General features: G+C 37.2%; 60 protein-coding genes, 1 rRNA gene and 1 pseudogene (1 of these 62 only partly in view). 19 read left to right on the forward strand and 43 right to left on the reverse strand.

Annotation, left to right across the window (positions count from 1 at the left end; all coding sequences use genetic code 11):
* Positions 1–1594, forward strand: the 3' portion of a protein-coding gene (locus ACIQX2_RS15980; protein WP_402852574.1) for a methyl-accepting chemotaxis protein. Its footprint begins 143 nt before the window's first position; the window shows 1594 of its 1737 coding nt (coding positions 144–1737); its start codon lies beyond the left edge, outside the window; it ends in the stop codon at positions 1592–1594.
* A 104-nt stretch (positions 1595–1698) separates the two neighbouring features.
* On the opposite strand, the gene ACIQX2_RS15985 is transcribed toward ACIQX2_RS15980, so the two are convergent.
* The 5 genes from ACIQX2_RS15985 to ACIQX2_RS16005 form a co-directional block, all read right to left on the reverse strand.
* Complete coding sequence (locus ACIQX2_RS15985) at positions 1699–2733, reverse strand: Gfo/Idh/MocA family protein (RefSeq protein ID WP_402852577.1); 1035 nt, start codon at positions 2731–2733, stop codon at positions 1699–1701.
* A gap of 10 nt (positions 2734–2743) precedes the next feature.
* Positions 2744–3718, reverse strand: a complete 975-nt coding sequence (locus ACIQX2_RS15990) for an ABC transporter permease (protein WP_402852580.1) — start codon at positions 3716–3718, stop codon at positions 2744–2746.
* Positions 3711–5225, reverse strand: coding sequence for a sugar ABC transporter ATP-binding protein (locus ACIQX2_RS15995; protein ID WP_402852583.1), 1515 nt, complete (start codon positions 5223–5225; stop codon positions 3711–3713). The genes ACIQX2_RS15990 and ACIQX2_RS15995 overlap by 8 nt, the downstream gene beginning before the upstream one ends.
* A gap of 78 nt (positions 5226–5303) precedes the next feature.
* Positions 5304–6269 (reverse strand): substrate-binding domain-containing protein, encoded by a 966-nt coding sequence (locus ACIQX2_RS16000; RefSeq protein WP_402852586.1) that lies wholly within the window; start codon positions 6267–6269, stop codon positions 5304–5306.
* Positions 6270–6390: 121 nt separating this feature from the next.
* Entirely contained in the window at positions 6391–7374 is a 984-nt protein-coding gene (locus ACIQX2_RS16005; protein WP_402852589.1) for a LacI family DNA-binding transcriptional regulator, read from the reverse strand.
* A gap of 200 nt (positions 7375–7574) precedes the next feature.
* On the opposite strand from ACIQX2_RS16005, the gene ACIQX2_RS16010 reads away from it, so the two are divergent.
* Entirely contained in the window at positions 7575–8543 is a 969-nt protein-coding gene (locus ACIQX2_RS16010) for a sugar phosphate isomerase/epimerase family protein (RefSeq protein WP_402852592.1), read from the forward strand.
* A 198-nt stretch (positions 8544–8741) separates the two neighbouring features.
* Complete coding sequence (locus ACIQX2_RS16015) at positions 8742–9356, forward strand: hypothetical protein (RefSeq protein ID WP_402852595.1); 615 nt, start codon at positions 8742–8744, stop codon at positions 9354–9356.
* Positions 9357–9875: 519 nt separating this feature from the next.
* On the opposite strand, the gene ACIQX2_RS16020 is transcribed toward ACIQX2_RS16015, so the two are convergent.
* From ACIQX2_RS16020 to ACIQX2_RS16075, 12 genes are all read right to left on the reverse strand, one after another.
* Positions 9876–10082: a hypothetical protein gene (locus ACIQX2_RS16020; protein WP_402852598.1), complete on the reverse strand. Its 207-nt coding sequence runs from the start codon at positions 10080–10082 to the stop codon at positions 9876–9878.
* 182 nt (positions 10083–10264) lie between these two features.
* Positions 10265–10771 (reverse strand): flavin reductase family protein, encoded by a 507-nt coding sequence (locus tag ACIQX2_RS16025; protein WP_402852601.1) that lies wholly within the window; start codon positions 10769–10771, stop codon positions 10265–10267.
* Positions 10772–10803: 32 nt separating this feature from the next.
* Positions 10804–11313 (reverse strand): GNAT family N-acetyltransferase, encoded by a 510-nt coding sequence (locus tag ACIQX2_RS16030; RefSeq protein ID WP_402852603.1) that lies wholly within the window; start codon positions 11311–11313, stop codon positions 10804–10806.
* 22 nt (positions 11314–11335) lie between these two features.
* A complete protein-coding gene (locus ACIQX2_RS16035) occupies positions 11336–12046 on the reverse strand; it encodes an amino acid ABC transporter permease (protein ID WP_402852606.1) in 711 nt (236 codons plus the stop codon).
* 20 nt (positions 12047–12066) lie between these two features.
* Positions 12067–12771 carry an amino acid ABC transporter permease gene (locus ACIQX2_RS16040; protein WP_402852609.1) on the reverse strand — a complete coding sequence of 235 codons (705 nt, stop codon included), beginning with the start codon at positions 12769–12771 and terminating at the stop codon, positions 12067–12069.
* A 19-nt stretch (positions 12772–12790) separates the two neighbouring features.
* Positions 12791–13588, reverse strand: a complete 798-nt coding sequence (locus tag ACIQX2_RS16045; RefSeq protein ID WP_402852612.1) for a transporter substrate-binding domain-containing protein — start codon at positions 13586–13588, stop codon at positions 12791–12793.
* Positions 13589–13717: 129 nt separating this feature from the next.
* Entirely contained in the window at positions 13718–14503 is a 786-nt protein-coding gene (locus ACIQX2_RS16050) for a transporter substrate-binding domain-containing protein (RefSeq protein WP_402852615.1), read from the reverse strand.
* A gap of 59 nt (positions 14504–14562) precedes the next feature.
* Positions 14563–14826, reverse strand: coding sequence for a glutaredoxin family protein (locus ACIQX2_RS16055; RefSeq protein ID WP_402852618.1), 264 nt, complete (start codon positions 14824–14826; stop codon positions 14563–14565).
* A 16-nt stretch (positions 14827–14842) separates the two neighbouring features.
* Entirely contained in the window at positions 14843–15850 is a 1008-nt protein-coding gene (locus ACIQX2_RS16060; RefSeq protein ID WP_402852620.1) for an LLM class flavin-dependent oxidoreductase, read from the reverse strand.
* Positions 15851–15875: 25 nt separating this feature from the next.
* Positions 15876–16628: an amino acid ABC transporter ATP-binding protein gene (locus ACIQX2_RS16065; protein WP_402852623.1), complete on the reverse strand. Its 753-nt coding sequence runs from the start codon at positions 16626–16628 to the stop codon at positions 15876–15878.
* Positions 16629–16659: 31 nt separating this feature from the next.
* Positions 16660–17955: an LLM class flavin-dependent oxidoreductase gene (locus ACIQX2_RS16070; protein WP_402852770.1), complete on the reverse strand. Its 1296-nt coding sequence runs from the start codon at positions 17953–17955 to the stop codon at positions 16660–16662.
* 161 nt (positions 17956–18116) lie between these two features.
* Positions 18117–19025, reverse strand: coding sequence for a LysR family transcriptional regulator (locus ACIQX2_RS16075; RefSeq protein ID WP_402852626.1), 909 nt, complete (start codon positions 19023–19025; stop codon positions 18117–18119).
* Positions 19026–19563: 538 nt separating this feature from the next.
* On the opposite strand from ACIQX2_RS16075, the gene ACIQX2_RS16080 reads away from it, so the two are divergent.
* Genes ACIQX2_RS16080 through ACIQX2_RS16090 form a run of 3 tightly spaced genes read left to right on the forward strand, consistent with a single transcriptional unit; the run spans position 19564 to position 22251 of the window.
* Positions 19564–20700 carry a betaine/proline/choline family ABC transporter ATP-binding protein gene (locus ACIQX2_RS16080; RefSeq protein ID WP_402852629.1) on the forward strand — a complete coding sequence of 379 codons (1137 nt, stop codon included), beginning with the start codon at positions 19564–19566 and terminating at the stop codon, positions 20698–20700.
* Positions 20693–21346: an ABC transporter permease gene (locus ACIQX2_RS16085; RefSeq protein ID WP_402852632.1), complete on the forward strand. Its 654-nt coding sequence runs from the start codon at positions 20693–20695 to the stop codon at positions 21344–21346. The genes ACIQX2_RS16080 and ACIQX2_RS16085 overlap by 8 nt, the downstream gene beginning before the upstream one ends.
* Before the next feature lie 11 nt (positions 21347–21357).
* Complete coding sequence (locus tag ACIQX2_RS16090) at positions 21358–22251, forward strand: glycine betaine ABC transporter substrate-binding protein (protein WP_402852635.1); 894 nt, start codon at positions 21358–21360, stop codon at positions 22249–22251.
* Between the two features lie 38 nt (positions 22252–22289).
* Here the strand turns inward: ACIQX2_RS16090 and ACIQX2_RS16095 are convergent, their stop codons facing one another.
* From ACIQX2_RS16095 to ACIQX2_RS16135, 9 genes and pseudogenes are all read right to left on the reverse strand, one after another.
* Complete coding sequence (locus ACIQX2_RS16095; RefSeq protein ID WP_402852638.1) at positions 22290–22904, reverse strand: NUDIX hydrolase; 615 nt, start codon at positions 22902–22904, stop codon at positions 22290–22292.
* A gap of 211 nt (positions 22905–23115) precedes the next feature.
* Positions 23116–24183 (reverse strand): dual-specificity RNA methyltransferase RlmN, encoded by a 1068-nt coding sequence (gene rlmN / locus ACIQX2_RS16100; RefSeq protein ID WP_402852641.1) that lies wholly within the window; start codon positions 24181–24183, stop codon positions 23116–23118.
* Between the two features lie 125 nt (positions 24184–24308).
* A complete protein-coding gene (gene trhA / locus ACIQX2_RS16105) occupies positions 24309–24947 on the reverse strand; it encodes a PAQR family membrane homeostasis protein TrhA (RefSeq protein ID WP_402852644.1) in 639 nt (212 codons plus the stop codon).
* Between the two features lie 340 nt (positions 24948–25287).
* Positions 25288–25488 carry a cold-shock protein gene (locus ACIQX2_RS16110; protein WP_090568691.1) on the reverse strand — a complete coding sequence of 67 codons (201 nt, stop codon included), beginning with the start codon at positions 25486–25488 and terminating at the stop codon, positions 25288–25290.
* 167 nt (positions 25489–25655) lie between these two features.
* Positions 25656–26171 carry a hypothetical protein gene (locus ACIQX2_RS16115; protein WP_402852649.1) on the reverse strand — a complete coding sequence of 172 codons (516 nt, stop codon included), beginning with the start codon at positions 26169–26171 and terminating at the stop codon, positions 25656–25658.
* A gap of 279 nt (positions 26172–26450) precedes the next feature.
* Positions 26451–27401 carry a hypothetical protein gene (locus ACIQX2_RS16120; protein ID WP_402852652.1) on the reverse strand — a complete coding sequence of 317 codons (951 nt, stop codon included), beginning with the start codon at positions 27399–27401 and terminating at the stop codon, positions 26451–26453.
* A 235-nt stretch (positions 27402–27636) separates the two neighbouring features.
* Positions 27637–28245, reverse strand: a complete 609-nt coding sequence (locus tag ACIQX2_RS16125) for a pyroglutamyl-peptidase I (protein ID WP_402852655.1) — start codon at positions 28243–28245, stop codon at positions 27637–27639.
* A 30-nt stretch (positions 28246–28275) separates the two neighbouring features.
* Positions 28276–28487, reverse strand: a pseudogene (locus ACIQX2_RS16130) (pentapeptide repeat-containing protein); the annotation flags it as partial.
* A gap of 250 nt (positions 28488–28737) precedes the next feature.
* Complete coding sequence (locus tag ACIQX2_RS16135; RefSeq protein WP_090568674.1) at positions 28738–28938, reverse strand: cold-shock protein; 201 nt, start codon at positions 28936–28938, stop codon at positions 28738–28740.
* 331 nt (positions 28939–29269) lie between these two features.
* Between ACIQX2_RS16135 and ACIQX2_RS16140 the strand changes: the two genes are divergently transcribed.
* The gene (locus ACIQX2_RS16140) at positions 29270–30052 is read left to right on the forward strand and encodes a PAS domain S-box protein (RefSeq protein WP_402852659.1); all 783 of its coding nucleotides are present in this window, start codon (positions 29270–29272) and stop codon (positions 30050–30052) included.
* 48 nt (positions 30053–30100) lie between these two features.
* Here ACIQX2_RS16140 and ACIQX2_RS16145 read toward each other — a convergent pair whose 3' ends face one another.
* From ACIQX2_RS16145 to ACIQX2_RS16170, 6 genes are all read right to left on the reverse strand, one after another.
* Positions 30101–31627 carry a tripartite tricarboxylate transporter permease gene (locus ACIQX2_RS16145; RefSeq protein ID WP_402852662.1) on the reverse strand — a complete coding sequence of 509 codons (1527 nt, stop codon included), beginning with the start codon at positions 31625–31627 and terminating at the stop codon, positions 30101–30103.
* Positions 31628–31642: 15 nt separating this feature from the next.
* Positions 31643–32092 (reverse strand): tripartite tricarboxylate transporter TctB family protein, encoded by a 450-nt coding sequence (locus tag ACIQX2_RS16150; protein WP_402852665.1) that lies wholly within the window; start codon positions 32090–32092, stop codon positions 31643–31645.
* A 50-nt stretch (positions 32093–32142) separates the two neighbouring features.
* Entirely contained in the window at positions 32143–33177 is a 1035-nt protein-coding gene (locus ACIQX2_RS16155; RefSeq protein ID WP_402852668.1) for a Bug family tripartite tricarboxylate transporter substrate binding protein, read from the reverse strand.
* Between the two features lie 134 nt (positions 33178–33311).
* Positions 33312–34004: a response regulator gene (locus tag ACIQX2_RS16160; RefSeq protein ID WP_402852671.1), complete on the reverse strand. Its 693-nt coding sequence runs from the start codon at positions 34002–34004 to the stop codon at positions 33312–33314.
* Positions 33988–35598: an ATP-binding protein gene (locus tag ACIQX2_RS16165; RefSeq protein ID WP_402852674.1), complete on the reverse strand. Its 1611-nt coding sequence runs from the start codon at positions 35596–35598 to the stop codon at positions 33988–33990. The genes ACIQX2_RS16160 and ACIQX2_RS16165 overlap by 17 nt, the downstream gene beginning before the upstream one ends.
* A gap of 17 nt (positions 35599–35615) precedes the next feature.
* Complete coding sequence (locus tag ACIQX2_RS16170; protein ID WP_402852677.1) at positions 35616–36545, reverse strand: AEC family transporter; 930 nt, start codon at positions 36543–36545, stop codon at positions 35616–35618.
* Between the two features lie 205 nt (positions 36546–36750).
* Here ACIQX2_RS16170 and ACIQX2_RS16175 point away from each other — a divergent pair, with 205 nt between their 5' ends.
* Genes ACIQX2_RS16175 through ACIQX2_RS16195 form a run of 5 tightly spaced genes read left to right on the forward strand, consistent with a single transcriptional unit; the run spans position 36751 to position 39635 of the window.
* Entirely contained in the window at positions 36751–37461 is a 711-nt protein-coding gene (locus ACIQX2_RS16175) for an ABC transporter ATP-binding protein (protein ID WP_402852679.1), read from the forward strand.
* 11 nt (positions 37462–37472) lie between these two features.
* Positions 37473–38219: an ABC transporter permease gene (locus tag ACIQX2_RS16180; protein ID WP_402852681.1), complete on the forward strand. Its 747-nt coding sequence runs from the start codon at positions 37473–37475 to the stop codon at positions 38217–38219.
* Between the two features lie 50 nt (positions 38220–38269).
* On the forward strand, positions 38270–38728 hold the full coding sequence (locus ACIQX2_RS16185; protein WP_402852683.1) for a LytTR family DNA-binding domain-containing protein: 459 nt from the start codon (positions 38270–38272) through the stop codon (positions 38726–38728).
* Positions 38725–39135: a DUF3021 domain-containing protein gene (locus ACIQX2_RS16190; RefSeq protein WP_402852685.1), complete on the forward strand. Its 411-nt coding sequence runs from the start codon at positions 38725–38727 to the stop codon at positions 39133–39135. Before ACIQX2_RS16185 ends, ACIQX2_RS16190 begins: the two co-directional genes overlap by 4 nt.
* Before the next feature lie 59 nt (positions 39136–39194).
* Complete coding sequence (locus ACIQX2_RS16195) at positions 39195–39635, forward strand: small multi-drug export protein (protein WP_402852688.1); 441 nt, start codon at positions 39195–39197, stop codon at positions 39633–39635.
* Between the two features lie 49 nt (positions 39636–39684).
* Here ACIQX2_RS16195 and ACIQX2_RS16200 read toward each other — a convergent pair whose 3' ends face one another.
* The 3 genes from ACIQX2_RS16200 to ACIQX2_RS16210 all read right to left on the reverse strand — a co-directional run bounded on the left by ACIQX2_RS16200 (position 39685) and on the right by ACIQX2_RS16210 (position 43037).
* On the reverse strand, positions 39685–41205 hold the full coding sequence (locus tag ACIQX2_RS16200; protein ID WP_402852691.1) for a sensor domain-containing diguanylate cyclase: 1521 nt from the start codon (positions 41203–41205) through the stop codon (positions 39685–39687).
* A 195-nt stretch (positions 41206–41400) separates the two neighbouring features.
* On the reverse strand, positions 41401–42564 hold the full coding sequence (locus ACIQX2_RS16205; RefSeq protein ID WP_402852694.1) for a PstS family phosphate ABC transporter substrate-binding protein: 1164 nt from the start codon (positions 42562–42564) through the stop codon (positions 41401–41403).
* Between the two features lie 17 nt (positions 42565–42581).
* Complete coding sequence (locus ACIQX2_RS16210) at positions 42582–43037, reverse strand: helix-turn-helix transcriptional regulator (protein WP_402852697.1); 456 nt, start codon at positions 43035–43037, stop codon at positions 42582–42584.
* A 200-nt stretch (positions 43038–43237) separates the two neighbouring features.
* On the opposite strand from ACIQX2_RS16210, the gene ACIQX2_RS16215 reads away from it, so the two are divergent.
* Positions 43238–45370 (forward strand): M28 family peptidase, encoded by a 2133-nt coding sequence (locus ACIQX2_RS16215; RefSeq protein WP_402852700.1) that lies wholly within the window; start codon positions 43238–43240, stop codon positions 45368–45370.
* A gap of 57 nt (positions 45371–45427) precedes the next feature.
* Here the strand turns inward: ACIQX2_RS16215 and ACIQX2_RS16220 are convergent, their stop codons facing one another.
* Together ACIQX2_RS16220 and ACIQX2_RS16225 are read right to left on the reverse strand one after the other, a co-directional pair.
* Complete coding sequence (locus ACIQX2_RS16220; protein WP_402852703.1) at positions 45428–46387, reverse strand: D-2-hydroxyacid dehydrogenase family protein; 960 nt, start codon at positions 46385–46387, stop codon at positions 45428–45430.
* 14 nt (positions 46388–46401) lie between these two features.
* Positions 46402–47136 (reverse strand): sulfite exporter TauE/SafE family protein, encoded by a 735-nt coding sequence (locus ACIQX2_RS16225; protein ID WP_402852706.1) that lies wholly within the window; start codon positions 47134–47136, stop codon positions 46402–46404.
* A 164-nt stretch (positions 47137–47300) separates the two neighbouring features.
* Between ACIQX2_RS16225 and ACIQX2_RS16230 the strand changes: the two genes are divergently transcribed.
* Complete coding sequence (locus ACIQX2_RS16230; RefSeq protein WP_402852709.1) at positions 47301–48302, forward strand: PQQ-dependent sugar dehydrogenase; 1002 nt, start codon at positions 47301–47303, stop codon at positions 48300–48302.
* 5 nt (positions 48303–48307) lie between these two features.
* Entirely contained in the window at positions 48308–48466 is a 159-nt protein-coding gene (locus ACIQX2_RS16235; RefSeq protein ID WP_402852712.1) for a hypothetical protein, read from the forward strand.
* On the opposite strand, the gene ACIQX2_RS16240 is transcribed toward ACIQX2_RS16235, so the two are convergent.
* Positions 48449–48922 carry a GNAT family N-acetyltransferase gene (locus ACIQX2_RS16240; RefSeq protein ID WP_402852715.1) on the reverse strand — a complete coding sequence of 158 codons (474 nt, stop codon included), beginning with the start codon at positions 48920–48922 and terminating at the stop codon, positions 48449–48451. The genes ACIQX2_RS16235 and ACIQX2_RS16240 overlap by 18 nt on opposite strands.
* Before the next feature lie 51 nt (positions 48923–48973).
* Here ACIQX2_RS16240 and ACIQX2_RS16245 point away from each other — a divergent pair, with 51 nt between their 5' ends.
* A complete protein-coding gene (locus ACIQX2_RS16245; RefSeq protein ID WP_402852718.1) occupies positions 48974–50116 on the forward strand; it encodes an FAD-dependent monooxygenase in 1143 nt (380 codons plus the stop codon).
* Positions 50117–50149: 33 nt separating this feature from the next.
* Here ACIQX2_RS16245 and ACIQX2_RS16250 read toward each other — a convergent pair whose 3' ends face one another.
* Genes ACIQX2_RS16250 through ACIQX2_RS16265 form a run of 4 tightly spaced genes read right to left on the reverse strand, consistent with a single transcriptional unit; the run spans position 50150 to position 52815 of the window.
* Positions 50150–50845, reverse strand: coding sequence for a hypothetical protein (locus ACIQX2_RS16250; RefSeq protein WP_402852721.1), 696 nt, complete (start codon positions 50843–50845; stop codon positions 50150–50152).
* Positions 50842–51570 carry a hypothetical protein gene (locus tag ACIQX2_RS16255; protein WP_402852724.1) on the reverse strand — a complete coding sequence of 243 codons (729 nt, stop codon included), beginning with the start codon at positions 51568–51570 and terminating at the stop codon, positions 50842–50844. The genes ACIQX2_RS16250 and ACIQX2_RS16255 overlap by 4 nt, the downstream gene beginning before the upstream one ends.
* On the reverse strand, positions 51557–52444 hold the full coding sequence (locus ACIQX2_RS16260; RefSeq protein WP_402852727.1) for an ATP-binding cassette domain-containing protein: 888 nt from the start codon (positions 52442–52444) through the stop codon (positions 51557–51559). The genes ACIQX2_RS16255 and ACIQX2_RS16260 overlap by 14 nt, the downstream gene beginning before the upstream one ends.
* Entirely contained in the window at positions 52444–52815 is a 372-nt protein-coding gene (locus ACIQX2_RS16265; RefSeq protein ID WP_402852730.1) for a GntR family transcriptional regulator, read from the reverse strand. Before ACIQX2_RS16265 ends, ACIQX2_RS16260 begins: the two co-directional genes overlap by 1 nt.
* Positions 52816–52971: 156 nt before the next feature.
* On the opposite strand from ACIQX2_RS16265, the gene ACIQX2_RS16270 reads away from it, so the two are divergent.
* Genes ACIQX2_RS16270 through ACIQX2_RS16280 form a run of 3 tightly spaced genes read left to right on the forward strand, consistent with a single transcriptional unit; the run spans position 52972 to position 54356 of the window.
* A complete protein-coding gene (locus ACIQX2_RS16270; RefSeq protein ID WP_402852733.1) occupies positions 52972–53325 on the forward strand; it encodes a VOC family protein in 354 nt (117 codons plus the stop codon).
* Between the two features lie 54 nt (positions 53326–53379).
* Positions 53380–53892, forward strand: a complete 513-nt coding sequence (locus tag ACIQX2_RS16275) for a DinB family protein (RefSeq protein ID WP_402852735.1) — start codon at positions 53380–53382, stop codon at positions 53890–53892.
* A 56-nt stretch (positions 53893–53948) separates the two neighbouring features.
* Positions 53949–54356: a hypothetical protein gene (locus tag ACIQX2_RS16280; protein ID WP_402852737.1), complete on the forward strand. Its 408-nt coding sequence runs from the start codon at positions 53949–53951 to the stop codon at positions 54354–54356.
* A gap of 141 nt (positions 54357–54497) precedes the next feature.
* Here the strand turns inward: ACIQX2_RS16280 and rrf are convergent.
* Positions 54498–54582: ribosomal RNA gene (rrf, locus tag ACIQX2_RS16285) — 5S ribosomal RNA — on the reverse strand; the annotation flags it as partial.

A 54582-nucleotide genomic window follows, 5' to 3' on the forward strand; every position in this document is an offset into this window, starting at 1 on the left:
TGCACAACTTATTGCAGAAGATATCGACAAGGACATGTACAAAGAATTTGTTACGAATAAAAACGAATCGCCTGACTATTGGGCAATCAGAAATAATTTAAACGATTATCGTGATAAAACCGGGGCTATGTATGTTTATACGCTTGAAGCGTCTGATTCAAAATTAGAAATTTTAATTGATGGAATGCCCGAGAGCGATGAAATGGCGGTACCAATTGGAACAGAAACTACTGGTACAACTTTTGCAGATATCGAAAACGTATTAGAAGGAAATACAGATAGTACTTCTTTTATTGATGATCCTGATTATGGTCAATATTTATCTGCATTTGCGCCGATTACAAATGAAGATGGTGAATTTTTAGGTATCCTAGGCGTTGATATTGCTGCTACTAATGTAGGAGCAATTCAAAACGGAGTAATTAAATCCATTTTACCTGTTATATTTGCTATTCTTTTAGTAATAATGACTGGAATACTAGTTGTTGTTTATATTTATATTAAAAAAAGATTAGCTCCTATTTCTACTTTAACCAATTCAGTGCAATTACTCGCTGACGGGAAAATTAATGCTGCGGCAGACGAAGTTCGCCAGATTCGATCGTCTGGTAATGATGAAATTCACTTACTGACACATCACTATTTATTGGCTATGGACCAATTGGATGGTATTTTAAAACAAACAAAAGAGTCTACTCTTTCCGTGTTATCTGAAGCAAAAAAGCTAGATGAAATTATCGAGACTGTTAAATCGGCAAACAACGAAATTACAACGAATATTTACTCCATTGCTAAAGGTAGCGAGCATCAAAAGCATTCAAATGACGAAGCTGTTCAAGCAATGGAAGAAATGACAATCGGTATTCAACGTATCGCGGACTCGTCCACAACGGTTGCTGAATCTTCTAACGAAATGATGGATTTAGTTCAACAGAGCAATGACCAGTCTAAATCAGTCATTACTCAAATTGAAGAAGTAGAGAGTTCCGTTATTTCTACCGAAAAATTAATCAACAAATTGGCTAGTGGGTACTCCGCAATTGAAGAAACGATCCGTATGATTTCAGACATCACCGATCAAACGAATTTGTTAGCATTAAATGCATCCATTGAAGCAGCTAGAGCTGGGGAGTTCGGAAAAGGTTTCGCAGTTGTAGCGAATGAAGTGAAAAAATTGGCTGAACAATCACGAGCTTCAGCAGAAACAGTCTCCGCTCATATTTTAAGTTTTAAAAATGTAACTGTTGAAGCTTTATCAGAGATGGAAAAATCCGTAACTTTGGTAAAAGCGGGCACCGAGTCTGTTGAGGGAATCGGTTACTCCTTATCTAAAGTTTTAACATCTGTAAACCATGTAAATAATGAAATTCAAGATGTCTCAGCAGTTACAGAAGAGCTTTCTGCCAGTTCAGAAGAGTTATTAGCTTCAACTGAAGTCATTAAATCTTTAGTAGATCAAGCAGTAATTTCCACGAAGGAAGTTGCAGTTTCTACTGACCAACAAGTTGAATCCGTTCAAACACTTGAGCAAACGATGGAAAATTTACGTAATACATCATTAGAACTTGAAAAATCCATTCAACAATTCAGCTAATAGGACTAATAAAATAAAGAAGGAGAGGACAGTGAAATTTTTTCACTTATCTTCTCCTTTTTTTGTTATACCGTATGCCAGAAACAAACTAGAACAGAAAGGCTTTATATCGCAATAACCCTATTCGTTTCTGCTGCTTCTATAATACCCAAAATAACTTTTAGCGAAGAGAGTGCATCTTCCCCTGTAACAAGTGGTTGTTGATCCAGTCGGATGCTTTCGATAAAGGCATCGATTACACCACTACTTGTTTGGTTGTTATTTGTTTGGATATTCTCAAGCTTGTATTGTACCTTCTCGCCATCTTTTGTAATCACTTCTAATTGATGTTGGTCACTATGGTAGATCTTCAAAATACCTTTTTCGCAATAGATAATGGTGCTATTATCTTCTTCTCCATAATAAGTCCAAGAGAATGCCGCAGTGCCAATTCGCCCTTTTTTCGTTTTTAAACTACATACGATGTTATCGCACACTTCTATCGGTTCGTTGTTTTCATTGACTTTGTCTAATGCCCCTTGGAAGGCACTTACCTGTTCCATTTCATCATCTAATAAGTAATGCAACAAGTCGACTTTGTGGATTCCTAAATCTCCAGCTACGCCAAGGCCAGAACGTTCCTTTTGAAAGAACCATGTGGAGTTTGATTTGTTTATTCCCCATTGCTCTGGTCCCGAGTGTCCAAATGTCGTTTGAAAAGTCAGCACTTTACCAAGTTCTTCGCTTCTAATAATTTCTTTTGCCTTTTGATGTGCACGAGTGAACCGCTGATTATGGTCGACCATAAGCTTTTTACCAGATTGCCTTTGAGCATCGAGTATTTCTTTTGCATGTTCAATGGTAAGCGATATAGGCTTCTCACACAGAACATGCTTCCCATGTAATAACGCTTTTGTAGTAAATATATGATGAGATTCATTCGACGAACAATCACTTATCGCTTGGATTGTAGGATCTGTAAATAAGTTATCCACATCTTTCACTACTGTCCCGCCAAACAGTACTGCCAATGTCTCTGCTCGTTCAGGATTTCGATCATAAAATACGATTTCGTCTACGAACGGATTTGCTTTGTATTCTGGTGCATGGCGAAGCTTAGTAATTGATCCACATCCAATAATCCCTACTTTTATCCCCATATGATCCCTCCTACTCTCTTTTTTGGAATACTACTGCGATAATAATGATTAATCCCTTTACAAAGCCTTGTAGGTAGGGGGATACATTCATTAAATTCATCATGTTATTCAGAATACCTAAAATGAGCACTCCGAAAAGTGTACCAATAATCTTACCACGACCACCTGTCATTCTCGTACCACCAATAATAACTGCAGCAATCGCATCTAATTCGTATTGAACACCTGAGCTGGAGGATGAAATAGAATTTAATCGGGATGTTTCAATAATAGCCGCCACACTTACCAATAAACCAGCCAAGCTATAGACAGCAATTTTAATACGGTCCACTCGAATTGCGGAAAGCATGGCCGCTTTTTCATTACTGCCGAGTGCATACACATATCTTCCAAATCGTGTCTTATGCATTAAAATATAAACCAATGCCGTCATTGCAAAGAAAATAATGACAGGAAAATCAAATATCCATAAATCATTATTTGCAATAGCTGTAAACCCCTGTACTTTTCCTGAGACGCTTCCACCTTCTGCAATATATAATGCTATGGAGCGCGCTGCTGCCATCATTCCTAATGTCGCGATAAAGGAGGCAATCCTTCCTTTTGCAACCATCAATCCGTTTAAAAACCCTGCAAAGGAACCAACTACTAATGCAGTGAAAATCCCAACTAGTATACTACCGGACGCATTTAATGCTAAAACTGTCATGACACCGACTAGCGCAAGCACTGACCCGACCGACAAGTCGATGCCTCCAGATAGCATAACTACGGTCATTCCTAATGCAACTATCCCGATAATCGAAACTTGCATGAGTATATTGAGCTGGTTATTCATATCTAAAAATCTTGGATTCATAATCGACGATGCGATAAAAATAATAATGAAAGCTATAATGACGCTATACTCTGACCATAGCCATGTTAGGCGACTTCTTGCATTGGAAACTCTCGGACTATATTCTTTTGCATTTATATTAGCCAATTGCTGCGACCTCCCTTTTCGAGCCAGTTGCATATTGCATAATTTCTTCTTCTGTCGCTTCTTCTCCGTTAAAACGTGCTGTTATTTCCCCTTGGTACATCACATTGATTGTATGACAAATTCTCATTACCTCCGGAGCCTCGGAGGACAATATGATTACTGCTTTTCCTTGTTCCGCTAATGCCACAATTTGTTGGTATATCTCTTGCTTCGCTCCAACATCAATACCCTGTGTCGGGTTATCAAATATTAGTATATCTGCCCCTACTTCAAGCCATTTAGCGATAATTACTTTTTGCTGATTACCACCACTTAGCTTATCGATTGTAATACGAGGGTTGTGTACTTTGATGTTTAGGAGCTCCTTATAATATTGAAATTTTTCTCGCTCAGCACTATCTTGAATAAATCCAGATTTCTCAAAGTTACCTATGGAAGATAAACTCATGTTATGAATCACACTTAAATCTTTTATGATGGCATTCTCTTTTCGATCCTTTGGAACGAGACCCATTCCTGCTTCTACCGCTTTTCGTGGATGGTCTATTTTTACCGACTGATTATTGATCTTTATCTCACCATTGTATTTTTTTCGATATCCAAATAAGCTTTCAAAAAGCTCGGTTCTCCCGTCACCTGCTAGACCCGTAAAGCCTACTATTTCCCCTTTATTCACCTTAAAGTGAATGTCTTTAAACAATCCCGGGCTACTTAAATTATTCACTTCTAGCAATACTGGTCCAAAAGCATGTTCATGTACAAAACGGTTTTGGGAGATTGATTTGCCAACCATTAGCTTTGTGATTGTTTCAATGTCTTCTAGTTCCATATCTCCAGTCTTAATCATTTCTCCGTCACGTAATACGGTATACCTATCACATACTTCCTTAATTTCCTTTAGCTTATGGGATATATAAATGATGGAAATGCCTGATTTCTTTAGGTTCTTCATTAACTCAAATAATCGATTGACTTCATGTTCTGCTAAGGAGGTTGTAGGTTCATCCATAATTATCAAGGTAGACTTATGAAGTAATGCTTTGGATATCTCTATTAGTTGCTTATAAGAGGTTGCTAAATTTCTTACGTATTCCTTCGGATCGATATCGACCCCAAGTCTCGCTAAAATTTCCTTTGTTTGCTGACACATCTCTTCCACTTTTAAAAATCCGACTTTGTTTCGAAGCTCTGAACCCAAAAACATATTTTCATAGACCTTAAGATCATTTACCATGTTTAGTTCTTGATGGATAAAGCTAATCCCTTGCTCCTGTGATATTCTTGGGTTGGTCATCTTGAACTCTTGACCGTTTATGTAAATAGAGCCATTATCAGGCTGATGAACTCCGCCTAAAATATTCATCAACGTGGATTTTCCGGCACCATTTTCACCTAACAATGCATGAATTTCCCCTTTTTCAATTTTAAGGGACACTTGCTTTAAGACAGGTACACCATTAAATGACTTATTCATATTCTCCATTTTTATAAAAGGATTTTTAGTCATAGTATTTATCCCTCCTTATATAGGAAAAGAGGAAATACAATAACTGTTTTCACAACCATTGTATTTCCTAACATTCATCTAGAATTTAGATTCCGAATCGTAGAACTCATCCACGTTTTCTTTTGTTACTTGGGTAGCTTCTTTTACAACCATCGATTCTTCTGGGTCATTGCCTTTTGCAATATCTGCTGCAATTTTCACAGCATCCTCCACCATCGTTGGTGAGTAAAGGAATGTAGCTGTTATAATACCGTCTGCTTTGATATCTTCAAATACTGCTTTACCGCCACCAGCTCCTGTTACAAATTGGATGTCTGTACGGTTAGCTTCTTTTATAGCTTGTAAGACACCAAGTGCCATTCCATCATCCTGTGTAAATACTGCATCTATGTGTGGATGTGCTTGTAAAATGTTTTCCATTACTTCTAGCGATTTCTCAGTAGAAAAGTCACCACTCTGTGAAGCAATTATCTCCATTCCTTGTGCACTTTCCATCGCTTCTTTAAATCCTGATCCGCGTTGCTCTGTAACTGAACTTGGTGGTCCCGAAATTTCCACGACTTTTCCTTTTCCATTTAACTTTTCTACAAAATACTTACCAGCGTTTACCCCGATACCTTCATTGTCACCTTTTACAACAACTGTAGCTGCATCATTTTCAAGCTCCCGGTCAACAATTACTAAAGGAATTCCTGCATCTTTCACCTTTTGTCCGACAGGTGAAAGTGCTGCAGACTCAATTGGAAGCATGACGATAACATCCACGCCCTGAGCGATTAAATCATCCACATCGTTTGCTTGTTTATTTGGATCAGCAGCATTAGTCAGTACGTATTCAATGCCGTCACTTTCTTTAAGCGCTTTTGCTTGCTTTTCCGCACTATCAATCAGTGCTCCCATCCACCCATGTGTTGCAGAAGGTAATGAAATACCGATTTTTAACGTATCCTCTTCTTTTCCGTCTGCAGTATTTGTATCACTACAAGCTGCCATAATAAAGACTGTGACTAGAGATAAACATAAGATTAGAAATTTCTTCAACACTATTCCCCCTTGAATTTTAGTGAACTGCTCCCCTTTTGTAATCGATTACATTTGTAGCTAAAGGCAGCGCTCTATTATTAATCTTGTTTAATACCAGAGCGCTGCCCTCAGTTGTTCATCGTCATGTAGACTCCCTAATGACTAGTTCATGGTTTAAAATGACATTATCCACGTCCTCTCCTCTAATTTTATCGATTAACATTTCCGCCGCCACCGTACCCATTTTATACATAGGCTGAGCAATCGTTGTGAGCGTTGGATTTGTCATATTAGAAAAATCGATTTTATCAAACCCTATTACTGCTATATCATTCGGAACATGTAGCCCAGACGCATTTATTTCTTTCAGTGCTCCGATTGCCAAAAGGTCTGATACCGCAAATATTGCTGTTGGTCGATCCTGTATTGCTAATATCTTTTTCATAGCCTGTTGTCCATGTTCAAATCCTAGATGCTTCGTGTAAATAATATAGTCATCGTCAAAAGATATACCATGTTCTTCTAATGCACGTCGGTAACCCATTTCCCTTTGTCTTGCATATAAAAATTGCTCATCTGAGTTCATTAGACCAATTTTTTTATGACCAATTTGAATCAAATGCTTGACCGCTCGATAAGATGCTTCCTCATTGTCTATCGATACATATGGGATTCCACTATCCACGTTATATTCACTGCATTGAATGATGGAATACTTTTCCGCTAGCTCTTTTAATGTTTCAATGTTAACTGCTGGATCCATGGAAATAATTCCATCCGCCATCTTTTTCCTTACAAGATCAAAGTAAATATTCTCTTTTTCTGGATTGGAATCTGTTTCACATAACAGAATATTGTAATTCTGACTTAGAGCAACATGTTCAATGCCCTTAATAATTTCTAAATAAAAAGGATTTGAAATGCTCGGAATTAATATTAAAAATATTCTACTCTCTGAATTTCTTAAATTCCTTCCCAACATACTAGGCTCATAATTTAAATTTTTTATCGTCTCTTCTACTTTGATACGAGTTTTTGATGATACTGTATTTTGTCCGTTAAGTACTCTGGATACTGTTGCTACAGATACCCCAGCTTCTTTAGCCACCTGTTGGATGTTTGTCATCTTCGAAGTCTCACTTTCTATGATTCCATTATTTTATTAATGAAATCGTTTACATTTACATAGTATTATATTCAGAATTATGAGTCAATATTTATTTTTTTATATAAAAAAACTATTGATTTACTTGAATTATTTATATATGGTAATTATGTAACGGTTTACATTTCAGTATATTCTGATAAGTATAGGAGGTAGTTTTATTGAAATTAGGTGTTTTTACGGTACTCTTCTCCGATAAAGGTTTTGAAGATATGTTAAGCTATGTTTCCTCTAAAGGTATAGAAGCAATTGAATTAGGTACTGGTGGATATCCAGGCGATGCTCACTGTAAAGTGGATGAATTGTTAAATGATGACACGAAATTGGAAAGTTTTAAGCAAAAGATCAGTGATTATGGATTAACCATCAGCGCTCTAAGTTGTCATGCAAATCCGCTCCATCCACAGAAGAAAATTGCTGAGCCTGCCGATGAATTATTTATTAAAACGATGCATCTTGCATCGAAACTAGGTGTGACCGTAGTAAATACATTTTCGGGTTGCCCCGGAGATCATGAAAATGCCCTTTATCCTAACTGGCCAGTAGCCCCTTGGCCACATGATTTCCAAGAAATCTTAAAATGGCAGTGGGAAGAAAAACTGATACCATACTGGAAAGAAAAAAATGATTTAGCACAATCACTTAACGTTAAGATCGGATTAGAACTACATGGAGGATTCTCTGTACATACTCCCGCTACCCTATTGCGACTAAGAGAAGCCTGCGGACCAATGATTGGCGCTAACCTTGACCCTAGCCATATGTGGTGGCAAGGTATTGACCCAATTGAAGCCATTAAAATACTTGGACGAGAGAATGCGATCCATCATTTCCATGCAAAAGATACAATTATCGATCAGCAAAATATGAATCGAAACGGACTTACAGATATGACCGACTACGCCAATATGCGTGATCGCGCATGGTATTTTAGATCTGTTGGTTTTGGACACGATCAAAAAACATGGGCAGACATCATTAGTACTTTACGATTATATGGGTATGATTATGTAGTAAGTATCGAGCACGAGGATGGATTAATGTCAATCGAAGAGGGATTCACGAAAGCCGTTGAAAACTTAAAATCCGTTATTGTGAAAGATAGTATTGGTCAGATGTGGTGGACGTAATCTATAAAAAAGTAAAGTTACCCCCATGACCAGTCAAAGCCGTTCTCCTGTTTGATCAGAGAACGGCTTTTAGTCGTTTAAAGAGATTTATTCAGAACCTACCTCCCTCACCAAAGAGTTTAAATTTCTTACTACATTTTAGTGTTGAAATGCCGATAACCATAGTAAGAATACTCAAAATGTTAGGAGAGGTTCCAGATGGAAGTCAATAGAAGTACTCACGTTAATAATCGAGACCTATATTCTAATCAATCAACTAGAGTAACTAAAAAACAAGATACGATCGATACACGTGCTTTACCAAGTAAGGATAAGGTGGAAATATCTAGCGAAGCTTTAGCCGTTGCTTCGAATACAAAATCTCCTTTAAAAATGTCTGAAGCAGAACGTAGCACATTAATTGAACAATTAAAAACAGAGCAAGAACAAAATAAACAAAAGCTAATTGATTTCGTACGGGAATCATTTGCTTCTCAGGGAAATAGTTTATCCAGCATTAATGATGTATGGAAGTTCATTGCAAGCGGAGAGTATACTGTAGATGCGGAAACAAAAGCTGCAGCAACAGAAGCCATATCAGAAGATGGCGAGTTTGGAGTGAAAAAAACCTCTGAACGGATCTTCGATTTCGCATTAGCATTAACTGGTGGAGATGAGAAGCTGATGAAGAAAATGCAAGAAGCGGTTACAGAAGGATTCAGTCAAGCAACAGCTGCATGGGGCAAGGAATTACCAAGCATCACAGAAGATACATTTGATGCAATCACCAAAAAATTCGATGATTATTATAATAGCTTACAAGCTGATGTGTGAAGATTTGCCAGAGCGAAAATGAACCTCCAAGAGGCTAGGACGGAAGTGGTCTCCATAAATGCAAGAACTGGCTTCACGTCTATCTTACGTTTACGGTAAGTGCGTGATTGCAAATCGCAAATCGAGATATGTAAATCGCAAGGTCGACTTTGAAAATCGCAAGATTATTCCAGGAAATCGCAAGTGCAGTATCCCAAATCGCAAGTCGAATCGTGGTTTAGTACGAATCGCAAATGGAGATCTCTATATCGCAATGGTGACTTTGAAAAACGCAAGATACTTCCGGGGAATCGCAAGTACAGTATCGCAAGTCAAATCGTGTTTTAGTATGAATCGCAAGATAGACTTTGAAATATTTGTTGTCGGGAGTGAAGGCGGCTACGAAGTAGACATAAAATAAGCAGTTCCAATTTTACTCATCGTAGAATTGGAACTGCTTTTCATTTTGAGGTGGTATTGTATACGAATGACTGCTATACAACAAAAATATTTCTTACACAAAGACAAAAAAACAATTTCTTATTTGAAATCGTTTTTCGAAGCTTTATCTGCTTTAATGCCTTTTGCCAAATAAATTATTAACGTCACTGTTCCTGAAACGGCAACGAGCATGCTGATCAAGAAGCCTGTAATCCATAGACCAAAGTCCATTGTTAAGTCTGCAAACATAAAAATAGCGAGCATCACCGCACCTATAAACATTAGCACTGCACCAGTTATTTTCAATGGTGAACCTCCTCTTGCTGCAACACGAAGAATTTACCCTTCTTCTCATCTTACCGAACTTACGCTAAGACTCGCAAGTAATTAACAACTAGTTGACAACTGCAACTTCACAAAAAAAAGTAAAGGAGAGTGATTCGGTCACTTTCCTCCACTTTTATATCAAATCTACAATAGGGTAAACCTTATACCTTTACTATTTTTTTATAAAACTCCTCTGGAATCGCTCCAAAATTTCGTTTGTGATAAAGTAATGGATTTTTATCTTCATTGGTGATGTGAATAACTTTTCCGATGAAAATAATATGATCGCCTGCATCAATTTTGTTATATACCTCACACTCAAGCTGTGAAAGCGCACCTGGGAAAACTGGTAGCTGATGTGCGGATTCCTCCCATTCACATTGACCGAATCGATCCGCTACTTTCGAGGCAAAAAGACTGCATAAGTTTTCTTGATCATCCGCTAAAATATTTATAGCAAATTTGCTAGTTTGTATAAACGGGTCGTATAAGCTTGATTTTTTATCGAGGGACCATAAAATGAGCAAAGGATCAATCGAAACAGATGCAAATGAATTTGCCGTTAACCCTACTGGCTTATTGTTTCCATCCAAAGTCGTAATAACTGTTACACCTGTTGGATAATTTCCTAATGCTTTTTTAAATTCTACCTGTGAAATAGTCTCCACTTCCCATTCCTTTAGATTTTACTACTCGAATGTTACATATCATATCTAAAACACTTTACAACAAAGTTTAGTTTGTTAAAATCCTTGGATGTGTCCCGCTTGAATCCTAGCCATTCATATAAACGAATCGCATCTGCCATTAGGTCTGTCGAATGTAAGTAAATATGGTCTGCTCCTTTTTCACGAGCATAGCTAATACTTTCTTTTAACAATGCTTGGGCAACGCCTTTTCCTCTCGCAGAAGGGCTTACACCAAGCATCCGAATAATCGGAGAAAAAATGGCTAAATCGGGTATATGATATGCAGCTTCGGAGTTCGTAAACAGCTGTAAGCTCCCTAATATTTCTGCTCCATCTCTAGCTACTAAAATCCGATCTACGAATGGATTATGCACGGAATCCCTCAGGCTTTCTGCATAATCTAGCCAGCCTTCCTTACTTTCATATGACTCCTGATACTGTGAGTAGCTTTCTACAAGCAACTCACTAACCTGCTCAAATTCTTCTACTCGTATGTCATCGATTGTAATTACACTTCCCATAGATCCTAACCTCCTTTTTGCTTTAAGCAACTCCGCCCTTACTATATTCCCTCACTCTTTTTTCGATAAGATGAGAAGTTCCTTCAATAATGATTGAAAGACCCCAATAGATGATTCCAGCCGCTATAAAGGCTTCTAAAAACTTCAAGTTTGAGGATGCCACGATATTAGCTGTTCCAGTTAGTTCTTTTTGTGAAACAAGAAAAGCAATAGACGTTAAGTGTAAAAACCCAACCGAAATATTCGTTAAATTCGGGATCGATGCAGCTAAAGCCTGTGGTAAAAGTATCCTTGTCATCGCTTGGTACGTGCTCATCCCGATCGAGTGAGCAGCTTCCATTTGCCCTTTTGCCACACTCGATATACCGGAGCGAATTATTTCCGCTAAATACGCTCCCGCTGTCAGGGATAAGGCAAACAGCACAAAAACGATAATAGGGATCGAACTCGTTTGAAACGATATATTTAGCGAAGCAAAAATTCTATCTAGTAGCAATGGAATACCAAAGTAAATGAGCATTATATGCATAATAGCTGGTGTTCCTCTAAAAAAGGAGACATAGCCGTTTGCAATGGAATATAACCCTTTCACTCTATACTCTCTTATTAACGTAACTGCTAATCCGATAAAGAAACCAAAAATGATGGGAACTATGGCTAACATCAATGTTAATGGGATTGCTTTTGCTATCTCTTTAAAAGCCACCCATATAAATGCAATATCAATTCCCATAGCTGTTAACTCCTTTTCGATCAAGCAACTGTTGTTTCAGTTCCTTGATAACGATTAGTATATTTCTCAAAAAGTCTAAAACCTTTTTCTAGGATGAGGACTACAACGTAATAGATTACCGACAAAGCAATATATACTTCTAAAGCATGAGCAGTGGATGCAATTAACGTCTCTCCTCTGCCCATCATGTCCATAATTCCAATCGTAAAAGCTAACGAAGTATCCTTTAATGACCCTATAACTGTGTTTGCGATATTTGGGAATGCCACTCGAATAGCCTGTGGGAATACAATTCGCGTGAAGTTATGAAACGGAGTCATCCCAATCGAATAAGCTGCCTCTGTTTGACCAAATTCCACTGCGTTAATAGCTCCCCGGAATATTTCTGCGAATATCGCTCCATTACTGATTGAATACGTAATAATAACAAAGAAAAATGCATCCATTCTTGTAATATCGATATGGATTAATGCTAGTAAAGCAGGTAGTCCGTAGTACACAAGGAACAGTTGAATAATAATCGGTGTGCCTCTTATAAAGGAAATATATACGGTAACTATTTGCTTTAAAATTGGAATATTAAACAGCTTCGGTATAGCTGCTCCTATACCGATTAGGACGCCTAACAGAATAGATACAGCTAAAATCTCTAGCGTCACACCAAGATATTTTAATAAGGTCGGGATAAATTCAAAAATTAATGAAGGGTCAAATACTTTTCCCATAGCTTATACCCCTCCTTCTTTAAAATTCTACTGAGTAGTCAGCTCCAAGCCATTCTTCACTCAATGCACTCACTACACCTTCTTCTTTCAGTTCGATCAATGCTTCATCGATACGGTCAGAAAGAGTTGCATTGTCCTTTTGAAGCAAGAAAAATACTTCTGAATTTAAAAGCGATTCACCAACAATTTTTTGCTGTGCATCTGCATATTTATTGTTGAAATCTACCGCAAAGGGAGTGGAAATGGTTGCATCTGCTCGGCCAGTACGAAGCAGATTATTAATATCTGTTGTACTATAAAGAATTTCTGCACCTAATTTATGCTCTTTGTTATAGGTTTCCATAAATAGCGCAGGGTTACTAGTTGCCGATACTGCCACCTTTTTACTAGCCAAATCATCAATTGATTTAATATTATTGTTATTTTCATTCACTACAATGTGTAATGGGAAAATATTATAGGGTTCTTCGTTAAACAAGAACTTCTCTTTGCGTTCTTCATTTACTGCCATTTGATGTGCAATAAAATCGATTTTATTTGTCTCTAAACTTAGTAAAAGGTTAGTAAAGTCCATCGTTTTAAATTCAAATTCATATTCCTCTAGCTTTTCATCAATTGCGCGTACTAATTCCACATCGTAGCCAGTTAAATTTCCGTTTTCATCTATGAAACAGATACTAGGAAATTGTGTACCTGTTCCCACAATTATTTTTTGTATAGCAGTATTGTCAGTTGATTTAGATCGCACTGCGTTAGAGGAACACGCTCCTAATAAGGCAACCGCTATGACTAATGAAACTAGTAATATTTTTTTCAACCTGTACCCTCCTTTTTTATTAAGTCTATTTCTATTTCTACAACAGGTACATGATCGAACTCCATATTGTTAAATTCGAAAATTAAATAAGGGTCAAAAACCTTCTTCATAGCTTATTACCGTCCTACTTTAGAACCCTACTGTGTAGTCTGCTCCAAGCCATTCTTCACTTAGTTCACTTACTACTCCTTCTTCTTTCAGTTCTTTCAATGCTTCATCGATTCGATCAGAAAGAGCTGTATTATCCTTTTGTAGTAAGAAAAATACATTCGAGTTTAACAGTGACTCCCCAACAACCTTTTGCTGTGCATCTGCATATTTGTTATTGAAATCTGCTGCAAATGGTGTGGAAATGGTTGCATCTACTCGACCAGTACGAAGCTGGTTATTAATATCCGTTGTGCTATACACAATTTCCGCGCCTAAATTATGCTCTTTGTTATACTTTTCTATAAAAATCGCTGCGTTGCTTGTTGCAGTGGTTGCTATTTTTTTCCCTGCTAAATCACCAATTGATTGAATATCAGTATTATTTTCGTTCACGACAATTTGTAACGGGAAAACATTATACGGCTCTTTGTTAAACAAAAACTTCTCCTGACGTTCTTCATTTACTTCCATTTGATGAGCAACCACATCGATTTTATTGGTTTCTAAGCTCAGTAGGAGGTTCGTAAAGTCCATCGTTTTAAATTCAAATTCATAATCCTCTAGCTTTTCATCGATAGCACGCACTAATTCCACATCGTAGCCGGTTAGTTTGCCATTTTCATCTATGAAGCAAACATTTGGGAATTGTGTTCCTGTTCCTACAATTATCTTTTGCACTCCTGATTTAGACTCTGCTATGTTAGAAGAGCAAGCTCCTAAAAATGCTACCACCAACACCAACGTAACTAATACTATTTTTTTCAAGTTATATCCTCCTTTTTTATTAAACCTATAGATTTAGTTGGTATTTAGAATAAAAAATTTTACGCATGCACACTAGCTAAGGCTGCGATTAAGTGTTCGATTCCTACCTCTGTCACACCTTCGTATACATTGTTTTGACCGATTTCTACCACTGGGACATGACGCACTCCGTATTTAGTATGTAAAATATCTCGATAATCATCATGATTCGTTACATCTACTGTTTTATATTCCATATTTTGTTCAGCTAAATATTCCTTCACTTCGTTGCAATAACTACATCCTTGCTTTGACCAGACAACTACTGATATATCTTGTGCCATTTTTATACCTCCAGAGTTATGAATGAATTGCTAATTGGTTTATATACTTTGGGCTTAATAATTTAAACGAGCGTAAACGTTCTTCGGGATTAGGTATTGGAGTATGCAGGATAAACTCATCTGCTCCATATAATTTATGTAACTCATCTAAGCTAGCCTTTACTTGTTCAGGAGTTCCATAAATAATATCTGCATCAAATTCTTTTACTTCATATCCTTCACCGGATTCTATGCCGAATTTTTCTGCCTGTTCCACAGTTTGAAGTGTTAATGTCCGTCCACTTGCTAAAATAACTTTTACAATTTTTTGTTTTCCTGCAAGCACCTTTGCTTCTTCTTCGGTTGGTGCTGCAATGACTGCTACCGAAACGATAAATGCACCTTGCGGATAGTTGTCGCGATATGTTTTGGCTGCGTCCCTTAAAACCTCCTGATCACTATTAAAGAATTTTGCAAACGCAAAGGAAATTTTTAAGTCTGCCGCTAGCTTTGCACTATTGACACTCGCTCCTAGCAAATACGTTTCTGGTTTTGTAGGTGGAGTCGGAGTAGCTTTAATACCTGCGAATTCATGGATTTCTGGGACTGCGTTATGGATTAGGTGCTGGAGAAATGTTAAACGCTCCTCAAAATCCTCACCTGTGTTTACCGTACCGTATTGTAATGCTTTTGTTGAAAGTGGTAACCCCCCAGGAGCCTTTCCAATGCCTAAATCTACCCTTCCAGGCTCTAATGTAGACAGAACATGAAAATTTTCCGCTACTTTATAAGGACTATAATGCTGGAGCATGACGCCACCAGAGCCGATTCGAATGCTGGATGTTTTTGCCAGCAGATAGGAGACCAACACTTCAGGAGAGGAACCAGCTACTAAATCTGAATTATGATGCTCCGAAACCCAAAATCGTTCATATCCCCACTCTTCTGCTTTTTTTACTAAGTCCACAGTCTTTTGTAATGTATCAAAGTTAGATACCCCTTCAATTACTGGGCTTTGATCTAAAATGCCAAGTTTATAACTCATATACTTCCCTCCTAGTTAGCTCTCTTTAGATGGAATACTCTAATTCCGGTGTCATTCTTTTCAAAAATTGTTTCGTACGTTCCTCCTTAGGAGCTGTGAATATATCTCGTGGATGTCCTTCCTCCACTACGACTCCGCCATCCATAAAGATTACTCTTTTAGATACCTCCCGAGCAAAATTCATCTCATGCGTCACGATAATCATCGTTATCCCTTCGTGCGAGATTTTACGAATCACATCTAATACTTCTCCGACAAGCTCGGGATCAAGAGCAGATGTTGGTTCATCGAAAAGTATAACCTGCGGGTTTAACGCTAGCGCACGAGCAATCCCTACCCGTTGCTGCTGTCCTCCTGATAACTGCAGAGGGTAGCTATCCGTTTTTTGCTCTAAGCCAACCTTTTTTAGCATTTCTAATGCAATTTCACGAGCTTCTTTGACACTTTTCTTTTGTACGACGACTAAGCCCTCCATCACATTTTGTATAACTGTTTTATGCTGAAAAAGATTATAGCCTTGAAAAACCATTGCTGATTTTTTTCTTATATTGTAAATATCCTTCTTATGCACTTTTTGGGAGTCTATTGTGACATTATCTATTGTTATAGTGCCTTCATCTGGACGCTCTAAATAGTTTAAGCAGCGTAGCAAGGTAGTCTTTCCTGATCCACTTGGTCCTAAAATAGAAATAATATCTCCTTTATTGACCTGTATATCAATCCCTTTGAGTACTTCATTTTTTCCAAACTTCTTGTGAAGGTTTGAGATCTCAATCATCTTATCCCTCTTTTCTAATTTCGGAATTTTACTAAACTAGTTCTTTCACATAACGACTTTCTAAAAACGGAAGTCCTAAATTCCCTCTTAATGTATCTGCTTTATATTCTTCACGATATAGACCACGTTGCTGTAAGATTGGTACAACCTTTTCCACAAAGACATCTAGTGTATTAGGCACTTGTGTCGTAATGATAAATCCATCTGCGCCACGTTGCTCAAACCACGTTTGTATGACATCTGCAATTTTTTCAGGTGTGCCGATAAAAGCTGAAGGAGGAGTCGCTTCTCTTAGAGCAACCTGACGAAGCGTTAAATTTTGCTCCTTTGCTTGCTGTTTAATACGGTCTGTATGGCTCTGAAAGCTGTTTTTCCCTAACTCACCTAAGTCTGGAAATGCTTCATCCAGTGGGTATTGGGAGAAATCATGATGTTCAAAATAACGTCCTAAGTAGGCTAAAGCTTTATCGATCGATACTAAATTAGCAATTTCTTCATAGTTTCTCTCAGCCTCTTCCTCTGTATCGCCGATAATTGGAGAAATACCAGGGAAAATATTTAGTTGATCGGGATTACGTCCAAATTCAGCCGCCTGTTTTTTCACATCTGCATAAAATTTCTTTGCCGATTCGAGTGAAGATGGCGCTGAAAAAATAGCATCTGCTCCTTTTGCGGCAAAACTTTTACCTGCTCCAGAGGATCCCGCTTGGAAAACGACGGGCTGACCTTGTTTAGACCGTCCAATATTTAGAGGTCCCTGTACAGAAAAGTATTCACCCTTATGATTTAGTTGATGTAGCTTTGATGGATCAAAGAAAATATCATTTTCTTTATCACCTACAAACGCATCATCGTCCCATGAATCCCAAAGCCCTTTTGTTACTTCTAAATATTCCTCTGCAATTTTGTATCTTGTAGCATGATCTGGATGCTGTTCGATTGTTTTATTGTAATTTAAGGCTGAGCTCTCTAAAGGGCTTGTTACTAAGTTCCATCCTGCACGCCCTCCACTAATATGGTCGAGTGATGCAAATTGACGAGCGATCGTAAATGGATCACTGTAAGAAGTAGATACTGTACCGACAAGTCCAATACGAGAAGTTACAGCTGCAAGAGCAGATAAAATTGTCAACGGTTCAAAACGATTTAAAAAATGAGGAATCGATTTTTCATTTATATATAATCCATCTGCGATAAAAACTAGGTCAAACTTACCCTCTTCTGCTTTTTGTGCTTGTTGCTTATAAAAGTCCAATGATACGCTAGCATTTGTTTGCACCTCTGGATGTCTCCAACCAGAAATATTACCTCCAACCCCATGAATCATTGCACCAAACTTAATCTGTCTTTTGTACGTCAAGTGAATACCTCCCATTTCAATCAGATTATAATACCTAGTTAACTAATATGAATAATCAGACATTTGTAATGTGTATTATCCTATCATCTTCTGCTCAACTAAAGCAATACTTTTTCTGATAGAAAAATTTATTCATTTGATAAAGAAACTCTATCATTCGTTTGAAATGCTGTTAAAGCAGCTTGTACATCCTCCCAAATGGGTGAAGTTACAATGCCTTCATTCGTGTACGCAAGTAGGACATGCTGTTTTATTTGTATTAAATGCGAGACATCCACCTCAAGTAGCTCTCCATTTTCTAACTCTTTTTTTATACATAAGTATGGTAAAAAACCGATTGCACATTGGCTCTTAATAATAGATTTAGCAACCTCCAAATGATCTACTTGAAACTCAATCTTAGGCTCTACTTTTTCCACCTCAAATAATTTATGTACGCGATTCCAGTCAAACGCTCCGCATTCGAAAAACACGAGTGGCTCTTCTGCCAGCCTACTAACTGTTATATCCTGCTGCTGTAAAAGTGGGTGACCGGGGTATACAACAAGCTTTACGGAATTGTCTAGCGCTTCACATGTTTGCAGATCATCATGTGCTAAGTTACGTATAAAACCTATATCAACCTGCTTATGCAGTAGTTTTTCGAGCAGCATATCATTCGTTCCCGACATAAACTTAAAACGTACATCGGGATTTCTTTTCTTCCATTCAGGCAAAACAAATGGGATAAAATACTGCGATGTTATCACATTAGCACCTATGACAATTTCCTCCTGTTCATTTCGCTCCTTCATTTGTTTCTTTCCTTCTTTATATGTCTGTATAATTTGCTCTGCAAATGGGATGAATGCTCTACCTTGCTCGGTGAGTATTAGTCCTCTGCCTTCTCTCGTAAATAATTCGGTACTCAGTTCTCTCTCTAACGTTTTAATCCTGGCAGTAACAGTTGGTTGGGATAAAAAAAGTGCATTGGCCGCTTTATGAATACTTTTTAAATGGACAACATACATAAAAGCTTCTAGATGATCAATATTCATTTCCTTACCTCATTTCACTCATTAAATGTTTTCTTAAAATTTAAATATCTTACTCTTTATACTAATTCAACTAATCCAACTGGTAAAGTATGAATTGTAAATACAAAACATTAAAAGATTCATTAATTAAACTAACTAGTATTTTTTGCCTCACAATTTTAGGAATATTAACTATCGTATCTTTTTGGAAGTCCTTTTGCTTTACTAGGTAAGTAGTGTTATCATTAATTAAAGAAATATTTATATAATTGATTTTATTCTAAAAAACCAGGCGATTTTCTCCCATCTTTTTCTATTCACACTCTACGGGAATCCATTCTCTGCTGATAACAATTCAGCACCTATTGCTATTTACTTCTCTCGTCAATGGTAGTTACCATTTTGATAAAATCTCACTTTGAAACATATGCTGTATGTCTTGGCAATGACATAGAGACGTCTTACTTTCCCTCAATTGGAATTGTAGGTTGTCCTTTTTTTATGTTCTCAAAACTGTAAATATTTTCTTTTTAAACAACTATTAACCAAGGAGGCATATATGATTAAATTCGAACATGTAAGCAAAGTATACAGTGACGGCTTTAAAGCAGTGGATTCTGTTAATTTTGAAGTTCCAGAAGGTGAATTTTTAGTTCTTATTGGACCGAGTGGTTCTGGAAAATCAACCACCATGAAGATGATTAATCGCATGATTCCCCATACAAACGGGACTATATCTATCGATGGAAATGATATTACGAAGTTAAACCCTTCAGAGCTACGTCGTAATATCGGGTATGTTATTCAACAAATCGGACTCTTCCCCCATTACACTATAGAAAAAAATATCGCTATAGTTCCCGAACTAAAAGGCTGGGACAAAGAAAAAATTAAAGCTCGAGTAAAAGAGTTACTTTTACTGGTTGATCTTGATCCTGAAATTTACGGAGGTCGTTATCCTAAAGAACTCTCAGGTGGACAGCAACAGCGTGTAGGAGTGGCAAGAGCTCTGGCATCCAACCCTCGTGTCCTGCTAATGGATGAACCCTTCGGCGCCTTAGATCCAATAACTCGTGATCAACTACAAGACCAAATAATTTCTTTGCAAAGAAAGCTAAAGAAAACAATTGTTTTTGTAACACATGATATGGATGAAGCATTAAAGCTTGGTGATCGCATTGCAATTATGAAAGACGGAAATTTACTACAAATAGATACCCCGGAGAAGTTATTACTAGAACCCGCTTCCACTTTTGTAGAGGAGTTTATCGGTAAGGACAGAATTATACAAAACCCGGAACTTATGCCTGTTGTTAGTGTAATGACAACAAAAGTAGTTACCGCTTTGCTGAAGCTGTCACCTGAAAAAGCATTATTAATGATGCGTCAACAAAAAATTACTTCGTTAATAATTGAAGATGAAAATGATGATACATTTATTGGACTAATTTCTGCTTATGAATTAATAAAAAAAGTTAACTCGATTCAGTCAATTGAGGAAATCTTGAAAGTCCCTGAGCACACCCTGACAGATACAGCCACAGCTAAAGATGCAATTATGATGATGCCAAATGTAAAATACGGGGTTATACCTGTTTTAAACGAAGCAAAAAAAGTAGTTGGAATAGTGACTCGTGGTACGTTACTCACTGCTTTGTCCAGTCAGTGGACAGAATTGGAGGGTATAAATGAATAATTTAAATATATGGGAACAATTTACGCAGCAAGCGGAAATGCGCTGGTCAGAAGTAATAGAGGCAACTTCCGTTCATATTCAATTAGTTTTCTTTTCTATGGTAATTGCTATTGTACTTGGAATTGGTTTAGGAATTTTAATAACCCGAGTTCCACAGCTATCGACAGTAGTACTCGGTGGGGCCGGTATTATGCAAACCATTCCGAGTTTAGCACTATTAGGTTTTATGATTCCTATTTTCGGTATTGGTGTAAACACAGCAATTGCCGCTCTATTTTTATATTCCCTACTTCCAATAATAAGAAATACATATACAGGTATTAAAGATGTAAACAAAGCTACAGTAGAAGCTGCGAAAGGGATGGGGATGACTAGTCTTCAAGTACTATTGAAAGTTGAACTTCCTCTTGCGATTCCAATGATTATGGCCGGGGTTCGTACTGCAGCTGTTATTAATGTCGGAACTGCTACTCTTGCAGCGTTTATCGGTGCTGGGGGACTTGGAGATTTCATTTTCCTGGGAATTACTCGTGGCATTGATGGGTTAATCTTACTTGGTGCTATACCAGCAGCGCTATTAGCGATAATTTTAGAGATATTCTTTACTTATCTAGAACGTTGGACGACACCGGAAGGGTTAAAATAAGGTGAATTCATATGACGAAAAAAACGTTTACAAAATGCTTAACACTACTTCTGTTAGTTACTACACTTTCAGGCTGTATATTCATAGAAAAGGATGCCTTAATCGTAGGGTCTCGAAATAATACGGAAAGTATTATTTTATCAAATATTATGGGACAACAAATTGAGGAAAAAACAGGTATTGATGTAATCTATAAAGAAAATCTTGGTGGATCTAACGTTGTTTGGACTGCTATGCTGAATGATAAAATTGACGTTATTGCAGATTATACAGGCACGATCGTTATTAACTATTATCAAGAAACTGCCGGTACTGCAGATGAAACGCTAGCGAAAACAAAAGAGTTAGTTTCAGCGGATGGTATTACCGCTTTAGAATCGTTTGGATTCAACAATACGTATACATTAGCGCTTGATGAAGATGAAGCTGAGTCGTTGGGAGTAAAAACATTTAGTGACTTCGCTAAAGTTTCGGATGATTTTATCCTAGGGGCAGTATTTGAATTTATCGATCGTCCCGATGGATTGCCAGGGTTTCAAGAAGAATATGATCTCCAATTTAAGGATGTAAAAGGAATGGACCATGGAATTATGTATCGCTCCATTAATTCTAAAGAGGTAGATGTGATTAACTCTTATACAACCGATGGTCAATTACAAATGTATAATTTACGTGTGTTAGAAGATGATAAAAGCTATTTCCCACCTTATCACGCTCTTCCCCTTGTTCGTACAGAAATACTAGAACAATACCCAGAAGTTGGAGAAGTGCTTTTAGAATTAGCTGGTAAAATTGATGAAACAGCAATGCAGGAAATGAATGCAAAAGTGGATAATGAAGGACAGATGGTTGAACTTGTTGCTAAAGAATTCCTTCAGGAAGCTGGATTCATTAGTAAAGAATAATTATATGGAAAAACCGATTTCCTATTGGAAATCGGTTTTTATTTTAACGTTTCTACAAAGTGCTTCAACACCCTTGCTGTCAGACCCCAAATCGTATATTTCTCATAGTCGTAAAACCATTCTTCTATCTCTCGTGGTCTCCATTGGTATTTGTCTCCGTTGAAAATTTTATCGTACGGAAAGTCCATAGGTGGCATTGGTTGGACAGAGACTGTGTGCATATAAGGCTCGTGGTTTAAAAGCCAGCTAACCGGGATAGTGAATATCGCTTCAACCTCTTCTTTGTTAAAGGATTCGATTTGGTGATGATCGAGCGTCGCAACAAACGGATAGACAACAAAGGATGGAGAAGCAATATATGCACTCATCTGTCCTAGAACTCGGATGCATTTTGGATCGATGCCCAGCTCTTCATGGGTTTCTCGTATTGCAGCCTCCATTGGAGATGCATCTGTAGGATCGATTCTACCACCAGGGAAACTGATGTCTCCTGGTTGCTTTCTCATCGTTAATGAACGCACCTCAAATAGCACATGCCATTCGTCATCCACTTGCACAAGCGGTATTAAAACAGCAAAACGTAGTGCTGTATCTTCTCCTATAAAAAGCGGTTGCTTATCATGTAGCTCCTTCTTCAGCTTATCCAAAAACACGGAATCCCCCCCCCCAACACTAAGTATTATACTGTTATCGTATCATTAAAATTGCTGTCCATAAAATAAATGGCATCTTTCGCCAAACAAAGATATAATTTTCCCTATTTCAGCCAAATGAAATAGTAAAAACACTCAGCTAGAAAATCTAATCTGAGTGCTTATATGGTTTCCATGCAGTTCTGAGTTTTACTAGGAGTTTGTGCGATAATTAACGCACTTTTTCCTTTTTAAGCTGCTTACTTCTCAACTGACCACAAGCTGCATCAATGTCTGTTCCATGTTCTTGACGAATTTTACAATTGACGCCTCTCTTTTTCAGCGTATCGTAGAACGATAGTACGGATTCCTGTTCACTTCTTTGGTACTGGCTATGTTCATCGACAGGATTATACGGTATTAAGTTGACGTAAAGCTGATCTTTTATGTCATGAAGTAAATCGGCAAGCTCCTCCGCTACCTCTTTAGTATCATTTACATCTTTCAGTAGAATGTATTCAATCGTAATTCTTCGGTTGTTTTTTGCTAAATAATATTTAAGGGATTCCATGAGCTTTTCTATTGGCATGGCACGATTTATCTTCATAATTCTAGTGCGTAGCTCATTGTTCGGCGCATGTAAGGATATCGCTAAATTTACTGGGATCTTCGTATCGGTGAATTCATAAATTTTATTGACAATGCCACTCGTTGAAACGGTTATTTTTCTAGCAGCTATTGCCAGCCCCTTATGATCGATTACCACGTTTAGGAAGTCTAACAGATTTGCAAAATTATCAAATGGCTCTCCAATTCCCATTACCACAATATGACTCACAACATCATTTTGCTCAAGTTGATCTAGATGCAATTGGATATTCATAATCTGTTCCACGATTTCTCCACTTGATAAATCTCGACTCTTCGCGAGTAAACCACTCGCACAGAAACTACAGCCAATATTACATCCTACCTGTGTTGTTACACAAACAGAAATACCGTATTTATGTCTCATCATAACAGTTTCGATCAAATTTCCATCCTGTAATTTAAACAAGAACTTCATCGTCCCATCGGAAGCTTCCTGTTTTACGTGCTCAGTTAACGTTTGGATTGTATAGTGTTCCTGCAATAGTTGAATACACTCTTCATGCACATCGGTCATGTCCGCAAAATTTGTGACACGTTTTCTATATAGCCAATCCCAAACTTGCAATGCTCTAGACTTTTTGTGACCATTCGTTTCAAGCCACTCTATTAGTTGTTGTAATGTTAATCCATATATAGAATTTTTGTTCATAACTATCCTCTTCTCTTCATACTAACTTAAAGATTACCCCTGTTTATGTGTGTAGGCATTTAGATTTTATTATAACATTTCATGGAACAACTCTCTATAAACCCATTCTTTTAACGCTTACTAAGTTATGGTAGCAACGTCATAACAGCAAAGAAATGCAGGATAGATGCTGCGAGCACAAACACGTGCCACACTGCGTGATGATACGTAAACCCTCGCCATACATAGAAAACAGCTCCCACTGTATACAAGACGCCCCCAATAGCTAACAGGATAATTCCTTGGGAGGATACATTCTCCAGAAGCGGTTTCCATCCAAATACCATTAACCAACCCATGACAACATATAACAATGTGGAAGTATGTAAAAATCGTTTCACAAAAAATGCTTTAAAAACGGTACCTCCAATAGCTAGACCCCACACAACACCGAACAAGGTCCATCCTAATGCTCCTTTAATAGCAATGAACAAGAAAGGTGTATACGTTCCAGCGATAAAAAAGTAGATTGCTGAGTGATCCATAATCTCAAAGAAATCTTTTACGCGTCCTGCAGGAAATGCGTGGACCAGTGTGGATGACAAATATAAAAGGACCATCGACGCCCCAAACAAAGTAAAACTTACGACATGCCAAGCTGTTCCATGCATTACCGAGGATACAATTAATATCACAAGAGCGGCTATGCTAAAAAGAGCTCCTATCCCATGAATAGTTGCATTAGCTATCTCTTCACGTTTTGAAAATATATGTGTATTGCTCATGTTTTTGCTCATCCCATTCCGATATTCTCTACGTATAATATTATCACTTTCGTTGAATAAAAGCTGTTTCATGTATACACAAGTGTAATCATGCCCAAAATCTAGCGAATCGTCCAACATTCACTGGAAACTTGTTTCGATTCAAGGTGTGTGGTTATAATTTGGGTTCACTATATTAGTTTAGTTGGAATAATTGGAGGGTTAGTTGGAATTTTCAACATGCAAGTTGGAATAGTAAATTTCTTCCACAGTATTTGTAGATAGGCATTATTCTACACAAAAAAAAGACATCCTCATAAAGGATGTCTTTTTCGCTAACTATTGGATTAATTCCGAGGAATTAAAGTTTTACAATGTTAACTGCTTGTGGTCCACGTTGACCATCTTCCACGTCAAATTCAACTTTTTGACCTTCGTCAAGAGATTTGAATCCGTCGCCTTGGATTGCTGAGAAATGAGCGAATACGTCGTTTCCGCCTTCAACCTCGATAAATCCAAAACCTTTTTCTGCGTTAAACCATTTTACTGTACCTTGTGTCATGTAAAAAACCTCCATTTTGGTGAATAAAAAAATCCACATATTACAAAAAGCTACCGAATACTCACGATTACCTTTTGTAATATGTGAATTCATTGTTTCTATCTAAGCAATTTAATTATTACCCTTACTATATACCATATCCTAACAAAAAGCTAGTAAAGTGATTATTATATTTTTTTAAACATATGGAGCGTTTCTAAAACATGTTCAAGAAACATCGCAATATCCCTTATTTGATCTTCATTTATCTTCTGTTTGAACTTCACTTCTATTGCATTAGTATAGCTAGATAGCTCTGTTCCGAAAACAAAACTAAGTGTTTGAGTTAACTCTATTTCGTCTTCCCAAACATCTTTTATCGCTTGTTCAATTTCCTCACATTGTAAATCAGGATTTTGTATATTTTTGAAGAATTTCAATGCTAGTGTGCAACCTATATTTTTATTAGCTATTTCTAGTATTTCTCCTGCCAGGTCTTCTAAAGATGCATCTAAAATAATTTCGGCGGTTATATCCGAATGATCGACTAGCGCAAATTCAATCTTAAAGGTTCTAGCAATAACAGAAAGGTCCATTTGATCGACTCGATTTTTGATGTCTATCTTTCCTTCTATGTTATCTAAGTCATATATATGATTTTCAAATGCAACTTTTAAATTTTCAAATATTGTTGGATCATACATCGGGTTTCCTCCTGAGACAGAATTTACTTTATACTAGCCGCTGTCGCATTAAATTATACTATTACGAAGGGATTCATTTGTCTAAAAGACAATTTTATTGTCAAATTATTTCCCAAGAAATAATGACAGATAGCGTCAATTTCCATCATATAATATATGGATGTCCGTTTACTGTTATAAAGGCGGCTAGTACATGTATATTACTCATAATCTGTCTAGCTTAAGTGCCTAACAATAGTATAGGCTTACGTAAGGCTTGCATTTTCATGTCACTCATATTTAATGTTCAATAATCTGAACAATTTCTATTTCTACATTATGTAGATTATCTTGATCTAGTTTTAATTGATTCTGTAATTGATCAGAGATGTTAGCTAAATCCCGTAGTGTATGGTTCAAGCGGTCTATCGAATTATTAATTTTGGAGTGGGTGGACCATGCAGAAAAGATATCATCGAATACATAATCTGCAAATGTAACAAAGCTATCTCTTCCCACAGATAAGTTGTCGGCCTTTATTTGCTGGATATCTAACAGTTCTGTATGAAATCTTTGTAGAGAACGCTGCGCAGTATGAATAGCATCTTCCGATTCGTCGAGCTTACTATGTTTTAAAGAAGTGGCGATTAGTCCGCCACCTAAAAAAGTATCCCATGTAGAGTAATCCTTTGCACCTTCAAGTGACTTTAGTGCTCTTTTTAAAGCGATTTTTGCTTCATTACCAGCAGTGATAGCTTCTTTTATTTCACGGATACTCGTTCCTAGAAACGCCTTTTGCTCGTATAACTTTTCGAGTCGAGGTGCCTGTTCCTGATTATTTCCGAAAATCCATTGCTCTTTTTCTTTTATCAGCTTCTCCCATTCTATATCAATAGATTCCCAACTCGCTTGATATAGTTCTCGTTCATTGAAGTCTATATCCTGTGCTAAATCTGTTACTGTTTTTTCAATTTCTCTATACTTCGCTTCTACAGCCGCTAACTCTGCTAGCTCCTTCTCTCGAATTTCATCCTGCTTCCCTGTCCAAGTTCGAACCATTTTCAAGATTGAAAACCCGTCTAGGTCATCTACATCCTTTTGCTCTTCTTTTAGTCGCGTCCAATACTCTTGTTTCTTTTGTAATGCTGTTTCTAATTGCTCCTCCAATTTTTGCTGTTTTCTTTTTACCTTATCCCTTTTGTTAATTTCCATCTTTAAAATCGATTGATGTTGTTGTAACTTTTCCCACATATTAATCCCCTCCTTCCTTTTGTACGGATTAGTAGGATTTATGTTTCAATTGCAGAAAATAAAGGCTGGGACAAAACCCAAAAACAAAATTGATTGTAGTGAAAATGACGCTTTCCTGGGGCACGGCCTGTTCCTGTAATCTCAGGCGTTGTGCTATTCCCCAGGAGTCTCCCTTCCACTCCAATCAATTACGACTTAATTAGTAAAATTTTTACTTCTCCAGCCTCATCTAAATTTATTTCTTTCCCAGTGCCTCTATACAAATCTCTATCGCTCGCTTTAAATCTGCATGAGACCAGCTAGGGATTTTCCCATGTTGTATAGCTAACTCATGGGAGGCAGGTATATGGATGAATCCGGAAGGCATGTCTAGATTATTCAATTTGGCATAATGTAATACTTCGTACATGACGTTATTGCATAGATATGTACCCGCGGTATTCGAAATAGTAGCAGGAAGACCTTCTTTAATAAGTTCATCTACCATCGAGCGGATAGGTAGTGTAGAAAAGTAGCTAGGTTCACCATTTTGCTCGATTGTTTCATCCAACGGTGTATGCCCTTGATTGTCCGCAGCACCATCTTTAACATTGATCGCAATTCGTTCTGGAGTTATTTTATATCGTCCCCCAGCTAATCCTAAGGAAATTACGGCATTTGGCTTAGTCTCCTCTAGATAATGAATCAGCTCGGATCCTGACTTAGCAAAGTCAACCGAGAGAACACGACTCGTCACATCATATCCCCCTATTGTGGTTCCATCTAATTCTTCTACAATTTTCATAGTTGGATTCACTGTGAATGATAAAAATGGTTCAAATCCAGTTAATAGTAGTTTTTTCATCCTAATCCTTCCTTTCCCTCTGATGAAGACTTATATCCAGTGCATTGGTCGTGTAAGTGTCATTGCAATTTAGTTTGGTTATCCCCTTTAGCTGAGTTAATCTGAACTTGTGTAAGGAATATTGCTTCGGTCATGTTTGCTCCTCTTAAATCGACATCTCGAAAGTCGGCTCCAATTAAATCGGCATACCTCATATCAGCATTTCGAAGATCTGCAGCTATTAGATATGCACCTCTTAAATCTACTGATGCAGCAAATTGGAGCCCTAAGCAACATAATGCAAAGCAGTTTTCGCAGTCAGCATGTAGATTATGCTTAGTATTTATAGTGGACACTTGCTACACTCCCTTTGTATTAAAAATAGAGATATTAATAGTTTACCAAAAAAAACACATTTTGAATTTTCCGATAAAAAAAGAACATAAAAAAAGAGACACTCTCGAAAGAGTATCTCTTTTTAACAGTATGATCTTTACTTAAAATTCCTAAGAATTAAAGTTTTACGATGTTTACTGCTTGTGGTCCACGTTGACCATCTTCTACGTCAAATTCAACTTTTTGACCTTCGTCAAGAGATTTGAATCCTTCGCCTTGGATTGCTGAGAAATGAGCGAATACGTCGTTTCCGCCTTCAACCTCGATAAATCCAAAACCTTTTTCTGCGTTAAACCATTTTACTGTACCTTGTGTCATGTAAAAAACCTCCATTATGGTGAATAAAAAAATTCACATATTACAAAAAGTTACCGAAGACTCACGATTACTTTTTGTAATATGTGAATTCATTGTTTCTATCTAAGCAATTTAATTATTATCCTAACTATATAACACATTTGGGGATTTGTCCAATGAAATGATTAAATGAAGAAATAGTTTCCTTCCTATTCCATTAACTTGTTGTAATACATATTATTATTTCGATATGAATGGTATGATGAGTAGAATTTCGAATTTAAAACTGTTACATTAAATCTCTCTTATTTCATAAAACATGGGATAAACGAATAGTAAGGAGTTCTTTTAAATGAACGAAAACATATCGCAAATTGATTATCGTGAGATAATGGAATACTCACTTGATCCGTTAATTATTCATACCAATCTTCGCATAATTGATGTAAATCATACCGCAGAAGATTTTTTTAGAGCAACTAAAGATAAAATAATTGGGGCAAGTCCTTTAGATATTTTCCAGGAATCCTCCAAAGCAGCTATTGAAAAAAGAATAGAATCTGCTTATGTACAGCCTGCTAGGGTTATAGAAGAAACTATTTACCGAATGGATGGGACTACCGTAGAAGTTGAACTATATTGTCATCCAGTCCAAATAGGAGAGACAAAAGCAATACAAACGTATGTTAGAGATATCACCATGCGAAAAGAAACAGAATTGAAACAACGTGAAATTAGGAAAGAAATCAATGAACTGTCAGCTACATTGGTCCCTGTCTTAAATGGAATCGCTATATTGCCCTTAGTTGGTTCCATCGATGAGGATCGAGCAAAACAACTACTAGATGAGGTTCCATTTAGGGTACAAAAACAAGACATTAATTGCTTAATCATGGATTTTACTGGCATCTATACATTCAACAGCGTTGTGACAGATTATCTATTTAAGATTAATGCCGTCCTGTCCTTGCTTGGTGTACGTTCGATTATTACAGGGTTAAGACCAGAATTGGCTCTAACAGCTATACAGTTAGATAATAAGCTAGATTCCATCCCTACCTTGTCTACAGTTAAGCAAGCTCTAAATTCATTAGGCATCAATCAAGACCCAACTATCCCCGTGAATAAAAAATAATAACTAATAAAAATGCAGACTTCCTGATTAGGAAGTCTGCATTTTTTATTAATCTTCCTCATTGATAATAATTTTACGTCCTTTAAGCTTCAACAATAGTGGGACTATCAACCAAGCTGCTGCAGCAACGATAAATATTAATGAAAATGGCTTTGTTACAAATATACTAAAGTCTCCGTTTGAAATCGTTAACGCCCGACGCATATTATTTTCAATCATTGGTCCTAATACAAGAGCGAGCACTAAAGGTGCCACTGGGAAGTCATTTTTTGAGAGTAAATAACCTAACACCCCACAACCTAGCAATAAATAAAGGTCAAACGTAGTATACTGTACCGCATATACTCCAAAAAAAGAAATGGCAATTATCATTGGCAATAGGTACTTTTTAGGTGTTTGAATAATTTTTGCAAAGACCCGAACTAACGGCATATTTAACACAAGTAGCATCAAATTCCCAATGAACATACTAGCTATAAGCCCCCAAGCAACTTCAGGGTGTTCATCAAATAGTAATGGGCCTGGTTGGATATTATACATAATAAGTGCACCCATCAATATCGCAGTCGTTCCGGATCCTGGTATCCCTAGAGTAAGTAGCGGAATCATGGCACCACCAGAAGCGGCATTATTCGCGGATTCTGGACCTGCTACTCCTGCAATATTACCTTTTCCAAAACTCTCTGGGTTCTTACTGAACTTTTTCTCTGTTGTATAAGAGAAAAACGATGCTAATGTTGCTCCTGCTCCTGGTAAAACTCCTATAAAGAAACCGAGTAAAGATCCACGTACGATTGGGATTGAGCTATCTTTCATATCCTGCTTCGTAGGTAATATTCGGTTGATCTTTGCTATGCTTCCTGTTTCTTCGTCTTTTTCTAAAACTGTTTTAACAACTTCCCCAAGCGCAAATAATCCAACCGCGATTGTTAAAAACTCCAAGCCGGAAAATAAAATTGGCTGATCATATGTAAATCGAGCAATTCCTGAAACTGCATCTATTCCGATTGTCCCGAGCATTAGTCCGAATACCGTCATTATTATTGCCTTTGTCATCGATTTTCCTGCTAGACCACTAACAGCAGCTAGCCCTAATAACATTAGAGAAAAGTACTCTGCTGGTCCAAACTTTATCGCAACATTGGACAGTGGCTCTGCTAGAAGTACTAACCCGATAAGGGAAATAATACCCGCCACAAATGAACCGATAGCTGAAATTGCAAGTGCTGCTCCCGCTCTTCCTTGCTGTGCCATCTGATATCCGTCTAAAGTAGTCACGACCGAAGATGATTCTCCTGGTGTGTTCAGTAAAATAGAAGTAGTAGATCCACCGTACATGGCTCCGTAATATACCCCTGCTAGTAATATAATTGAGCTAGCGGCAGCTGCTCCCGTTGGCATTCCCGAAGTCATCGTTGCTGTCACAGGAATCAGGAGAGCAACACCACTCATTGGCCCAATCCCCGGTAAGACACCAACTGCCGTACCAATAATAACTCCAATTAATGCGAACAGAAGATTGTGCCACTGAAACGCAATCGCAAAGCCATCTGCTAAAAAATGTAATGTATCCATTGCTAAACCCCTTCCCTAAAACAGTGGAAACCCTGGCAATGATCCACCCAGAAGCTCCGAAAACATATAATAAACACCGACAGAAAAGACAGTAGAAATAATGATGGAATATATTATTTTACCGCGTTCTAGTGTTTGGAACGCAATTAATAAGAATAGGAACGTAGAAACGATATAACCTATTTTCTCTAACAAAAATGCATATAAAATAGCACTCCCAAAAATAATAAAAAACTTCTTATACTGTAATTTTTCCTTTACCGTATCTTCTGTTTTAATCTTAAAAGTTTCATATAATAAACGAATACTTAGTGCAGTCAAAATAATTCCAAGACCCATTGGGAAAATCTTCGGGCCAACTGATGAACCATATGCACTATCTGAAATTTTTTGGCTTTCCACGAAAAAAAGTATACCGATTAGTAAAAACGCAATTCCAGCAACTGTATCAAATTTCTTATTCAAGATTATTCCTCCTAACAGAAAAGGCGACCGTGATAGCCGCCTACAAAGTATTATTTCTGCATTCCAAGCGCTGTTAATAATTCGACTATTACTTTATCCTGCTCTTCTAAATAAGTAGTAAATTCTTCTCCATTACGGTATTCGCTTGCCCAACCGTTTTTCTCAAGCTCTGCTTTCCATTCGTCCGTTTCAACCATTTTAGCGATTTTATCATTCCAATATTCTTTCGCATCATCGGACATTTCTTTCGGTCCGAAAATACCTCGCCATATTGTAAACTCTGCATCGATGCCTGATTCTTTAAACGTAGGAACGTCAGAAAGCTCTCCTTCTAAACGATCAGATGAACTAACTGCTAATACACGTACATCTCCTGATTTTACATATGTTGCAATGGTAGAAGCATCTGTTGCAATCACATCTGCATTATTACCTAAAAGTGCAGCAATTGCTTCACCGCCGCCATCATAGGAAACGTATTTCACAGATTTTGGATCTATTCCAGCTTCATGTGCTGGTAAAACTCCTACTAAGTGATCCATTGAACCTGGAGCTGATCCACCTGCTAATGTAATGGAAGTTGGATCCTTCTTTATAGCATTAAGTACATCTTCTAACGTTTTGAATTCTGAATCATTTTTAACTACAATTGCACCGTAGTCACGAGTAAGCTGTGCAAGCGGTGTTGTATCCTTATAGCCATAAGGACTGTTTCCTTCAGCCTTATTGTTGTTTATTAGAATAGGTGGAGATTTCACCATTAGTACATAGTCGTTCTTTACTTCTTTCGTAGCAAATTCAGCCATATATACCGCTCCACCGCCACCTGCTTTGTTTTCCACGGAAATAGCTTTGTCTACTAGCTTTGTATCATTCATAACTTTGGCAACTGCGCGAGCCGTTAAATCCCATCCTCCACCAGCACCAGACGGAGCAACAATTGTAATATTATTTTTTGGATAATCTGATCCTCCAGACGATGACGAAGCATCTTTACTATCCCCATCATCAGATGAACAAGCAGCTAACCCTAATGCCAAAGTTGCCGCAAAAGCAACCGACGTGATTTTCTTCCACATCTTCATATTATCCCCCTTATACCAAATGTTTTGATAGCGTTTTCATACGCCTGTATATAACTTATCAAAACATTCTCCATATTCAATGCTTTTGGTAATAAGTTAGATAATAATTATAAAGTGCATTTTGTTCATAAAGTTCACAACGATTTGATGAAATATCTCCTTTCAGGTCTGCCGACGCTACCGTATATTAATTCTGCATATACAAGCTTTTCAGATACTAGATATTCTAAGTAGCGTCTCGCAGTTGAACGACTTATCCCCACTGCTCCTCCAAGAGATTCAGCAGTGATTCCATTCTCTAGTTTTTTTATATAGTCTACTACCTTCTCTTTCGTTATTGGATCTATTCCTTTAGGAGGTGTTATGTCTGAAAATACCGGGGAAGTCAATGTTTTATTCCATAGAGACTTTATCAAATTTTCTTCGACACTTCCCTCAGCTGCTAATATTTCTCTTTTGGATTTATATCCAAGGAGACTTTCCTTAAATTTTTCAAAAGTTAACGGTTTTAAAATATAGTCTGCAACCCCACTTCGAAATGCTTTTTTTACAATTTCCGACTCTGCAGCTGCTGTTATAAAGATAATATCCGTCTCCGGACTATGGGATTGAATGATTGCTAACAGGTCTGTTCCAAGCCCATCTGGTAAATAAACATCTAGAAGTATTAAATCTGGTTTGTAGGATAGAATCCAGTCCTTGGCCTCTTCCGCTGTATTTGCTGTGCCAATTACTTGAAAACCTTCCAGCTTCTCAATAAACCTTCGATGTATATCCGAAATTCTTTTATCATCCTCTATGACCAATATTTCAATTTGCTTTGTCATACAAATACCCCCCTTTTGGTATCGAAACGATAAATAATGCCCCACCCAAATCACCTGTTTCTAATGCAATAACTCCTCCTAAATCATTTACATTTTCCTGAACCTTCATCAATCCATATCCTCGATCATCCTCGTTTTTAGTCGAAACTTTCTCCAATAACACTTTCTCGTATAAATTATCTGCAATTCCCGAACCTGAGTCTTCCACTTCTATTAGGATTTCTTCGTCTGTTTCCACTATTAAGATGCGAACTATTCGCTGCTCCTCTGGCAAATCTTCGATGGCTTCAAACGCATTCGTTACTAAGTTTCCTATTATCGAAACCAATAAATTTTTTTGAAGGTGTTTTGGTAATTGTTCTAAATTGCTATCTTCATCTAAAATAAATCGTATCTTCAATTCTTTTGCACGATTGAAAAAACCAATTACAATCCCTCCGAGAAAAGGATCCTGCAAGCGTTTCGTCATAAATTGTATAAGTGATTGATGCTCCGCAGTTTCTATATGAATCATATCTAATGCCTCATCGTATGACTGCAATTGGATAAGCCCGGAAATCGTATATAAAGAGTTATTATATTCATGTGTTTGAGCACGCAGCGCCTCTGTATATTGTTTGACTTGTGATAGTTCTTCAGTCAAGCGGTCAAAATCTGATTGTAAGCGAAAACTAGACACTGCTCCGACAATTTTATCTCCTACTCGTATTGGAATACGATTGACGATCGCTTTTTTACCTCGTATCTCCATAGTGCGATCTAACTGACCTTCTCCCGATTCCATTACCTGTGGCAGGCTTGTATTTGGAATAACTTCCCTAATACTCCGACCAATTAACTCTGTACGGGTAGGTAGCGATAATATCTCATATGCTGCATTGTTTACCATTCTAATAATCCCGTTAGCATCTACCGTAATAATTGCTTCCCGGACGGACTCTATCAATGCATTTCGCTCCGTAAAAAGATTCGCTATCTCTGTTGGCTCCAAGTCAAACAATTCTTTTTTAATATTGCGTGCCAATATACTCGATCCAATAATACCAAGCGAAATAGCAATTAATACGATATAAACAATGTTATTTATGTATTGAGCAAAGATAGTAGCTATATTGTCCTTTAAATAACCGACAGAAATTATGCCAATAATTTCTCCATCCTCATCAAAAATAGGTGCTTTTCCTCGTAAGGCTTTCCCTAAAGTACCAGTTGCTTCGGATATATATGATTCACCATGAATAAGTGCTTGTTCGTTATCATCACCTACCATTTTTTGACCTATTCTTTTTTCTATAGGATGTGCATAGCGAATCCCGTGTTCATTTCCGATTACCACGTATTCTGCACCTGTGCTCTTCTGAATGTCAGAGGCAATCGGCTGAAGCACTTCTGATGGATTTTCCGTTCGAAATCCCGCCACAATATCGGGGCGCTCTGCAGTCGTTTTCGCAATACTAAGTGCCCGTTCACCAACCTGCTGCTCCACCGCATGTGAAATGATAATGTAAAAGGAAATCCCGATTACAATTGCTACAAGCGATACAAATATAGCGCCAAATAAAAAAATACGTGATTGTAACGACCTCTTTTTCATCCTTACCACTCTCTTCTCTATCCCCATAAAATAGTTGAAATATAAATTACAATAGTTACCGTTATACAGCTCATAATAGTGGAAAATAATACAATTTGCGCCGCCAAATTTGCCTCCACATCGTACTCTAGCGCTAGTGTAGAGCTATTGCGGGATGTTGGAAACGCACTTGCGATTAACAATGACTGAGCTACTACTCCATCAAACCCCATTAGCAGGATTAATCCAAGGGCTAATGTAGGTCCAACTATTAATCGACCAACTGTGCTAGTGAAAATAACCTTGCTAAATATTGTTTTTAACTCTAGCTGTGCCAGCTGAGCCCCTAATGTAATAAGTGCTATTGATATAAAAGCATTCGCTAAGTATTCAATCGGAATTCTAAATGTAATAGGTAGACCAATATTCCAAAAGTTCATTATTGCACCAATGATTAGGGCATGAACTATCGGCAGTCGTAATAAGCTGCGTAGTATGTCTACCCCAGATTTAGTGGAGGAGATTAAATTATACAAACCATATGTATAGGTAATAATATTTTGGAAAATAACGATGATAATTTGAATCGATGTGCCAAGTGGGTTTGCCACAAACAGCATTTGACTCACCGGAATCCCGTAATTGCCAGAGTTTATCAAAACAATACTATTATTGAAGATTGCCGCTTGGCTTCTATTAAGCTTTAATAATTTACTAAATAACCAACTAATTAGCATAAGGCAAATACTAAAAATAATTAAATAAACGACAATACTAGCTAGGACTTCTGCATTTACTTGCGTCTCATAAATATTAATAAATACAGCTGCCGGCATTAAACAGTATGTGAGTAAATTAGATAACGCTTTTAAATTGAAGCGGAACTTGAGTTGTAGAGCTGCTCCAATCGCAAGCATTATTAAAATCGGGCCAACAACTTGAAAAAACACCATACTTAAATAAACCAACTGACTCACTCCTATCCAAAGTACTTCGAAACATATTATCGCACTCTTTAAAATTTTCCGCCATATTCTTTTTCTACCACCTGCAACTGACCAGTCCTTTTCAGCAAGTTGCTCTCCTATTTATACATCTCACCATAAAATAGCAGACCGTAACAATAGTTGTGACATACACTTGGTGTACAAAGAAGTTACGGGAGGAATCGCCATGAATATAGTGGAAGTGCATAATTTGGAAAAGGCATTTGGCACAAATCAAGTATTAAGAGGGATAAATTTTCAAGCACAAGTTGGAGAAATAATCGGAGTGATTGGAAAGAACGGAGCCGGTAAATCTACATTTTTGGAAATATTAATGACTATTAAAGAATATGATTCAGGTCATGTAGTTTTATTTCAAAAGGATATTCAAAAGAATAATTTAGAGGAAATTCGAAAGCAAATCTCCGTTGTTTTACAGCCAACTCAATTTTATAAAACGCTAAAAGTAGAGGAGCTTTTGAAATTATTCAAGTCCTATTATCAATCCGATGTAGATATTCACCGGATTGTTAAGGATTTCCAATTAGAGCCACATCGCAAGAAATATTTTGACAAGCTATCAGGGGGATGGAAGCAAATTGTGAGTTTGGCGATTGCTTTTTTATCTGATCCAAAGCTGCTGATTTTGGACGAACCAACTACTGGCTTAGATCCACATATGCGGAATATGCTTTGGAACTATATAACTGACTACAACACTCGTACTGGTGGAACAGTCATTTTGACAACTCATAATATGGAGGAAATCGAAATGTATTGTGACAAAGTAATGCTTATTAACAATGGGATCAATGAAGTTTTTGATACGACCGCTGGAATTCTTGCTACTGGATTCCCGTCTGTCCATGAGTTTTATCTTCAGAAAGTAACAATATAGGAGGAAATCATATGCTAGTGACTCAATTGAAATATGACTTACTAATGTTTTCAAGAGAATTATTTTATTTAGTATTCACAATCGTTGTTCCACCAGTTACGTATTTATTCATGGGGCAATTATTTGGAGACCAAACTTATGCTGGTAATTTAAATTACGCTGAAACTTATACTCCATCCTTCATTTTGGTTATAACGTTTACGGTTGTGTTTTTTGCTTTTGGTTTTGATCAAGTAATGCAGCGCACAACAGGGATGGAAAAACGAATCAGCATTTCCCCTGTTTCTAAAAATATGTTACTTCTTTCTAGTATTATTCGCGCCATTATTATGACTAGCTTTGGGTTCGTGCTAATTTCAATAATTGGTTTTCTTATGTATGATTTACAACTTAGAGTTTGGAGTGTCATATTGTCATACGGATTTTTCATCCTTTTAAATGCGATTATGCTCATTCTGGCTTCCGCTATTTATTCTTTCTTTCAACGTATGAACAGTGCATTAGTGTTCTCTATATTTATTTTTCAGGTTGTTATTTTCACAGGTGGCTTAGCTATGCCTATACGACTAATGCCAAAATTTATACAAGTAATTGCAGACTTTAACCCTCTGTTCCATATGAACAATCTCTTCATCGCTGTTTGGAACGGACAATTTTCGTTGGACTCACAGTCACTTCTTTCCGTTGGTTACTTAGTATTACTTGCAATCTTAGCGTTAATTTGTCTCCACTTTCAAAATAAACGAAAAATAGGATAGCTCCTCCATATTGAAACGATTACACTTAAAGTAAAGAGGGGTGTAGTTAGTTGAAGGTTCTATTAGATATTGATCGTAATTATAAAGAAACAAAGATAATTATAGAGACACCCGAGTTAGATAATTCCGTGCAGGAGGTATTAGATTTTATAAAGGGCAGAGAAACAGAATTTTTGGTCGGAAGAGTGGATGAGATGCAACATATACTAAAGCCTCAAGACATCCACTTTTTTCATACCGAAAATGATTCAGTTCTAGCAGTCAATGCAAACGGTTCCTATAAATTGAAGGAAAAACTATACGAGTTGGAAGATATTCTTCCCTCCAATAAATTTATACGACTTTCTAAATCAGTCATTGCCAATTTACATGAATTAAGTAGGTTTGAGGCATCCTTTAACGGAACATTATGTGTGTATTTTAAATCGGGTGTAAAAGAATATGTATCTCGTACTTATGTTAGTTCCATTAAAGAGGCGTTGAAAATGAACAGGAGGAAAAATGGATGAGAACCTTCCTATCTAGAAGTATGATTGGTATTTTCTTCGGAGCATTTATCGCAGTATTACTGACCAATTCAGTTGTCTTATTTAGTGAGAAAGACACGCTTGATGGAGCACTATTCCTGAAAAACTCGTTAGGTTCTATCTTTTGTGGATGGTTCTTCACTGTAAGTCCTTTATACTTTGAGAATAAGAAGCTTCAATTATGGCAGCAAACAATTCTCCATTTCGTGACGGTTGTTGTACTTTACTTTTTACTTGCCTTTGGGATAGGCTGGGTGCCTTTTGACTTTCTTAGTTTTTTAATAGCAATGGGATTATTCTTAGCAGTCTATTTGGTTTTCTGGATTTGCTTCTATATATATTTTAAACAGCAAGTAAAGAAATTGAATGAGGAACTAGAACTGTTATAAAATGAAACTTTTCTTATACATACACCGTAACTAATTGGATGGAAGGAAGTGTATGTAACATGGATTACTTTTTGGTATTTTTGGGAGCCGCAATTCCTTGGATCGAATTGGCTCTAGTCATTCCACTAGGGATTGTTTCGGGTATGAATCCTGTGGCAGTAATCATCGTTGGCTTTGTAGGAAATATGCTGACGGTGCTTGCCCTTATTATCGGGTACGACAAATTTAAAATATGGCTTGCTAAACGTAATGAAGGCAAAGAAAAAAAAGTCTCGAAAAGAAGTGAACGTGCAAAAGTGCTATGGGATAAATACGGTCTACCTGGAATGTTATTACTTGGACCTATACTAATCGGTACACATATTGCTGCATTTATAGGGATGACGCTTGGTGCATCTAAAGTAAAAACTACCATTTGGTCAGCATTCAGTATTGCAGCTTGGGCTATTATATTTGGAGTTGCGACTTCACTCGGCTTTAACTTCTTTGTCCGTGAGTAGCTATATAGCGAAAAAACAGCCCAATTTTGTATTGGGCTGTTTGTGCTCGTTATTTACTGATTTCATGAAAGAATACATATTGGTTTTTCCCTTTATTTTTTGCCTCATACATCGCTTGATCGGCATTCTTTAACACTTGTTCTATAGTAGTGCCATCCCTTGGATATCGACTAATCCCGATACTGGCAGTGACAAGTGTATTAAATGTATTAAACTCATATTCTCTTCCAATTGCTGCTAATATTCTTTGGACAATGACTTCTAACTTCTGCAGATTCATTTGATCGAATAATACTAAAAATTCATCTCCACCATATCTACAGATCATTCCATTATTTTCTTCTGAAATATGTTGTACTCTTCGAGAAATTTCCTTCAACAATAAATCACCTATTTCGTGACCAAATGTATCATTTATTTGTTTAAACCCATCGAGGTCAAAAAATAATACGATGACCTCATCGTCAGTAGCTTTCATTCTTCTAGCAACTTCTTGATAAAAAGCCAACCGGTTAGGTAACCCCGTTAAATGATCATACAATGCTAGATGAATCACTTCATTATGCTTATCTTCTAGTGAAGAGAGCACCTTATTAATAGAATTTTCGAGTTTAGAGATTTCGTCGAACTGATTCTTTGTAGGAATAATTCTGGAGCTCACATTCCCTTCCACTTGTATAATATCCAGTTGCTGAGAAAGGTGACTAATTCGACTAAGAATAAAGCGATTGAGTAGAAAAATAGTAAGAAAAACAAAAATTATTCCTGTTAAAAACAGACTAATCCCTATGTTATTTACTATATTCTTTCTCTGAATATAAAAGTTTCGGTCCATTTTAAAGCTTATCTCAATCATAGACTGCTTTGTGTAGTCTTTTAGAAAAAAAGATCCTTTCATTTGCTGTTCATTTATAGCTTCCACTCTAATTTGTTTGCGCTCTTTTGCTGTGCTTTGTACTTCGTGAATATCCAATTCAAAAGATAACTCTTCTCCAATTCGATGGATTGTACTTTCATCTATATACCTTCCTATAATTAAAGTCCCTACAGACGGTCCCTCTCCGTTACTTTGATAAATAGATTCGAATGATGCTAACGAGAATCCATTTTTGCTTTTTACTAATAACTCTTTGCTCATTCTTCCCCCATTCTCAATAGCGGGTAAAAATTCCTTATAAAAGCCATCCTGGAGTGTTTTTACTTTATTATTTTCCATGTCATAGCCTATCTCCATTTTGGGGTTGTTTTGACTGTCTAAATAAATCATAAAGTGGATGTTCAGGTTTTCTAAGGTCTCTTGCCCCAAATTTCGTTCAATGTACATTGCATTTTGGTCAATCATAAAATTGTATGTATCGTCCCAAATGGACCAGTCTCTGTTCAATTTCCCTAAGCTATTTAAGGTGGATTGGATATTATTTTTTAACCTATTTGTTTCGCCAACAGCATTTTCTATATCTAAATCTATAGATTCTTTTAGGAGTACAGGTCTTAAAAATGATAGAAACAGCGTAATTAAAAGAATCATAGAAATACTAACTACCAAGATGGCTTTTAGTTTTAATTTCATGTTGATATCCCCCACATTTTCTATCTAGGAAGTCGCATAAATACTCCTTACAAAAACATACCCCAAATAACCTAATTAAAACATTATTACAAAGGACTTATATACCATATTTTTTTATCGTTATAATTCTTTTGATTCAACCGCTTAGAAATCCAAAAAAATAGCCGTAGTTTTAACACTACGACTCTATTGTTATTATTCTTCTAATGGTACATAGCCTACTTTTTCCACAAGTGATTGCCCCTGTTCCGATAATATCCACTCGATCAATGGCTCCACATTCGGATTGTCCGTTCCAGCTGTTACGATGTAGAACTCAGATGAAATTGGATAAGTATTTGCTCGAATATTTTCCTTCGTTGGTGCTACCCCATCTATTTGTAATAACTTGATCTGATCATTGCCTACCATTTCTGTAGAATAATAACGGAATGTAAAGCCAATTGCATTTTTATAATTTCTATATTGAGATACCTCATTTATAATTCCACCCATCCCTGTAACGATATCCTCTGAAGGTGGCTTCATTAGTGGCATTCCCTTCATAAGTGACTGAAGCGCAGATTGTGAACCACTGTCTTCTGGTCGTTGGAAAGCACGTATTGTATCATTATTGCCTCCAAGCTGCTCCCAGTTTGTCACTTTTCCCATATATATATCTGTTATTTGATCTACTGTAAGGTTATCAACAGGATTTTTTTTATTGACAAAAAAGACAAATGCTTCTCGACCAATAGGTGTCATTTTGAGCTCTAATCCTTTTTGTTCTGCAATTTTCTTTTGAGCTTCCGACGGTGCTGCGACGAAAATCATATCAACCGTACCATTAAAGAGATTCTCATAAGCATTGGGTGTATTACTCATCATTACTTCACTAGCGTAAGGTGGATACGGTTTTTCTGGATATGTTGCTTCGACAAAAGCCGCATATAAAGGATACAGGGCAGTTGCACCGTCCAATTTTGGTAAATCACCGGCAACTTGAAGCGTAGGCTTCTCTTTTAATGTGGCGACATCGCCAAATTCAGAAAAGGGCTCATACTTACTAATATCGACTTCTGCATCTACAGTCGGTATTAAGCTGGTATACACATCTTTTAAAGGAGCAATCGCACTGATTAGTATTGCTGCACCTGCAATACTGCCAAAAATAGTTTTTCGCTGCTTCGTTTGAAAAAAACGAGATCTATTAAATACAAACAGTATATATAACACGACTCCAGCAGTTATGAGCAGCGCAATATAATCGACTTTCCCCATTATTAATACAAAAAACAAACCGATGAATACAAAGAACACTATTCCGATTAAAGCAAAAATAGAAAGTATTACTGCCCCAATTTTTGACTCTACTTTCATCCCTATCCCCCCTTTTGTTATTCCGTTTTGAACAGCTCATTAAGCCGTATAATTGCTTCCTCTTCATCAAACGAACTAAACCAACGATAATTTTTGTCATCTAAAATACGATAATGCTGGCTAATAACATTTTGTTGTAGTCGGAAATCTCCCTTTGACTTTATATCCTTCCACCATACACGACCACCCATCGATTTATCCTTTGGTCGATCAACACCATCATGTACTAATGTTTCAATCACTTCCAGTGGCTCATCACCTAACACAGACTGCAATATTTCACTATCACGAAACAATGCACATACTGCAATTACAATTGTCCATCCTGCTAGTATTCTCTCTTTCTCTATTTGGACGAGCGTTTTCTTCGATATTCCCAATATCTCAGCCATTTTATCCTGTGAATAACCCTTTTCTAGACGAATCATTCGAATCCTCAATGAAATAAGCTGAATTACATATTCTTTATCCATATACTGCTCCTTTAATAATGAATTTTCATTCTATTTAGTGTAATTTTACACTAAATGTGCAATTAATACAATGGTTGTGTGTTTTTTCTTTTTTATATAGGGAATGTAGTGAATTAGAATATTAAAAAAAGTATTGATATTTAGCATTTTTTGTCGTTTAATTATCTAGTTGTAAAAAAAATTGTAAAGGACTGTGATACATGAACAAGATTATGGGAGGATTAGCAGCTACATTGTTAATCACTTTAACTTTAGGAGCTTGTACTCCAAAAGAAGAGGCTGTAAAGGAGAAGAAATTGATCGATGTAAATGAGGAATACCTATCCGCTGTGGATGTCGATTATGCATTTGATTTTACAAAGAGCCTAGAGGAATTTAAGACAAATGAAAAACTTGGTTATCGAACTGCTGGATCAGAGGCAGAATTGAAAACTGGGGAAAAAATTGCGGAAGAAATGAAAAAAATTGGACTTACTGAAGTGACAAAGGACGAATTTACTTTAGACACATGGGAATTTGAAAAAGCTGATCTAACTTTCCTAGATGAAAACGGCAAAGAGCATATGGCTGTTTTAGGAGCTTATCAAGTTAATTTCAATACGAATGGTGTCAAGGATTTTGAAATTGTCTATGGTGGTAAAGGGACTGCTGATGATTTAGCAAATCTTGATATCGAAGGTAAGCTAGTTTTAATTGACATAAATCAACGGGAGGAATGGTGGATTAGTTACCCTGCCTACCAAGCCCATTTAAAAGGAGCTGCGGGAGTAATTGCAGTTCAAGAAGCCGGATATGCCGAAGCAGATGAAGATGCACTAAATGCGCAGGATATTTGTGGACCTGATGATGCTCCTGCATTTTCTATGTCCCAAACAGATGCCAAGCTATTGAAAAAAGCTTTAGAAGCTAGTGAAAATGATACAATGACTGTAAAATTCGACGCTAAATCTACGGTGAAAATGGACGGAAAGTCGTATAACTATTACGGAAAAATTATCGGTAAAGATCCAGAATCGTATATTATTCTATCTGCTCACTACGATTCTTACTTTACAGGATTCCAGGATGACCATGCAGCTATCGGATTAATGATGGGTGTTGCTAAAGGTTTAGTAGACAGTGGCTATCAACCAGAAAAAACGATTATCTTCAATGCCCTTGCTGCAGAGGAATGGGGAGTTTCTAATACTCGCTATGACTGGTCCACTGGTGCATACAACCAAATATTCAATATTCACCCGGAATGGGTTGGAAAAGCATTTGCTAATATGAATTTTGAGCTTCCAGCCTATGAGCATACAACGCAAGATGAAATTCGTTCTGCTTACGAATTGAATAATTATTTAACGGAATTCGCAGAAACTGTACCAAGCGTAGATGGCGTGTATAAAGACGGCATTTCGGTTATTTCTCCGCTTCGTACATGGTCCGATGATTTTTCATTTAGTATTGCTGGTGTACCTGCCCTTCGTAATGATTTTCAAGACAGTGATTTCATGCGCTCTCATTATCATTCACAATTTGATAATGAAGACACATATAATGAGGATGCTTTTAAATTTCACTTAAATCTATACGGATTACTTTCCATGCATTACGATCAAACAGCAGTCGTTCCATTAGACTTCACCACGCGTTTGACAGCAATGAAAGATAAAGTCGATACGGATGCATTTGGACAAGCAGGAGTTTCTTCCGAACAATTAGATACAGAAATCGATAAATCCATTGCCCTTGCTGAAGAAGTAAATGCAAAGGTTGCAAAAGTAAATGACGATTATTTAGCTGCTCTATCTGAAGAAGATACAGAAACTGCTCAAAAATTGTATGATGAAAGCCGTGAATTGAATAGTGGTCTACTCTCTGCATTCAAATACGCTGAAGATCATTTCGTTCGTTTAACATGGGAGGATGTACTAATATTCCCACACGAACATGCTCAAAATAATATTACGAACCTTTCCCTAGCTATCGATGCTTTAGAAAAAGGTGACATCACAACTGCGGTTGATGAACACCTTTGGGCAATTGACAACAACTGGTACGCGTATGATTTTGATAAAGATGTATTCAATTATTTCACAGACTATGTTATTAAAGCACCTAAGGAAAAACTTATGTGGGGTGAAGGCAGAATTGTCGGTCATGAGAACTTATTTGATCCTATCAACTCATTGATTGAAAAAAGTGAGCAAGAAGATGCTGATATATCTGCTGAACTAGCTACATTGAAGGAAACACTTGAAAGACAAAAGATATTACTTCAAACAACTACAGACGAAGAAACAATCGCTGTACAAGAACTTGGTAAACAACTAGAAGCTTTAAAATAATATTGAAAAAGGCTATCTGAGCGTCATGAACTCAGATAGCCTTTCTTTTTCTAAATATTAAAGTAAAGAACGAATGACTCCTCCATCCAAGTATGCTTGAATATCTTCTATGGCTTCAAGATAATAGGTTGTGTAGTTTCTTTCTGATACATATCCTAAATGTGGAGTAGCTAATACGTTCGGCAATATCCGAAATGGATGATCCATTGGTAGCGGCTCCATATCGAAGACATCTAAACCTGCTCCTGCAATCCAGTTTTCCTGGAGCGCTTTTATAAGCGCTTGCTGGTCCACTATGGCTGATCGGGATGTATTAACCAAATAAGCGGTGCTTTTCATAAGTTGTAATTCCTTCTCGCTTATAAGTCCTCTAGTTCTGTCGCTTAATACTAGATGAATAGAGATGTAATCACTTGTCTCTAACAACTCTTCTTTTGAACTCGCTAACTGAACACCCAGCTTATCTGTCTGCTCCTTTGTTAGGTTTTTACTCCAGGCGATGACATCCATTCCAAAGGCTTTCGCAATAGTTGCCATTCGTCCACCTATTTTACCCAACCCAAGAAGACCTAAACGTTTCCCATATAAATCTGTCCCAACTGTGCTCTGCCATAATCCATTACTACGAAGGCTATCGTTTTCTTTCATAATTTGACGTGCTAGGTTTAGTATTAAAGCCCAAGTTAACTCTGTTGGCGGCTCTGAAGAACTTGCAGTCCCACAAACAGCAACTCCATGAGCAGATGCAGCCACAAGGTCAATCGATGCATTTCTCATTCCTGAAGTAATCAGTAGTTTAAGCTTAGGTAACTTTTCAAAAAGTGTGGCTCCAAAAGGTGTACGCTCCCGCATCACAATTACTATTTCTGCATCACGAATGGACTCTACAAGTTCATTTTCATCGTTAAAGTGCTGAGAAAACGATACAACCTCGACCTTCTCTGTAATAGACGACCAGTCTGCCATTTTTATAGCAACCTGCTGGTAATCATCTAAAATAGCACAGCGTATCCTCATACTTCACTCCTCCTTTATTTCAAGTAGTCCACTACAATTTGTACTAACAGTAATATAGTAACCACTCGCAGCAGCGGTTTAATATGCTTCGCTTTTAGTTTCCGTGCAAGGCGAAGTCCAAGCTGTGCTCCAATTATTGCGCCAAGCATTAACGCAAGGGTAACTGGCCACATAATCTTACCAGTAGAAATATATGTTATCGATGCACCGAAGCAGCTAGAAAACACTCCAATTCGAGCAAGTCCCACAGCTCGTATATACGCAATCTTTTCACTAGCATACAAGTATAGTGCTAGCGTGCTGCTCCCTGGACCGAACATGCCGTCATACATTCCGATTCCTAGTAATGCTGGTGCCGTTTTTTTATTCAGTTGAAAGATTTCCTTTCCTTCAAAGTTTCCTTTTCCCATAAAGGAGGTTACAAAGGCAAAGCTTAGTAGAATAATAGCGATAATCGTCAGGACTTCTCCAGTTAGAAAGGAAGCAACGAGTCCACCTATTATCCCCCCTCCTAAACAAAAGATTAATACCGAAAGTGCCTCTTTCCCGCTAACCTCTTTTTTCACGAAAATCACGAGAAAGCTTGAGAACGAGCTGACTGTATTCGATACTTTATTTGCCCCAATGGCAGAATGCACTGGCAATCCCATTAAAAGCATCATCGGCAGACTTATAAGACCTCCCCCACCTACTAATGTGCCAACTACATTTCCCACAACTCCAATAATGAAAAAGATTAAAAACTCCATTTTATAATGCCTTCTTTCAAAACCGCTTTTGTTCTTTTAGCATACTCTGACTTCTATCATAAGTAAATTCGATAGTTATTATCGTATTACATAGGAAAAACTTATCATCTTTGGGAGGATTATTGATTCTCTTAAGGGAAGAAGTAATACAAGGAGGGATTTCCATGAAAAAAGGGTTTCTAGTTATTTTACTAGTTTTATTCGGCTGTACGGAGGAGATAGAAAAGTTGCCCAACAAAGGTTCAATTGTAGAAAAGATCGCAACAAACTTAAATATTCCTTGGTCCATTAATTTACACGACAATGCTTTTTATATATCTGAACGTGTTGGTACAATTGCACGTATACATGATGGCACAATTGTACATGAGCCAATACAACTTTCGGATAAGCTTGCAGCGATCTCAGAAGCAGGATTACTCGGCTTTGTACTGAAACCTGACTTTGAAAAAACGAGTGAAGCATTCGCTTACTATACGTATGATATTAACGGTGAAGCCTTTAACAGAGTCGTGACTATTAAGCGAGAAGATGGTCAATGGCATGAAATCGCTATTCATTTGGACGGCATAGCGACCGGTAATATTCATCATGGTGGTCGTATAGAAATTGGACCAGATGGATTGTTGTATGTAACTGTCGGCGACGCAGGAAATCCTAATAATGCACAGGACCCAACTTCACTGAATGGAAAAATTCTTCGAATGAACGAAGAAGGCTCCTTTGAAATATTCTCCATGGGGCACCGCAATCCTCAGGGACTTACCTGGGACGAGGAAGGAATTCTATACGAAGCGGAGCATGGTCAATCGGCAAATGATGAAATCAATTTAGTGGAACAAGGTAAAAACTATGGTTATCCAATTATAGAAGGGGAAGAAGCTGAAGAAGGGCTTGAATCTCCTATTATCACATCTGGTGGTAACGAAACCTGGGCACCATCAGGCATTACCTTTCATAAAGATAAATTGTATGTCGCTACACTTCGTGGAGAGTCTGTGAAAGTGATTAATGTGGATACTGGCGAGATTGAGCAATCGATTACAGGATTTGGCCGAGTGCGCGATGTGTTCTCTGATGGGGAATCGCTTTATTTCATTACAAACAATACAGATGGCCGCGGTACTCCTAGTGGCGATGATGACGTATTGTATAAATTGGATTAGTGGTGGTGATCGATCGATTATTTTGGGTGGTTGATCGATTTTTGGCCGTCATCGATCGATTTTCCGGTGCGATCGATCGATTTTCCGGTGCGATCGATCGATTCTATAGTATGATCGATCGATTATCACCTGTCATCGATCGATTCTTAACAAATCTTCTTTGACATTGCAATTTGTATACCAGATCTTCCATTAAACCGAATACCTTCATCGATAAAACCCGATTTTCCATAAACAACTTGTGCACCCTTGTTTGCTTCATTCACCCCAAGCACTATTCTATTTACATGTGGAAAATGCTTCGCTACAAACGAAGGTAGTAGTAACATAGACTTTTGCGCAATTCCCCTCCCCTGATAATCCGGATGAATGGAATATCCTCTAAGTAAAATACTCTCCTCAATATCTGTATAATGGAATTTATCATCTCCCGTATCTAACACGAAGAAGCCAGCACCCTGATCATCTTCCGTTATAATAATGGGAGTATACGTTGCATTTATTTGAGCTCGTTCTAGTAATTCTAATGGATGTCCTGTGAATGAAAGCTGCTCCTCAGATAGCGGATAATTTTCTAACGATTTACGATAACTATCATTATACATAGTAAGCTTGATCATAAATTTCACCCCTTTTAACTAGATTATCACAATAGGCGGAGGTATTTCCAAATGAAAATAGCAATTATAGGTGGAGGTATTGGTGGGCTCTGTGCTGCGGTAACCCTACAAAAACTAGGGTTTACTGTTCAAGTATTTGAAGCTAATCCAACGTTTCAACCAGTAGGTGCCGGTATTGGGATAGGATCCAATGCTTTGCAGGCACTAATGGAAATTGGTGTTGGTGAAGATATATTTGCAAAAGGACATGTACTTCATACACAGGAATTTCAAGACTCGTATGGAGAAACTTTAAATACGATTGATTTTACCGTGCTTAAACAGCTTTATGGTCAAGAAAATATTACCATTCACCGTGCTGATTTGCATAGAACTTTCCTAGAAGCACTTAAACCGAATACACTTCATTTCAATAAAAAATGTATATCTATCGAGCAAAAAGACCATCAAGTAACAGTCCGTTTTGAAGACGGTACGACAGAGACCGCCGAATTACTCATTGCTGCTGACGGTATTCACTCACCTATAAGGCAACAACTTGTTCCTGGCTCAGTCCCAAGATATGCAGGTTATACATGCTGGAGAGGCATAACCGAAAATGACGGAAGAGCTAATGAATATACATCAACCGAATTATGGTCAACAAAAGGAAGATTCGGGATGGCTCCCATGAAGAATGGTAGCGTTTATTGGTTTGCTTGCATCAATACAGCACCACGCAACCCACAATTTCAGCAGCTTACTTCACAGGAAATCGGTGACTTATATAGACATTTTCCAGAAGTTGTACAAAGTATAATTACCACTACACCTCTTGAAAATATCCTTCACCATGATATTTCTGATATAAAGCCACTACGACGGTTTGTTTTTGATAGAGTTGTTCTACTGGGGGATGCTGCTCATGCTACTACACCAAATATGGGACAAGGTGCGGGACAAGCAATTGAAGATGCCATAGTTCTCGGAAATGGCTTCAAACAATTGGAACATGTGGATAAGGTGTTAGCATTTTATGAAGCTAAGCGAGTTGCTCGCACCGCAAAAGTAATCCGGCTTTCTCGTCAAATAGGGGTAACTGCTCAAATTCAATCTCTCCCACTCGCTGCCACTCGGGATTTCTTATTTCCTTTTATCCCTTCAAAAATTTTAATGGGCCGATTAAAATTCTTATTTGATGTGAAATTAAAATAAAGTGCCTTGCATGTAGCAGGCACTTTATATTTACTAATACATTTGCATTCCTAGTGGGTCCACAATTTCTATATGTTTTGGGACTTTTAAGTGAATATATGTTTTCCCTCTTACCATTCTAATCTCTCCATCATGTAATATCTGGTTTAAAGAATACATTTTGTTTGAAAACTGATCAAATGTCAGCTCTTGCACTGAAGGCTCGTGAATAACCAACTGTGTGCCAGTCCATTCCACTTTATGGAGTGGTATCTTTTCATCTAGATTTAATCCGTACACATTTATATTTGATCGATAGATTTTTCCTTCTATTATTTGATCAGTAGCATCAGTCCATTCCACTACCACTCCCGTTGAGTAAGTTTCATTTCCTTTATATTCAAGGGATAATGTATTCCCACTCACCTCATGGGACCATTCTTCCTTAAAAAACTTCTTGTTCAATTTGTTTTCTTCTAGTTTTAGTAACGATTTTTGAAAAGAATTATTTTCTGTTTGTAGCTGTATTAATTCTTCTCTCGATAATTTTTCCACCATAGGCTCTTTCGGTATTATTTCATATATAACACCGCAAGCGATTAGTAGACTAAAGTAGATAATTATTATGATTTTGTTGAAGCGAAATTTACCTTTAAAGTTTACTTTCTTCACTAGATAAAGAACAATGCTTACTCCAATAATAACTGGTATTAATCCAACAAGTACAATCATCCATGTATTACTACTCATGTTCTTACCCCCAAACGGTTGGAAATCGCAGTAGATGTAGCAAAGAGCAATACCGTTATGATGATAGCCTTCATAATAAGTATTAATAACGAACCGTTCTCCACAAAAATAGATGCTGATATTCTAACCCAAATCCCTGTCATCAATAATACAACCACAATTACTACTGCACCAAAGAACAGTAGCTTATGCTTTTGAAACAAAGTGCCTGCTATATATCCGATGGAGCTGAACATCCATAGCATAGTAATGATAGCGACAATAGTTAGCAAAAAACTTAATGGGTCATTTAAAATACTAGAACTATCCACAAATCCATGGCTACTTTTGACACGTAAGATAAGACGCATTACATAACCCGTAAAAAAAGTGGTTACACCCGCATAGCAACTAAAGATTAATAGAACAATACCGTTAGCAATACTGCTGCTAAGACGAGTTGCCACAAACGAGAAATCATCATATCGATACGCTTTAGTAGTTATAAGGTTTCCTACCGATATAGCTAACAATGAAACTAACATAAATCCCATATCAATAGTGGATGTATTTAAGCTTATAGTAGTATTATTAATAGAAGTCCCACTACTTCCTGCAACACCAACGAGCAGTATCCCTAGTACCTGCAAAATAATGAGTGAGTAAATCAATCCGTTATAGGCATTTATCTTAAACTTTACTTGTGCCTTCACAACACTAAATAAGCTACTATTATTTAAAAACATCATCGATTCCCCCTCTCTTTTCACTCGTCACATACATGCATACCTCACTAGCAGTTAATCTCTGAATACTGGCACAATCTAAACGAGCTCTCTCCAACTTTGAGTTATTCTTAATCACTACATACTGTCTTTGATCATCAATTCTCTTCGAATGAATAATTTCTTCTCCAGCTGTCCATCTTTCCACATCAGCAATCTGCCCCTGAACAGCTACTGCATATTCCTTTACCTCATCTAGAGTTTGATGTAACACAACTCTTCCTTTATGAATTAATAAAATATCCTCAAGCAAATGCTCTATTTCTTCTAAGTGATGACTAGAGATTAAAATGGAGCGGGGATGAGCTAGATAATCTTTTAATAAAGCTCTATAAAAATCGGTCCGAACCGCTTCGTCCATTCCATTCGTCGGCTCATCAAACATCGTTAACTCACAGCGTGTTGACAATCCAAAAATCATATTGAACGTGGCTTTTGCACCCTTGGATAACTTTGAATGCTGTTGCTTTGGATTCAACTTAAAATATTGAAATAAACGACTAGCAAATTGTGCATCCCATCTTTTATAAAAAGCGGGTGCACTTAGCAATATTTCTTCTAAGTTTAGGGAGTCTGGAAAAGTCATTTGATCATCCACCAAAATACTGTTCTCAGAAACCATTAAGTTATTATAAGGATTTTTCCCAAAGACACTGACCTCACCGAACTTATGCTTTGTTAAGCCTGCCAATATTTTGAGCAAAGTGGTCTTCCCGGCTCCATTGCGTCCAATAAGCCCTGTAATCTTTTGATCTGTCAGTTGAAACGTTATATCCTCTAAAGCATTAGTTCGTCGAAAACCTTTACTTACCTTTTGACAATCTATCACTTTCATTAGATCTCCCCCTCACAATTATGAATGAGTTGAATTAGCTCTTCTTTTGTTACCGATAACCTTTTGGCTTCTAAAACGATGTCTTTTACCATTTTTGTCAATGTCTCATTTCTCCGTTTTTCCAGAATCATCGTTTTAGCTTCTGGTGCTACGAACATCCCAAGTCCCCTCTTCTTATATAAAATTTTATCCTCAACTAGTATCGTTAGTCCTTTAGCAGCTGTAGCCGGATTAATATTAAAAAGATCAGCCAACTGATACTGTGAATATACTTTTTCGTCATCCTTAAATCGCTCTGCTATAATTTCATTCTCCAGCCACTCCGCAATTTGCACGTATATCGGCTTAGTACTCTCGGTATTTATAATCACTGAGGTTAATCTCCTCTCATTAATAAATCAGTGCATTAGTGTTGTAATGTAGTATATAATATTATTGATTAGTTGTCTAGTTTATTTATCCTAAAGAGTTAAAGGATTTTTCTATTTGATAGCGAATACATATATAAAAGAAATGAGGGAATGACTTTGAAATTAGGGCAAGTGGCAGTAAATGTCGAAAACGTAGAACGAGCAGTTGCATTTTATAAGGACGTTATTCAATTACCACTTTTATTTGAAATGGATAGTCTTGCGTTTTTTCAGTGTGGTGAAACGAGGCTTATATTAAGCAGACCAGAAAGCGAAGAGTTTAATCATCCAAGTTCCGTACTTTATTTCCAAGTAGATAATTTAACTAGTGAAGTTTCACGAATGAAGAACGCCGGATCAACTTTTATAGATGAACCTCATATGGTCGCTAAGGTCGGGGATACAGAGACATGGATGGCATTTTTTAAAGATAGTGAAGGAAATACTCTCGCATTGATGAATGAGAGGTAATTATACAGAATAGAATAAGAACCGATAACTACTTTAAAGTAAAGGGAGAATTTTGTGAGTGATTTAGTAAATGACCATCTGCATGAAACGAGAAATAACCTGGTAAATGAAATTACTTCATTAAGTCATTCTCAATTTAATAACAGGCTTAGTATGAATATGTGGAGTATTGCACAAGTTTGTCATCACTTGGTTTTAGTAGAACAGGCGACAATAAAAGCTATTGAATGGGGATTAAAAAAAGTTGATAATACTCAAACAGAACGTAAGAATGTTCATCTTATATTAGATCGAACGAAAAAGTTTAAAGCTCCCGAAATCGTTGAACCAGATATAGGACCATTTGAAGTTCAGTCAATCATTGAGTTGTTAAACGGTTCAAGAAATAAGCTTCTGATTTTCCTAGATACAGTAGAGGGAAAATCGTTATTGGCGAAAAAATCCTTTAAGCACACTGCCTTAGGGGAATTACCGCTTGACCAATGGATCGAACAGATATACTTGCATGAACAGCGACACATAGAACAAATAAAAGAGATAAAACTACTTTTAAATGCTAGACACTAAACTTACTATTGTTATTCACATTAGTGAGTTTAGCAAATTGATAAGGAGAATCCAAGTTGAGTTCCTTCAACAAAACTTTTTTTAACATTTTGTTTATAATCCTATCTCTAATTTCAATTTCAGCTTGCGGTGTGGCTGACGATGGTAAGATTACAGCTAAAGATGTTTTAAAACAAAACGCAGACGCTGACATTTTGATGTATAAAGACCGTATTTATAGCAATATGACCGAAGTAGAGTGGTTTGAACAAATGAAAGAGAAGTATATTAAACATAATTTGATAGGTGAAATTGAAAAACAATCAACCAATAGCATTGGTTTTAAAGATATGACAGCAACAAAATTACCTGTCGGGACTAAAGTACATGCTTCCAGAGAAATTGATAATGATCAGGAGTTGGGAGTCTTGATAGTAGAATTTGAAGGAGAATATTTGTACTATATGCAGCTCCTTGAAGGCTAGTTTGTGAAGAGTTGTACTTAAACTAGCAAATTTTTAAGTTGCTTGTTTATTCAACTAACTTAATATTAGTCTTCGGATCTCCAAGTTTTAAAAAATACAAAAAAGTCGCTACCGATAAACTCGGTAACGACTTTTCTTTGTGCCCAGCGACGTCCTACTCTCACAGGGGGAGACCCCCAACTACCATCGGCGCTGAAGAGCTTAACTTCCGTGTTCGGTATGGGAA

It is taken from the genome of Psychrobacillus sp. NPDC096623, assembly GCF_044762655.1.
GTDB lineage: Bacteria > Bacillota > Bacilli > Bacillales_A > Planococcaceae > Psychrobacillus.

Bases quoted from the DNA above. Each gene is read 5' to 3' on its own strand.
- ACIQX2_RS15985 (WP_402852577.1), bottom strand. From the start codon at position 2,733: ATGGGGATAAAAGTAGGGATTATTGGATGTGGATCAATTACTAAGCTT.
- ACIQX2_RS15995 (WP_402852583.1), bottom strand. From the start codon at position 5,225: ATGACTAAAAATCCTTTTATAAAAATGGAGAATATGAATAAGTCATTT.
- ACIQX2_RS16005 (WP_402852589.1), bottom strand. From the start codon at position 7,374: ATGACAAACATCCAACAGGTGGCTAAAGAAGCTGGGGTATCTGTAGCA.
- ACIQX2_RS16015 (WP_402852595.1), top strand. From the start codon at position 8,742: ATGGAAGTCAATAGAAGTACTCACGTTAATAATCGAGACCTATATTCT.
- ACIQX2_RS16030 (WP_402852603.1), bottom strand. From the start codon at position 11,313: ATGGGAAGTGTAATTACAATCGATGACATACGAGTAGAAGAATTTGAG.
- ACIQX2_RS16035 (WP_402852606.1), bottom strand. From the start codon at position 12,046: ATGGGAATTGATATTGCATTTATATGGGTGGCTTTTAAAGAGATAGCA.
- ACIQX2_RS16040 (WP_402852609.1), bottom strand. From the start codon at position 12,771: ATGGGAAAAGTATTTGACCCTTCATTAATTTTTGAATTTATCCCGACC.
- ACIQX2_RS16055 (WP_402852618.1), bottom strand. From the start codon at position 14,826: ATGGCACAAGATATATCAGTAGTTGTCTGGTCAAAGCAAGGATGTAGT.
- ACIQX2_RS16060 (WP_402852620.1), bottom strand. From the start codon at position 15,850: ATGAGTTATAAACTTGGCATTTTAGATCAAAGCCCAGTAATTGAAGGG.
- ACIQX2_RS16065 (WP_402852623.1), bottom strand. From the start codon at position 16,628: ATGATTGAGATCTCAAACCTTCACAAGAAGTTTGGAAAAAATGAAGTA.
- ACIQX2_RS16070 (WP_402852770.1), bottom strand. From the start codon at position 17,955: ATGATTCATGGGGTTGGAGGTAATATTTCTGGTTGGAGACATCCAGAG.
- ACIQX2_RS16075 (WP_402852626.1), bottom strand. From the start codon at position 19,025: ATGAATATTGATCATCTAGAAGCTTTTATGTATGTTGTCCATTTAAAA.
- ACIQX2_RS16080 (WP_402852629.1), top strand. From the start codon at position 19,564: ATGATTAAATTCGAACATGTAAGCAAAGTATACAGTGACGGCTTTAAA.
- ACIQX2_RS16085 (WP_402852632.1), top strand. From the start codon at position 20,693: ATGAATAATTTAAATATATGGGAACAATTTACGCAGCAAGCGGAAATG.
- ACIQX2_RS16090 (WP_402852635.1), top strand. From the start codon at position 21,358: ATGACGAAAAAAACGTTTACAAAATGCTTAACACTACTTCTGTTAGTT.
- rlmN (WP_402852641.1), bottom strand. From the start codon at position 24,183: ATGAACAAAAATTCTATATATGGATTAACATTACAACAACTAATAGAG.
- trhA (WP_402852644.1), bottom strand. From the start codon at position 24,947: ATGAGCAATACACATATATTTTCAAAACGTGAAGAGATAGCTAATGCA.
- ACIQX2_RS16110 (WP_090568691.1), bottom strand. From the start codon at position 25,488: ATGACACAAGGTACAGTAAAATGGTTTAACGCAGAAAAAGGTTTTGGA.
- ACIQX2_RS16115 (WP_402852649.1), bottom strand. From the start codon at position 26,171: ATGTATGATCCAACAATATTTGAAAATTTAAAAGTTGCATTTGAAAAT.
- ACIQX2_RS16120 (WP_402852652.1), bottom strand. From the start codon at position 27,401: ATGTGGGAAAAGTTACAACAACATCAATCGATTTTAAAGATGGAAATT.
- ACIQX2_RS16125 (WP_402852655.1), bottom strand. From the start codon at position 28,245: ATGAAAAAACTACTATTAACTGGATTTGAACCATTTTTATCATTCACA.
- ACIQX2_RS16135 (WP_090568674.1), bottom strand. From the start codon at position 28,938: ATGACACAAGGTACAGTAAAATGGTTTAACGCAGAAAAAGGTTTTGGA.
- ACIQX2_RS16140 (WP_402852659.1), top strand. From the start codon at position 29,270: ATGAACGAAAACATATCGCAAATTGATTATCGTGAGATAATGGAATAC.
- ACIQX2_RS16145 (WP_402852662.1), bottom strand. From the start codon at position 31,627: ATGGATACATTACATTTTTTAGCAGATGGCTTTGCGATTGCGTTTCAG.
- ACIQX2_RS16155 (WP_402852668.1), bottom strand. From the start codon at position 33,177: ATGAAGATGTGGAAGAAAATCACGTCGGTTGCTTTTGCGGCAACTTTG.
- ACIQX2_RS16160 (WP_402852671.1), bottom strand. From the start codon at position 34,004: ATGACAAAGCAAATTGAAATATTGGTCATAGAGGATGATAAAAGAATT.
- ACIQX2_RS16165 (WP_402852674.1), bottom strand. From the start codon at position 35,598: ATGAAAAAGAGGTCGTTACAATCACGTATTTTTTTATTTGGCGCTATA.
- ACIQX2_RS16175 (WP_402852679.1), top strand. From the start codon at position 36,751: ATGAATATAGTGGAAGTGCATAATTTGGAAAAGGCATTTGGCACAAAT.
- ACIQX2_RS16180 (WP_402852681.1), top strand. From the start codon at position 37,473: ATGCTAGTGACTCAATTGAAATATGACTTACTAATGTTTTCAAGAGAA.
- ACIQX2_RS16190 (WP_402852685.1), top strand. From the start codon at position 38,725: ATGAGAACCTTCCTATCTAGAAGTATGATTGGTATTTTCTTCGGAGCA.
- ACIQX2_RS16195 (WP_402852688.1), top strand. From the start codon at position 39,195: ATGGATTACTTTTTGGTATTTTTGGGAGCCGCAATTCCTTGGATCGAA.
- ACIQX2_RS16200 (WP_402852691.1), bottom strand. From the start codon at position 41,205: ATGAAATTAAAACTAAAAGCCATCTTGGTAGTTAGTATTTCTATGATT.
- ACIQX2_RS16205 (WP_402852694.1), bottom strand. From the start codon at position 42,564: ATGAAAGTAGAGTCAAAAATTGGGGCAGTAATACTTTCTATTTTTGCT.
- ACIQX2_RS16210 (WP_402852697.1), bottom strand. From the start codon at position 43,037: ATGGATAAAGAATATGTAATTCAGCTTATTTCATTGAGGATTCGAATG.
- ACIQX2_RS16215 (WP_402852700.1), top strand. From the start codon at position 43,238: ATGAACAAGATTATGGGAGGATTAGCAGCTACATTGTTAATCACTTTA.
- ACIQX2_RS16220 (WP_402852703.1), bottom strand. From the start codon at position 46,387: ATGAGGATACGCTGTGCTATTTTAGATGATTACCAGCAGGTTGCTATA.
- ACIQX2_RS16225 (WP_402852706.1), bottom strand. From the start codon at position 47,136: ATGGAGTTTTTAATCTTTTTCATTATTGGAGTTGTGGGAAATGTAGTT.
- ACIQX2_RS16230 (WP_402852709.1), top strand. From the start codon at position 47,301: ATGAAAAAAGGGTTTCTAGTTATTTTACTAGTTTTATTCGGCTGTACG.
- ACIQX2_RS16240 (WP_402852715.1), bottom strand. From the start codon at position 48,922: ATGATCAAGCTTACTATGTATAATGATAGTTATCGTAAATCGTTAGAA.
- ACIQX2_RS16245 (WP_402852718.1), top strand. From the start codon at position 48,974: ATGAAAATAGCAATTATAGGTGGAGGTATTGGTGGGCTCTGTGCTGCG.
- ACIQX2_RS16250 (WP_402852721.1), bottom strand. From the start codon at position 50,845: ATGAGTAGTAATACATGGATGATTGTACTTGTTGGATTAATACCAGTT.
- ACIQX2_RS16255 (WP_402852724.1), bottom strand. From the start codon at position 51,570: ATGTTTTTAAATAATAGTAGCTTATTTAGTGTTGTGAAGGCACAAGTA.
- ACIQX2_RS16260 (WP_402852727.1), bottom strand. From the start codon at position 52,444: ATGAAAGTGATAGATTGTCAAAAGGTAAGTAAAGGTTTTCGACGAACT.